This is a genomic window from Paenibacillus helianthi (genome assembly GCF_001909055.1).
GTDB classification, from domain to species: domain Bacteria; phylum Bacillota; class Bacilli; order Paenibacillales; family Paenibacillaceae; genus Paenibacillus_AQ; species Paenibacillus_AQ helianthi.
Genome location: NZ_LVWI01000002.1, coordinates 519,043 through 576,713, shown reverse-complemented (window position 1 = coordinate 576,713; position 57,671 = coordinate 519,043). Strand labels below are relative to the sequence as shown.

47 protein-coding genes, 3 pseudogenes and 1 other annotated feature (1 of these 51 running past the window's edge) are annotated in these 57,671 nt (G+C 50.0%); of the genes and pseudogenes, 37 read left to right on the top strand and 13 right to left on the bottom strand.

The window, feature by feature from the left end; translation table 11 throughout:
• Window positions 1–206 precede the first annotated feature (206 nt).
• The 3 genes from A3844_RS05260 to A3844_RS05250 all read left to right on the top strand — a co-directional run bounded on the left by A3844_RS05260 (window position 207) and on the right by A3844_RS05250 (window position 7,646).
• Window positions 207–1,511 carry a replication-associated recombination protein A gene (locus A3844_RS05260; protein ID WP_074106787.1) on the top strand — a complete coding sequence of 435 codons (1,305 nt, stop codon included), beginning with the start codon at window positions 207–209 and terminating at the stop codon, window positions 1,509–1,511.
• A gap of 381 nt (window positions 1,512–1,892) precedes the next feature.
• On the top strand, window positions 1,893–4,637 hold the full coding sequence (locus A3844_RS05255) for a glycoside hydrolase family 9 protein (protein WP_074106786.1): 2,745 nt from the start codon (window positions 1,893–1,895) through the stop codon (window positions 4,635–4,637).
• A 27-nt stretch (window positions 4,638–4,664) separates the two neighbouring features.
• Window positions 4,665–7,646 carry a glycoside hydrolase family 48 protein gene (locus A3844_RS05250; RefSeq protein WP_074106785.1) on the top strand — a complete coding sequence of 994 codons (2,982 nt, stop codon included), beginning with the start codon at window positions 4,665–4,667 and terminating at the stop codon, window positions 7,644–7,646.
• A 134-nt stretch (window positions 7,647–7,780) separates the two neighbouring features.
• Here the strand turns inward: A3844_RS05250 and mnmA are convergent, their stop codons facing one another.
• Window positions 7,781–8,902 (bottom strand): tRNA 2-thiouridine(34) synthase MnmA, encoded by a 1,122-nt coding sequence (gene mnmA / locus A3844_RS05245; protein ID WP_074086279.1) that lies wholly within the window; start codon window positions 8,900–8,902, stop codon window positions 7,781–7,783.
• Window positions 8,903–9,215: 313 nt separating this feature from the next.
• Between mnmA and cymR the strand changes: the two genes are divergently transcribed.
• The gene (gene cymR / locus A3844_RS05240) at window positions 9,216–9,635 is read left to right on the top strand and encodes a cysteine metabolism transcriptional regulator CymR (protein WP_074086280.1); all 420 of its coding nucleotides are present in this window, start codon (window positions 9,216–9,218) and stop codon (window positions 9,633–9,635) included.
• Between the two features lie 278 nt (window positions 9,636–9,913).
• Here cymR and A3844_RS05235 read toward each other — a convergent pair whose 3' ends face one another.
• Both A3844_RS05235 and A3844_RS05230 read right to left on the bottom strand, forming a co-directional pair.
• Window positions 9,914–10,345: a hypothetical protein gene (locus A3844_RS05235; protein WP_143191999.1), complete on the bottom strand. Its 432-nt coding sequence runs from the start codon at window positions 10,343–10,345 to the stop codon at window positions 9,914–9,916.
• 4 nt (window positions 10,346–10,349) lie between these two features.
• Window positions 10,350–10,847: a hypothetical protein gene (locus A3844_RS05230; RefSeq protein ID WP_143191998.1), complete on the bottom strand. Its 498-nt coding sequence runs from the start codon at window positions 10,845–10,847 to the stop codon at window positions 10,350–10,352.
• Between the two features lie 77 nt (window positions 10,848–10,924).
• Between A3844_RS05230 and A3844_RS05225 the strand changes: the two are divergent.
• Window positions 10,925–11,482, top strand: a pseudogene (locus A3844_RS05225) (class I SAM-dependent methyltransferase).
• Between the two features lie 37 nt (window positions 11,483–11,519).
• Here the strand turns inward: A3844_RS05225 and A3844_RS05220 are convergent.
• The 3 genes and pseudogenes from A3844_RS05220 to A3844_RS05210 form a co-directional block, all read right to left on the bottom strand.
• Window positions 11,520–12,527, bottom strand: a pseudogene (locus A3844_RS05220) (IS1595 family transposase).
• Between the two features lie 249 nt (window positions 12,528–12,776).
• Window positions 12,777–13,445 (bottom strand): SOS response-associated peptidase, encoded by a 669-nt coding sequence (locus A3844_RS05215; protein WP_074106782.1) that lies wholly within the window; start codon window positions 13,443–13,445, stop codon window positions 12,777–12,779.
• Between the two features lie 120 nt (window positions 13,446–13,565).
• Complete coding sequence (locus A3844_RS05210; RefSeq protein ID WP_244169681.1) at window positions 13,566–13,883, bottom strand: SOS response-associated peptidase; 318 nt, start codon at window positions 13,881–13,883, stop codon at window positions 13,566–13,568.
• A 138-nt stretch (window positions 13,884–14,021) separates the two neighbouring features.
• Here A3844_RS05210 and A3844_RS05205 point away from each other — a divergent pair, with 138 nt between their 5' ends.
• Entirely contained in the window at window positions 14,022–14,495 is a 474-nt protein-coding gene (locus A3844_RS05205; RefSeq protein ID WP_074106817.1) for a 2-thiouracil desulfurase family protein, read from the top strand.
• Window positions 14,496–14,649: 154 nt separating this feature from the next.
• Here the strand turns inward: A3844_RS05205 and A3844_RS05200 are convergent, their stop codons facing one another.
• A complete protein-coding gene (locus A3844_RS05200; RefSeq protein WP_074106781.1) occupies window positions 14,650–15,513 on the bottom strand; it encodes a hypothetical protein in 864 nt (287 codons plus the stop codon).
• Window positions 15,514–15,741: 228 nt separating this feature from the next.
• On the opposite strand from A3844_RS05200, the gene A3844_RS05195 reads away from it, so the two are divergent.
• The 5 genes from A3844_RS05195 (at window position 15,742) to leuS (ending at window position 22,249) form a co-directional block, all read left to right on the top strand.
• Window positions 15,742–16,893, top strand: coding sequence for a cysteine desulfurase family protein (locus tag A3844_RS05195; protein ID WP_074106780.1), 1,152 nt, complete (start codon window positions 15,742–15,744; stop codon window positions 16,891–16,893).
• Between the two features lie 94 nt (window positions 16,894–16,987).
• Window positions 16,988–17,509, top strand: coding sequence for a PRC-barrel domain-containing protein (locus A3844_RS05190; protein WP_074086289.1), 522 nt, complete (start codon window positions 16,988–16,990; stop codon window positions 17,507–17,509).
• A 14-nt stretch (window positions 17,510–17,523) separates the two neighbouring features.
• On the top strand, window positions 17,524–17,733 hold the full coding sequence (locus tag A3844_RS05185) for a hypothetical protein (RefSeq protein ID WP_042179559.1): 210 nt from the start codon (window positions 17,524–17,526) through the stop codon (window positions 17,731–17,733).
• A gap of 221 nt (window positions 17,734–17,954) precedes the next feature.
• Window positions 17,955–19,022 (top strand): AI-2E family transporter, encoded by a 1,068-nt coding sequence (locus A3844_RS05180; RefSeq protein WP_074086290.1) that lies wholly within the window; start codon window positions 17,955–17,957, stop codon window positions 19,020–19,022.
• A 128-nt stretch (window positions 19,023–19,150) separates the two neighbouring features.
• Window positions 19,151–19,416: a binding site (T-box leader), on the top strand.
• A gap of 379 nt (window positions 19,417–19,795) precedes the next feature.
• Window positions 19,796–22,249, top strand: a complete 2,454-nt coding sequence (leuS, locus tag A3844_RS05175) for a leucine--tRNA ligase (RefSeq protein WP_074106779.1) — start codon at window positions 19,796–19,798, stop codon at window positions 22,247–22,249.
• A gap of 99 nt (window positions 22,250–22,348) precedes the next feature.
• Here the strand turns inward: leuS and comER are convergent, their stop codons facing one another.
• Window positions 22,349–23,197, bottom strand: a complete 849-nt coding sequence (comER, locus tag A3844_RS05170) for a late competence protein ComER (RefSeq protein WP_074101925.1) — start codon at window positions 23,195–23,197, stop codon at window positions 22,349–22,351.
• 163 nt (window positions 23,198–23,360) lie between these two features.
• Here comER and A3844_RS05165 point away from each other — a divergent pair, with 163 nt between their 5' ends.
• From A3844_RS05165 to A3844_RS05140, 6 genes are all read left to right on the top strand, one after another.
• The gene (locus tag A3844_RS05165; protein ID WP_074101924.1) at window positions 23,361–24,035 is read left to right on the top strand and encodes a ComEA family DNA-binding protein; all 675 of its coding nucleotides are present in this window, start codon (window positions 23,361–23,363) and stop codon (window positions 24,033–24,035) included.
• A 158-nt stretch (window positions 24,036–24,193) separates the two neighbouring features.
• Window positions 24,194–24,712, top strand: coding sequence for a deoxycytidylate deaminase (locus A3844_RS05160; RefSeq protein WP_074086294.1), 519 nt, complete (start codon window positions 24,194–24,196; stop codon window positions 24,710–24,712).
• 166 nt (window positions 24,713–24,878) lie between these two features.
• Entirely contained in the window at window positions 24,879–27,560 is a 2,682-nt protein-coding gene (locus A3844_RS05155; protein WP_074106778.1) for a ComEC/Rec2 family competence protein, read from the top strand.
• A gap of 114 nt (window positions 27,561–27,674) precedes the next feature.
• On the top strand, window positions 27,675–28,211 hold the full coding sequence (locus A3844_RS05150) for an RNA polymerase sigma factor (protein ID WP_074106777.1): 537 nt from the start codon (window positions 27,675–27,677) through the stop codon (window positions 28,209–28,211).
• Window positions 28,208–29,374: a hypothetical protein gene (locus A3844_RS05145; RefSeq protein ID WP_074101921.1), complete on the top strand. Its 1,167-nt coding sequence runs from the start codon at window positions 28,208–28,210 to the stop codon at window positions 29,372–29,374. Before A3844_RS05150 ends, A3844_RS05145 begins: the two co-directional genes overlap by 4 nt.
• 157 nt (window positions 29,375–29,531) lie before the next feature.
• A complete protein-coding gene (locus tag A3844_RS05140) occupies window positions 29,532–30,557 on the top strand; it encodes a LacI family DNA-binding transcriptional regulator (RefSeq protein WP_074106776.1) in 1,026 nt (341 codons plus the stop codon).
• A gap of 145 nt (window positions 30,558–30,702) precedes the next feature.
• On the opposite strand, the gene A3844_RS05135 is transcribed toward A3844_RS05140, so the two are convergent.
• Window positions 30,703–31,656, bottom strand: a complete 954-nt coding sequence (locus A3844_RS05135; RefSeq protein ID WP_074106775.1) for a sugar kinase — start codon at window positions 31,654–31,656, stop codon at window positions 30,703–30,705.
• A gap of 340 nt (window positions 31,657–31,996) precedes the next feature.
• Here A3844_RS05135 and A3844_RS05130 point away from each other — a divergent pair, with 340 nt between their 5' ends.
• From A3844_RS05130 to holA, 5 genes are all read left to right on the top strand, one after another.
• Window positions 31,997–32,638 carry a bifunctional 2-keto-4-hydroxyglutarate aldolase/2-keto-3-deoxy-6-phosphogluconate aldolase gene (locus tag A3844_RS05130; protein WP_074086300.1) on the top strand — a complete coding sequence of 214 codons (642 nt, stop codon included), beginning with the start codon at window positions 31,997–31,999 and terminating at the stop codon, window positions 32,636–32,638.
• A gap of 258 nt (window positions 32,639–32,896) precedes the next feature.
• Window positions 32,897–33,445, top strand: a complete 549-nt coding sequence (locus A3844_RS05125; protein WP_074086301.1) for an RNA polymerase sigma factor — start codon at window positions 32,897–32,899, stop codon at window positions 33,443–33,445.
• The gene (locus tag A3844_RS05120) at window positions 33,442–34,683 is read left to right on the top strand and encodes an anti-sigma factor family protein (RefSeq protein ID WP_074106774.1); all 1,242 of its coding nucleotides are present in this window, start codon (window positions 33,442–33,444) and stop codon (window positions 34,681–34,683) included. Before A3844_RS05125 ends, A3844_RS05120 begins: the two co-directional genes overlap by 4 nt.
• Window positions 34,684–34,750: 67 nt before the next feature.
• Window positions 34,751–34,912, top strand: a complete 162-nt coding sequence (locus tag A3844_RS32680) for a hypothetical protein (RefSeq protein ID WP_167374627.1) — start codon at window positions 34,751–34,753, stop codon at window positions 34,910–34,912.
• Window positions 34,913–34,966: 54 nt separating this feature from the next.
• Entirely contained in the window at window positions 34,967–35,986 is a 1,020-nt protein-coding gene (gene holA / locus A3844_RS05115) for a DNA polymerase III subunit delta (protein WP_074106773.1), read from the top strand.
• A 172-nt stretch (window positions 35,987–36,158) separates the two neighbouring features.
• Here holA and rpsT read toward each other — a convergent pair whose 3' ends face one another.
• The gene (gene rpsT, locus A3844_RS05110; RefSeq protein WP_074086304.1) at window positions 36,159–36,431 is read right to left on the bottom strand and encodes a 30S ribosomal protein S20; all 273 of its coding nucleotides are present in this window, start codon (window positions 36,429–36,431) and stop codon (window positions 36,159–36,161) included.
• A gap of 179 nt (window positions 36,432–36,610) precedes the next feature.
• Here rpsT and gpr point away from each other — a divergent pair, with 179 nt between their 5' ends.
• From gpr to A3844_RS05075, 6 genes are all read left to right on the top strand, one after another.
• Window positions 36,611–37,621: a GPR endopeptidase gene (gpr, locus tag A3844_RS05105; protein ID WP_074086305.1), complete on the top strand. Its 1,011-nt coding sequence runs from the start codon at window positions 36,611–36,613 to the stop codon at window positions 37,619–37,621.
• 204 nt (window positions 37,622–37,825) lie between these two features.
• Window positions 37,826–39,175, top strand: coding sequence for a stage II sporulation protein P (locus A3844_RS05100; RefSeq protein ID WP_074086306.1), 1,350 nt, complete (start codon window positions 37,826–37,828; stop codon window positions 39,173–39,175).
• A gap of 27 nt (window positions 39,176–39,202) precedes the next feature.
• Entirely contained in the window at window positions 39,203–39,694 is a 492-nt protein-coding gene (locus tag A3844_RS05095; protein ID WP_074086307.1) for a hypothetical protein, read from the top strand.
• Window positions 39,695–39,898: 204 nt separating this feature from the next.
• Entirely contained in the window at window positions 39,899–41,713 is a 1,815-nt protein-coding gene (gene lepA / locus A3844_RS05090) for a translation elongation factor 4 (protein WP_074086308.1), read from the top strand.
• A gap of 336 nt (window positions 41,714–42,049) precedes the next feature.
• Complete coding sequence (hemW, locus tag A3844_RS05080) at window positions 42,050–43,222, top strand: radical SAM family heme chaperone HemW (protein ID WP_074086309.1); 1,173 nt, start codon at window positions 42,050–42,052, stop codon at window positions 43,220–43,222.
• Window positions 43,223–43,296: 74 nt separating this feature from the next.
• The gene (locus A3844_RS05075) at window positions 43,297–43,806 is read left to right on the top strand and encodes an N-acetyltransferase (RefSeq protein ID WP_143186285.1); all 510 of its coding nucleotides are present in this window, start codon (window positions 43,297–43,299) and stop codon (window positions 43,804–43,806) included.
• 177 nt (window positions 43,807–43,983) lie between these two features.
• Here A3844_RS05075 and A3844_RS05070 read toward each other — a convergent pair whose 3' ends face one another.
• Window positions 43,984–44,715 carry a hypothetical protein gene (locus A3844_RS05070; protein WP_143191996.1) on the bottom strand — a complete coding sequence of 244 codons (732 nt, stop codon included), beginning with the start codon at window positions 44,713–44,715 and terminating at the stop codon, window positions 43,984–43,986.
• Between the two features lie 147 nt (window positions 44,716–44,862).
• Here A3844_RS05070 and A3844_RS05065 point away from each other — a divergent pair, with 147 nt between their 5' ends.
• The 6 genes and pseudogenes from A3844_RS05065 (at window position 44,863) to dnaJ (ending at window position 51,377) form a co-directional block, all read left to right on the top strand.
• Window positions 44,863–45,462 (top strand): TetR family transcriptional regulator C-terminal domain-containing protein, encoded by a 600-nt coding sequence (locus A3844_RS05065; RefSeq protein WP_074106771.1) that lies wholly within the window; start codon window positions 44,863–44,865, stop codon window positions 45,460–45,462.
• Window positions 45,463–45,565: 103 nt separating this feature from the next.
• Window positions 45,566–46,382 (top strand): annotated as a pseudogene (locus A3844_RS05060) (SDR family NAD(P)-dependent oxidoreductase).
• A gap of 133 nt (window positions 46,383–46,515) precedes the next feature.
• On the top strand, window positions 46,516–47,547 hold the full coding sequence (gene hrcA, locus A3844_RS05055; RefSeq protein WP_074101911.1) for a heat-inducible transcriptional repressor HrcA: 1,032 nt from the start codon (window positions 46,516–46,518) through the stop codon (window positions 47,545–47,547).
• 48 nt (window positions 47,548–47,595) lie between these two features.
• The gene (gene grpE, locus A3844_RS05050) at window positions 47,596–48,186 is read left to right on the top strand and encodes a nucleotide exchange factor GrpE (RefSeq protein ID WP_244169680.1); all 591 of its coding nucleotides are present in this window, start codon (window positions 47,596–47,598) and stop codon (window positions 48,184–48,186) included.
• 102 nt (window positions 48,187–48,288) lie between these two features.
• Window positions 48,289–50,133: a molecular chaperone DnaK gene (gene dnaK, locus A3844_RS05045; protein WP_074106770.1), complete on the top strand. Its 1,845-nt coding sequence runs from the start codon at window positions 48,289–48,291 to the stop codon at window positions 50,131–50,133.
• Between the two features lie 119 nt (window positions 50,134–50,252).
• Window positions 50,253–51,377: a molecular chaperone DnaJ gene (gene dnaJ / locus A3844_RS05040; RefSeq protein WP_074086315.1), complete on the top strand. Its 1,125-nt coding sequence runs from the start codon at window positions 50,253–50,255 to the stop codon at window positions 51,375–51,377.
• Between the two features lie 226 nt (window positions 51,378–51,603).
• Here dnaJ and A3844_RS33705 read toward each other — a convergent pair whose 3' ends face one another.
• Entirely contained in the window at window positions 51,604–55,710 is a 4,107-nt protein-coding gene (locus A3844_RS33705) for a S8 family serine peptidase (protein WP_074106769.1), read from the bottom strand.
• A gap of 653 nt (window positions 55,711–56,363) precedes the next feature.
• Between A3844_RS33705 and A3844_RS05030 the strand changes: the two genes are divergently transcribed.
• From A3844_RS05030 to A3844_RS05020, 3 genes are all read left to right on the top strand, one after another.
• On the top strand, window positions 56,364–56,735 hold the full coding sequence (locus A3844_RS05030) for a hypothetical protein (protein ID WP_074106768.1): 372 nt from the start codon (window positions 56,364–56,366) through the stop codon (window positions 56,733–56,735).
• Between the two features lie 59 nt (window positions 56,736–56,794).
• Window positions 56,795–56,974 (top strand): YfhD family protein, encoded by a 180-nt coding sequence (locus A3844_RS05025; RefSeq protein WP_074106767.1) that lies wholly within the window; start codon window positions 56,795–56,797, stop codon window positions 56,972–56,974.
• Window positions 56,975–57,131: 157 nt separating this feature from the next.
• Complete coding sequence (locus A3844_RS05020) at window positions 57,132–57,506, top strand: hypothetical protein (protein WP_074106766.1); 375 nt, start codon at window positions 57,132–57,134, stop codon at window positions 57,504–57,506.
• A 153-nt stretch (window positions 57,507–57,659) separates the two neighbouring features.
• Here the strand turns inward: A3844_RS05020 and A3844_RS05015 are convergent, their stop codons facing one another.
• Window positions 57,660–57,671, bottom strand: partial view of an MDR family MFS transporter gene (locus A3844_RS05015; RefSeq protein WP_074106765.1) — the end only. It continues 1,425 nt past the right edge of the window; 12 of the gene's 1,437 nt are visible here — the last part of the coding sequence; its start codon lies off the right edge, out of view; the stop codon is at window positions 57,660–57,662.

Sequence of the window (57,671 nt, the reverse complement as noted above, 5' to 3'; positions counted from 1 at the left end):
GGAGAGCGAGGTCATGCTCTTTTATTTAAATATAAGCATTTATATGTTTCACGCTATAAATGATCCTTCTATTTCTCGCTGAAACGGATATCGTCCTTTTATAGGACGACGAAGCCGTTTCCACTTCGCTTGCTGCTGCCGTGTGGTATGATAGAGAGCGGTAATGCTTCATAACGCCTACAAGATTATAGCAAGGAAGTGGAATCATGGATTTATTTTCTTTCGGTGAGGAACCCGCGGGCGGACGTCTGCTTGCAGACCGGATGCGCCCGGAGAATCTCGATGAATATATCGGCCAGGAGCATATTGTGGGACAGGGCAAGCTGCTGCGCCGTGCGATTGAAGCCGACCAGGTGTCTTCCATTCTGCTCTATGGCCCGCCCGGCTGCGGCAAGACGACCTTGGCCCATATTATATCCCATCATACGCAGGGGGAATTTGTACGTCTTAATGCGGTGGAGGCATCGGTTAAGGATGTGCGTGAGGTCATTGAGCGTGCCCAGAGCAATAAATCTTTGTACGGCTCGAAGACGATATTGTTCCTGGACGAGGTGCACCGTTTTAACAGTTCCCGCCAGGATGCGCTGCTGCCTGCTGTAGAGAAGGGCACGATAATTTTTATCGGAGCGACTACCGAGAACCCGTTCCATTATGTAAACGGAGCGCTTTTGAGCCGCTCCACGCTGTTTCAGCTGGAATCACTGACAAGTGAGCATAGCTTGGTTGCGATGCACAGAGCGCTGGCTGATGAGAAGCGGGGGCTGGGATTCATGCAGCTGCAGGCGGATGAAGAAGCGCTGCAGCATATTGCCGGCATGGCCAACGGCGACATCCGCCGCGCACTGAATGCGCTGGAGCTGGCTGCCATGACAACAGCACCGGAGGCTGACGGCAGCGTTCATATTACGCTTGCGGTAGCGGAGGAATCCATCCGCCGTCCGATTGTCAAAGCCGATGAATCGACGCAGTACGACATCCTGTCGGCTTTTCATAAGAGCATCCGCGGGTCCAGCGATGCTGCTCTGTTCTGGTTCCTCTATGCCGTGGAGAAGCTTGGCATGGACCCGATGACGTTCATCCGGCGCCTGATTGCGGCCAGCAGCGAGGATATCGGCTTGGCCAATCCGCAGGCGATGGTACAGGCGGTCAGTGCTCTCGAGGCCTACCGCAATAATGGCTGGCCGGAGGCCAGGCTGAACATCGCACAGGCCATTCTGTTCGCCGTGGAGAGTCCGAAGTCGAATGCCGTCGTGATGGCGATTTCGAACGCGCTGGATAGTATTGAGGAACTGAAATCCGCCGAGGTACCGCTCCATCTAAGGGATACGCATTATAAGGGCTCATCGGTGCTTGGCCACGAAGGATACCAGTATCCGCATGATCATCCCGGCCATTATGTGAAGCAGGAATATTTGCCGAAGGCGATTGCCCGAAGGGTCTTTTATCAGGCTACCGAACAGGGTAATGAGGCGAAGATCCGCCATAACCAAGGCTTGCGGCGCGGACAGTAGCGTACATCAAGAGGTAGAAAATATTTGCACAGAACCGTTCTTTTACGAAATGGGGCAGCATGGCCTCTCGTAAGAGAATGGTTTTTTTTGTGGAGATTGGATAGAAGTCGAATATCCACGCGAAAATATGATCGAAATGGAAATATTTTTACAAAAAATACTGTTTTCGAGAGATTTTTTACTGTAAATATATAGAATTAAATCCCTGTATATGGTATATGTGTATATGGGATGAGTATATCCTGACATGATTGTGGGAGGTGGGAGATGAATCTGGCGAATGAACACGATTACAGTCTGGACACTGGGGAGGTATTGGTCCGTGATGAAAGGGATCGAGCAGGCATGTAAGATGAGGAAGAAGAAGGGAGCTGGGCTTGGATGAACCTGAAGAAACGGAAGAAACGGAAGCAAGGCCTAATCTTATCATTATGTGTAATGTTATCATGCACGTTGGTCTCAGGAGCAGCATTTCACCCGTCAGTCAGCAAAGCGGAGGGAAGTGGATTCAATTATGCAGAGGCACTGCAGAAATCTATCTATTTCTATGAAGCTCAGCGATCCGGGGACCTGCCGGGTAATAACCGTGTGGAATGGAGAGGTGACTCCGGGCTGCAGGACGGTGCGGATGTTGGTCACGATCTGACCGGAGGCTGGTATGATGCGGGAGACCATGTTAAATTCGGGTTTCCTATGGCGTACACAGCCACCATGCTGGCATGGTCAGTCTATGAGTACAAGGATGGTTATGTGCAATCAGGCCAGTTGGATGAGATTCTTGGCAACATCCGCTGGGCAACAGATTATTTTGTGAAAGCGCATACCGCTCCCAATGAGCTGTGGGGACAGGTCGGTAACGGTACGGCGGATCACAATTGGTGGGGGCCGGCGGAGGTCATGCCTATGGCGCGTCCGTCGTACAAGATTGATGCTGCTCATCCCGGCTCAGATCTGGCGGCAGAAACTGCTGCAGCCTTAGCATCGGCATCAATCATTTTCAGGGACTCGGATGCGGCATATGCGGACAAGCTGCTGCTGCATGCGAAGCAGCTGTACAATTTTGCCGATACGTACCGTGGGGTATACTCCGATAGTATCACTGACGCCAAGCAGTATTACAATTCCTGGAGCGGCTATGCCGACGAATTAAGCTGGGGCGGAGTTTGGCTCTATATGGCGACTGGCGAACAGACTTATCTGGACAAAGCCGTAGCCGCCAGCAACTCGTGGGGCACCAATCAATCTGGTCAGTGGGGCTATCAGTGGACCCAGTCCTGGGATGACAAGCATTATGGTGCACAGCTGCTGCTCTCGCGTATCACAGGCGATCCCCGGTTTATTCAATCTACTGAGCGGAATATGCAGTATTGGACAACCGGGGTGAACGGGACAACCGACCGTGTAGCCTATACACCAGGAGGGCTTGCCCATCTGGACCAGTGGGGGGCACTGCGATATGCGGCAAATCAGGCGTTTCTGGCCTTTGTCTATGCCGACTGGGTAACCGATCCGGTTAAGCGGAATACAGCCCGGACGTTTGCCGAACGGCAGATGACCTATATGCTGGGTGATAATCCCCGGAGCAGCAGCTATGTCATCGGCTTCGGCAGTAATGCACCGCAGCATCCGCATCACCGGACTTCACATGGCTCCTGGAGCGACAGCCAGACTACCCCTGTCAACCACCGCCATGTTCTGTATGGTGCACTGGTGGGTGGACCATCCAAGACCGACAGCTATACGGATTCGATCGGCGATTATGTCTCGAATGAAGTTGCAACCGATTACAATTCAGCTTTTACAGGCGCTTTGGCCAAAATGATGCTCTTGCACGGGCAGGGGCAACAGCCGCTTAGCAACTTCCCTCCGGCGGAAACACGGGAGGATGAAATGTTCGCCGAGACTTCGGTGAATGCGAGCGGCAGCAATTTTGTGGAAATCCGGGCGCTGATCAATAACCGTTCCGGCTGGCCGGCACGCTCCAGCAGCTCAATGTCATTTAATTACTATGTGGACTTAAGTGAAGCTCAGGCCGCAGGGTATGGACCGGAGGATATCACGGTCAAAGCAGGAGGCTACAACCAGGGCGGGACTGTTTCGCCGCTGCTGCCCTTTGACGAAGCAAATCATATTTATTACACGAAAATTGACTTCACCGGCACCCCGGTTTATCCTGGTGGCCAATCGGCCTACCACAAGGAGATCCAGTTCCGGATTAGTGCTCCGATGAACACGTCTTTCTGGGATAACACAAATGATTTCTCCTTCCGGGGCGTGGCTTCAAGTGCCTCCGCTCCTGTGAAGAATCCGTATATTCCGGTGTTCGACGCAGGTGTTAAGGTCTACGGAGAGCTGCCGTCCGGCGGTAATCCCAGCGAACCCAAGGTTCCGGGCCGTCCAACTGGACTGCAGGCAGCCGCAGGAAATGCCAGTGTTTCGTTGACCTGGAATGCGGTTAGCGGCGCAGCACAGTACAGCATCAAACGTGCACTGGTCAGCGGCGGACCTTATACGGTTGTTGGAACAGTAACAGGAACAGCCTACAGTGACAGCGGGCTGGTAAATGGAGTGGATTATTATTATGTTGTAACCGCTTCAAATGCAGTAGGGGAAGGCACAGCATCCTCACAGGCCTCTGCCCGGCCGCGTGAGACTCCGATACCTGCCAAGGGAGATCTGCGGGTGCAATACCGCACGAATGATACGAATCCCGGGGATTCGCAGATCCGCAGCCAGTTCCGGATTGTGAATACGGGAACCCAGGCGGTAGCACTTAGCGGACTGAAGCTCCGTTATTATTACACTGTTGACGGAGACAAGCCGCAGGAATTTCACTGTGACTATGCTGTCCTTGGCAGCGGGAATCTAAGCGGCAGCTTTGCGAAGCTGGCTGCTCCTGGCGCTACAGCAGATTCTTATGTGGAGATTTCTTTTGCTGCAGGTGCCGGAAATCTTGCTCCAGGCGCGGATACCGGTGAAATCCAGGTGCGCTTCAACAAAGCAGATTGGACAGCCTACAATGAAAACAACGATTATTCCTATGGCGGAACCCAGCAGACCTTCGCAGATTGGGATAAAGTCACGCTTCACCAAGAAGGGAAATTGGTATGGGGATTGGAACCATAAATTGATCCAGAGAGGGAGCATGCCAAAATGATAAAGCTAAGTTCAATCAGGAAACCTATTTCCTTGGCCATGGCTGCAGTCCTGATTCTCACCCTTATGACCGGTACCTTTAATTTCAGACCCGCAACAGCAAAAGCTGCTTCGGTGGAACAGACGCGGTTCCTGCAACTTTACGCCCAACTGAAAAACCCGGTAAGCGGCTATTTCTCGGCTGAAGGCGTCCCGTATCATTCGGTAGAAACCTTGCTCAGCGAAGCGCCCAATTATGGGCATATGACTACCTCGGAGGCCTACAGCTACTGGATGTGGCTTGAGGTGTTGTATGGCTATCATACCGGGGACTGGAGCAAGCTGGAGGCTGCCTGGGATAACATGGAGAAATACATCATACCTGTTAATGAAGGCGATGGTGTGCAGGAACAGCCGACAATGAGCAACTACAACCCGAACAGTCCGGCGACTTACGCCTCCGAGTTCGGTCAGCCGGATCAATATCCGAGCCCCCTGAACGGCAAGTACACTGCGGGTAAAGATCCGCTGGATACCGAACTAAAGTCTACCTATGGCAACAATCAGACCTATCTGATGCACTGGCTTGTAGACGTGGACAACTGGTACGGGTTCGGCAATTTACTGAATCCTTCGCATACAGCCGCTTATGTGAATACTTTTCAGCGGGGCGAGCAGGAATCCGTGTGGGAGGCGGTCCCGCATCCATCTCAGGATGACAAATCATTCGGCAAAACCAATGAAGGCTTCATGAGCCTGTTCACCAAAGAAAGCAATGTCCCTTCGGCACAGTGGCGGTACACCGATGCGACGGACGCTGACGCACGAGCAGTACAGGCTATGTACTGGGCTAAAGAGCTTGGCTATAACAATCCGGTTTATTTGAACAAAGCCAAAAAAATGGGCGACTATCTGCGCTACGGCATGTACGACAAGTATTTTCAAAAGATCGGCAGTGCGGCAGACGGTACGCCGGAAGCCGGAACCGGCAAGGATGCCAGCCATTATCTGATGGCTTGGTATACCGCATGGGGCGGCGGCCTTGGCGCAAACGGGAACTGGGCGTGGAGAATTGGCGCCAGTCATACTCATCAGGGCTACCAGAACGTAGTTGCTGCGTATGCCCTTTCTGATCCGGCCGGGGGCCTCGTTCCGGCTTCAGCAACGGCGGGACAGGATTGGAGCAAATCGCTGACCCGCCAACTGGAATTCTACAATTGGCTGCAGTCATCCGAAGGGGCAATAGCGGGTGGAGCCACTAACAGCTATAAGGGCTCATACAGCGCTTATCCAGCGGGTACAAGCACATTTTATGGCATGGCCTATGATGAAGCGCCCGTCTACCATGATCCTCCGTCCAATAATTGGTTCGGAATGCAGGCATGGAGTGTAGAGCGGGTAGCTGAACTGTATTATATTCTGGCTTCCAGCGGAGATACCACTTCGGCTAATTTCCAAATGGCCAAACGCGTCGTAGAGAACTGGATCGACTGGTCTACTGACTATGCTTTTGTCGGCAGCCGTCCGGTGACAGATTCCGAGGGGTATTATCTGAACAAACAAGGACAACGGATTATGGGCGGTGCTAACCCGCAAGTGGCTACTGTATCCGCACCCGGTGAGTTCTGGATTCCGGGCAATGTGGAGTGGCAGGGACAGCCGAATACCTGGAACGGCTTCAGTAATTTCAGCGGCAACAGCAATTTGAAGGCCGTCACCAAGAATCCGGGCCAGGATACAGGCGTGCTGGGCAGCTATATCAAAGCACTCACGTTCTTTGCTGCTGGAAATAAAGCAGAGCATGGCAGCAATACTGCGCTTGGCGGAACGGCTTCACAGCTGGCCAAATCACTGCTGGATACAGCATGGAGCTATAATGACGGGGTTGGTATCACTACAGTAGAGAAGCGGGCGGATTATTCCCGCTACTTCACCAAAGAAGTGTATTTCCCTGCGGGCTGGACGGGTACTTTTGGACAGGGAAACACCATACCGGGCAGTTCTACCGTAGCCTCTGATCCGGCTAAAGGCGGAAATGGAGTATATGCAAGCTATACGGATGTACTTCCGGACATCAAAAATGATCCGAAGTGGAGTTATCTGCAATCGAAATATAACAGCTCCTACAATCCAGTAACCAAGACATGGGAGAATGGAGCCCCTGAATTCACCTATCACCGGTTCTGGTCACAGGTGGATATGGCCACCGCCTATGCCGAATATGACCGTCTGATCAACAATGGCAATGTGGAACCCACTATACCAAAAGCCCCATCCAAACCAGCGGCAGCAGCCGGCGACAAAAAGGTTGCGCTTAGCTGGAACAAGGTGACAGGTGCAGATAGCTATACGGTTAAGCGGTCAACCACGAGCGGCGGACCTTACACTACACTTAGTGTTGTCACTCAGGCCACCTATAGCGATATTAATGTGCATAATGATACAACCTATTATTATGTAGTGAGCGCCACTAACGAAGTGGGGACCAGCCCGGATTCTCCGGAAGTCTCTGCCAAACCTACAGCTGTGCCTGTACCGACAGTGGGAGATTTGGTGGTACAGTACCGCACAACGGATACGAATGCCGGCGACTCACAGTTCCGTCCACAACTGCGGATCATCAATAACGGAACTACAGCGGTTGATCTCAGCAAACTCAAGCTTCGTTATTATTACACCATTGACGGGGAAAAGGCCCAGCAGTTCAATGTGGATTATGCTACGGTAGGCAACGGCAATGTGCAGGGCAGCTTCGTGAAGCTTGTTCCTGCTGTAGCCGGAGCGGATTATTACGTAGAGATTTCATTCAGTTCGGCAGCCGGCAGCCTGGCACCTGGTGCGAACACCGGGGAGATTCAGCTGCGGATCAACAAAACGGACTGGAGCAATTACAATGAGACAGGAGATTATTCTTACGATCCAACCAAAACAGCCTATACCGACTGGAACCGGGTGCCGCTGTATTTGAATGGCGTATTGGTATGGGGGCTCCAGCCATAATTGGATTGGAATCCCGATAGAGGGATGAAGAGCCAGCACATTTTTATGTAAAATCATGCAAAAGAACCTTCAACCCACAGTTCTGTGGTCTTGAAGGTTCTTTTGCATACGGCTATATCATCAATGCGGCAAAATTACACTTGCGGCTGCGGCACGACTTTCTCGGCAGTCTCGATAATCCCACCGCCCAGGCATTGCTCGCCAAGGTAGAACACGACAGCCTGTCCTGGTGTGATCGCCTTTTGCGGCACATCAAAAGCTACATGTACCGTACCGTCTTCACGCGCGGTCAGGGTTACACCCTGATCAGGCTGGCGATAGCGGAACTTCGCGGTACACTTCACCGGGGCAGTTCCGAGTGTGCCTGCTTCGATCCAGTTCACACCGGAAGCTATCAGACTTGTCGAGTACAGACTGTGGTGCTTGTCTCCTTGAACCACATACAGAACGTTGCGTTCCAGATCCTTCTCGGCAACGAACCAGGGTTCTCCTGTACCAGAACCTCCGATGCCAAGACCCTGGCGCTGGCCCAGCGTATAGTACATGAGTCCATCATGCCGGCCTTTGACTTCGCCGGTGGCGATATCCACCATGTCACCGGATTGAGCCGGCAGGTACTGGCTGAGGAATTCGCGGAAGTTGCGTTCGCCGATGAAGCAGACGCCGGTGCTGTCTTTTTTCTTCGCGGTGTAGAGACCGGCTTCCTCGGCAATCCGGCGCACCTCAGGCTTCGGCAGATGTCCGATCGGGAACATGGCCTTAGAGAGCTGATATTGATTCAGCGCATTCAGGAAATAGGTCTGGTCCTTGTTGTTGTCCACGCCGCGCAGCAGCTTGAAGACGCCGTCTTCTTCAATGACCCGTGCGTAGTGGCCTGTGGCAACATAATCCGCACCAAGCTGAAGCGCTTTGTTGAGGAATTCCCCAAACTTGATCTCGCGGTTGCACATGACATCCGGATTGGGTGTCCGCCCAGCCTTATATTCATCGAGGAAATAGGAAAAGACTTTATCAAAGTATTCCTTCTCGAAATTAACGGTATAGTAAGGAATATCAATCTGCTCGCATACGCGGCGGACATCCTCGGCGTCGGTCTCGGCTGTGCATACGCCGAACTCATCAGTATCGTCCCAATTCTTCATGAAGATGCCGATGACGTCATAGCCCTGCTGCTTGAGCAGAAGTGCCGTAACGGAGGAATCGACGCCTCCCGACATGCCGACAACGACACGTGTATCCTGATTTGCCTTTGTCATCGAAATCACCATTTTCTATGCAAAAAATACCGGTAGGTTGCAGAACCCGGTTCAATGTGTATTATAACATACCTGTCTACCCCAGACTGCATTAGCCAACTGCAAATTGTAGCAGATCTAACGGAATATTTGACAATTTGTCCACCACTGGCGAACATTCTTGCAAAAAATTACGGTTTCCGCTCCAAATGTGTCCAAGGATATGATAACATAAGCTGAGAGCAAACATCGGAATACGTTGATATGACATTTCTCATGTGATGCAACGATTAGATTAACTAACGCCAGCAACTAAACCGAAAGAGGTGCACCTTTGAAAATATCGACAAAAGGACGCTATGGATTAACCATTATGATGGAGCTTGCCCTGAAATTTGGCGAAGGTCCCACATCCCTTAAGAGCATTGCCGAGAAAAATGGACTATCCGAGCATTACCTGGAGCAGCTGATCGCACCGCTGCGCAACGCGGGACTGGTGAAGAGTATCCGCGGAGCCTACGGCGGATATATTTTATCCCGTGAATCCGGCACAATCACCGCTGGAGATATCATCCGCGTGCTGGAAGGACCTATTTCACCTGTGGATTTCACTGAAGAAGACGACCCGGCGAAGCGCGACCTCTGGCTGCGCATCCGCGACAGCATCGCTGATGTGCTGGATTCGACAACCTTGTCCGACCTGATCAACTTTAAAGAAGAAAGTCAAGCGGATAATTACATGTTTTATATTTAATGTCGAGTAAAAAGGAGCGCTGAACCTTTGAAATTCAAGGGTTCAGCGCTCCTTTTGTGTCTGAGAAAATGAGGTGTTACTAGTATTTATCTGCCAGTCCTTTGCAACGGCTTCCAATCAGGACTGTAACTTTTAGGGGAGAAGCTTGAACTCCAAAATGGAGGGATCGCTGCTCTTTTGGTATTTACTTCTTGATACAATAATTGATACATATGATAGTGGGCCACCCCAATGAGTCAATCTATGGCATATGGAGCGGCCCCTTTAATGTCTTTATGCTAGTCTATAACAACGATCTGCCATTCACCACTTTTGTCTTTTTCGAAATAGAATGTATAGGTCATCTCCGCTCCATTGCTGTCAGTCCTCTGATTTTCGCCCTTAACAGGAACTAAGATGCGTCCATTTTCTTCAACCGCCTTCCCTAGTGCAGTGAATTTGACTGGATTGTCTAAGAGATAATCATGCTCGGAACCGATATCGGGACTAAGTGTCTTATGAAAAGCATCTACATCCTTTTGTACAATGGCATCAACAGATGCTTTGAGCTTGTCTTTCATGGCCTTATTAACAAGTGGATCATTTATTTCATCCCATTTGACGTTATTGCTACTTGATTGCGTAGAAAGCTCATTCGTCGCAGCTACCGAGTCTGGTCCTGGTATGCCATAACTGGAAGAAGATCTTTGCTTTACGGTGATCATTTTCATGCCGTCAATCTGCAAAATTTTCTTCTGGACTCACTAGATTTAAGATCGACCAGGATCCATCATCGTTTCGTCGAATTAAGTCTTGTTGCAAAAGAGTAGCGTTTTGCTTGTAACCAGGCTGTAGCAATCCGCCAAGCGTATCTAATTGGTCTACAATATTTGAAAGCGCAGCATAGACATCGCCATCGCCGTTATTAAACTGAGCAGCAAGGGTGGTTATTATCATGGAGATGGGCCAAGGAAACTCGTGGTTGATAAATCGAACATCACGATGCCGTTTAAGAATTTGGATAGCTCGTTGCAATGGGGTCTTAATGAGGGCATCAGGAACGTCTTCAATGCGTACATAAATATCCTGATTATTTTCGAAGATACTGCGTTGTTGGGCGGATTTTACTCGCTCGAACGCAGTTTTATTTTTTTCACTGAACCACTGAGCATATCCGTTAGGATTACTCGAACACCCAATCACTGTTTTCGTAAAGTTTGTTGTTTTATGCAAAATGCGATTGATTTATTTGTTGAATAACATATAATGCAAGTTGTATTATTCAATCAAGATTGGATGGTGGTATTTATATGAAAGTGGTCATTGGAGCAGGGCAGACTAAGTATGATGGTTGGCTTAATACCCAAGAAGATGAATTGAATTTACTGTCTTTGGAAAGTTGGATCAAATTATCTGAACCAGAGAGTATTGATGCACTTTTGGCAGAACATGTGTGGGAACATCTAACTTACGAGGAAGGGATTACGGCGGCGAAGCATTGTTATCATTTTTTAAAACCTGGTGGGTACATTCGTTGTGCAGTTCCCGATAAAAATTTCCGTAACGATTGGTATTAACAGATGGTTCAAGTCGGAGGTCCTGGACCAACGAATCATCCTGCGGCATCTCATAAAATAGTTTATGATGCAAAAACTTTTGTATCAGTATTTGAAATGGCAGGGTTTGAAGTAACGTTGTTGGAATATTGCTATGAGAACGGAGATTTTCATTATACATACTGGAACGAAATGGACGGGAAGATAGGAAGATCATTTCGGTTTGATACAAGGAATTCCATTAATCAATTAGGAATGGTATCCATTATTATTGATGCAAAAAAGCCGTTGCTAATAAAAAGTAATACTTAAGATTGCACGTTATAAAGGTCACCACGCGGTGGTCCTTTTAAACTGCCCTTAAAAACTCCACTGTTGTTTTATTAGATTTCCGGCAGGCTGAAATAAGCATTTGCCCCACCTGCTTTTCAAAGGACAAGTGCTTGTCTATTTCTAATCACCTGAACCAGTATAGATAGTTATCTAAATACTTGGTAGCAACCCCCTGAAAGCGTCTCAACCAAGTTTTTAATCGGCTATGAAAATTATAAACATTTTGAATATGATAGATGCCTTTCTTGACCCGCTGTTTCTTGCTGTCATTGATAGTTTCGTGTTGTAGCCCTTTTAACTTCGCAAATTTCTTATAGTTTGTAGCTGTGTCAGTACAAAGTAACGATTTTGAATCGATGTATTTACCAATTACAGAATCGATTTCTTCAGCTTTTACACGCCCCGTGCCAGCCTTCAAAGCAATCATATTGTGGTTTCGATCTTGGGCAACAACAACGGCAATCTTAAGGTCAGAAATGCCCCTTTTCTCATCCTTAGTAGCTCTTTTTTTTGCATTCCGATGTGTTACTTTTCTTCCCTTCATAGACTCACAGAAGAAAGTTTCATCACTCTCTACAATGCCTTGAAGTTGATTAAAGTCTAAAGAGCGTAAAGCATACAGAACCTTATGCCTCCAATAAAAGGCTGTTGAAATATGGATATCCAGCCTTTTAGCGATTTTAGGTAATGTATATCCTTCAACCATCATTTCCATAAATTTGACCCATTTCTCTGGATACCTTGATCCTGAAAATGGGGTGTTAGTCATATCATTAAATGTTTTATTGCAATCCTTGCAAAGATAGCGTTGGCGTGTCTTGTATTTTTCGTTTCTTTTTACAGATGTGCTACCACAATGCACACAAGCTATCCCGCCATTGAAACGGCTTTCGCGAATACGATTTAACAACTTTGTTATCTTCTCTGGTTGATCGGGGAACAAATCCTTTTTAAGAGCATTAAACAGCTCCAATTGGTCTTGAACTGAGAGTTCATTTGCGTTTTCATACACCTTGGTCCACATTTGTTATACACCTCCCCCACTCTGAATTATATCAAGCTGTAATAGAGTGGTCATGAAAGCAACAATTTATGCGAAAACAGCCTTGTTTATAAACTGGATGGGCAGGAGGAGTGGTTGGAAGAATTCAAACAATAGATGGAATGGTTTGCCTAAAAACGCTGAGATACCTGAAAAGGATGAGAGGGGATCCAGAACACATGATAATGATTTTAAAAAACAAATGCTTCCCCGATAGAGAGAAGCATTTGTTTATTCTTTAAGCTCTTTGATACAGTTCGGAGAATCATTCTTTACATTCCCAACTTCAGCTGAAACGGGGTACGCCATCATTACTTCGGCCGGATATGGTTGAAGGAGCGACATTAACGTTGTTGGATCCTGTAGAGTTCGATCCAGCCAGGTGGCTTCATCTTCAGGTTTTAAAATTACCGGCATTCGATTATGAATTTTTTTAACAAGCGAGTTTGGTTCTGATGTAATGATGGCAAAACTGCTTATTTTTTTTCCATCAGGCGCCGTCCAGGTATCATAGATGCCGGCAAAGCTAAAGATGGCTTCGGATTTCAACAGAAATCGCATGGGTTGTTTTCCAGTGGGTGTTGTTTCCCATTCAAAAAAGCTGTCCGCGGGAATCAAACACCTCTTCCTTAAAAAGGGAATCGTAAATGATGGTTTCTCAAGAAGAGTTTCCGCACGAGCATTTATTGTACCTTTAGTAGGGTCTTTCGCCCAAGAGGGAATAAGCCCCCACTTAAGCATCCCCATACGATTCGCTTGTCCATCGTTTATAACCGTTGTAACCATTTGGGAAGGACTGATATTATAGCGAGGTTCATGATACGATAGACCCACTGATTCTGGAATATAGCGTGAAATTAATTCTTCTAAGGTAACAGTTAAAGTATATCTCCCGCACATTTCGAGATCCTCCTCCCTTAATTCTCGACTTCTGACGTCATTTAATGCCTTAAGCATAAAATGTTAGACATTTTACTTAATATCAAGCTTCTTATGTACGGAGGACTTTATCATTGACATTTAATAAAAGAAGCCGTCTGCCGGAATGATGCAGCGGCGCGAGCTGATCAGGTTCCTGAAGGAGGGTTTGTCCTGAAGCGACTCCTGGCGCGCATTAATCATTTTGCTGCCTTGCTTGTCATCTTTTGACCAGGAGGGCACCAGCCCCCAGCGCAGCTCTCCGAGTCTGTTCTGCTTACCGTCATGAATGACTGCCGGGAGATTCTGCATGGGGGCTGCATTGTATTTCGGTGCATAATGGACAATGGTGGTTTCCTCGATAAAATAATGGAGCATCAATTCTTCCATGCTTACCATAATGGTATATCTTCCGCACATCTTGCAGTGGCCTCCCCGGATTTATGAAGTTATGGCAGGGGGCTTGTTTACAGTGTTGAAGCCCTCATGCTATGCTCTTTGTATTTCTCAGCATCCATTATAAAGGAAGATGCGGATGATAGCGAAGGAGTGCATCCTATGATTATAGTAAGCTCCTGCCTGGCAGGCATGAAAGTAAGATACAACGGCACGGCTTGCCTGGATGAGACTATTCAGAAGCTGCTGGACAACAATCAGGCGGTTGCCGTCTGCCCTGAGCTCCTTGGCGGGTTCTCCACTCCGAGAGAACCGGCAGAGATGGTCGGCGGAGACGGGGATGCGGTGCTTGACGGAACGGCTAAGGTCATAGACCGGCTCGGAAATGACGTCACCGGAATGTATATTCAAGGTGCCTATGAGGCACTTGAGCAAGCACGGAGGGTTGAGGCGACAATCGTAGTTCTTAAGGAGAACAGCCCTTCCTGCGGCAGCTCCATGATTTACAACGGGACTTTCACCGGCCTGAAGATTCCCGGCCAGGGTGTGACCTCTGCGCTGCTTAGACGCAGTGGCATTGAGGTCATTTCCGAGGAACAGCTTGCTTCCAGATTGAAGGAATTGGACTCTCTATAGAAATAAGCTGCGGGTTCTGCACAAAAAGGCTGCTGCAGAGGCTTCGAACCTGTGCAACGGCCTTTTTTGGAAGTGGGCTCCTGATCAACTGGAGGAAATCATTATTAATTTCTTTTACTCTTCACTTTCCCTCTGCAAACTGTTCCGATCCTGCTTAAGCCAACGTCCCCAGGACCTTGCCGAACAGGTTAGACAGTTCACTGTTTGTCACCTTGGAGAAGTTCACCGGGGACAACATCGTTTGGACTGTGGCCAGTGGATTGGATTTGCCCGCAGATGTGCTTCTGTTGCTTGCAGCCGATTCAAGACTGCTCTTCAGATGGGCCAGTACGGACTTCATATCCTCTGAAGTCAGACCCGCCTCCAGTGATGTTAACCCGCTTAGCCCGTTTGTACGGGCCATATTATCTGCATGATCAGAGCTGTCTGAGTTGTCCAAGCTATTCAGACCCCAGGCAAAAGCAGGGGTGAATCCGCCCATGGCTTGCAGCATTGCAGGAATTCCGGTAGATGCATTGGCTCTATTCAAAGTATTGACACCGTTATAACCGGCCACAGAAGAATCAGATGAAACGGATTGAAGGAGTGAAGAAAGCGCGTCTCCGCTTAAATAGGAGAGACCATTGCTGCCGAGCAGATTCTGCAATGAGCTCAGACTGCTGCCGGATTCATCAGTAGCTGCCAAAGCGGTTGAATCCATACCAGTAGAGCCTAAGCCCATTTGAATTTGTGCTAACTGAGCTCTCATATCCCCACCGCCGTACAAGGAGCCCTGTATGGAGCCCAGCGAGGCTGGGGAATAGTTATTCGTGAAGTCTTCCCCTCCAGTTTCATCCGTTCCATCCAAATTGAAGAGCAACTTGGCGATTTCATTGAAATCTGCAGCATCTGTACGGCCTGTGCCTTTTACTTCTCCGATGGAGGAGGAACGTGTCCGGGCAGCGGTTGTGTTGCCACTGGTGAGACCGTAGTTGTCGTAATACTTCTTATTGTAATAGTTGTTAATGGATAGTGACATTTGCTGTCCCCTCTCAGTAGATGTTCCTCTATTTTCCTAAAAGCCCACATTACTATATCGGAAAGAAAGCTGAAAAAAAGCTGAAGCCCAGCTGAAAGTATTGGTTCTGGCCCTCCTAAAATGTTACAATATTGTGTTTATTGACAGGTGGTAAAAGACCAGGTTCAGCAGTATAATCGAGTAGTCCTGTATGAAAATCCTGAATAACCAGAAGCGGAGATCATCGTTATGAAACCGATCTATTTGGACCACGCTGCATCAACCCCGGTTCATCCGGAGGTGGCCAAGGTCATGTATAATATGCTGCTTGAGCAATATGGCAATGCGTCCAGTGTGCACACGTACGGACGTTCCGCCAAAAAGATTATCAATGGCGCGCGCGATACCATCGCGGGCTTTTTGGGCTGTGCGCCAGATGAATGGGTGTTCACCAGCGGCGGCACGGAGAGCGATAATCTTGCCCTGTTCGGAGCGGCTGCGGCCTCTGCCCAACAAGGGAAACATATCATTACGACAGCTGTTGAGCATCACGCGGTGCTGCATACCTGCGAAGCGCTGGAGAAGCAGGGTTTCACCGTCACTTATCTGCCAGTAGATGCTGAAGGGCGGGTATCTGCTCTTGAGGTAGAAGCCGCATTGCGCGAAGATACGGTGCTGATCAGCGTAATGTACGCGAATAATGAAGTAGGAACTGTAGAACCTATACAAGAGATTGGCAGATTAGCTGCTGCGCACGGGATTCTGTTCCATGTCGATGCTGTACAGGCACTGGGGATGCTGCCTATTACTCTACGTGAGCTGCCTGTGGATTATATGAGCTTCAGTGCCCACAAAATAGGCGGTCCCCAAGGGATCGGCGGGTTGTATGTCCGGCGCGGTGCCCCGTTGCATCCGAGACAGCACGGCGGACTCCAGGAACGCGGCAGACGGGCTGGAACCGAAAGTCTGGCGAACTCAGCCGGGTTTGCCAAGGCAGTAGAGCTTGCAGTAACCGGGCTGGACCAGCGCAGGGATAAGGCACTTATGCTGCGAACAGCATTGCTGGAGGAGCTGGACCGCCGGATCGGGCGGAAGGGCTACGTGATTAACGGAGACAGGCAGGAATTTTTGCCCGGGATACTGAATTTGAGCTTTCCCGGAGCAAGAACCGATGTGCTGCTGATGAACCTTGATATGGAGGGGATTGCTGCCGCGAGCGGTTCAGCCTGCACCTCAGGTTCTTTGGAAATCTCGCATGTGCTGCAGGCGATGCAGCTTCCGGAGGATCTTTTGAACTCTGCGATTCGATTTAGCACAGGTTTGGGTAATACTAATGAAGAAATGGAGTACGTGGCCCAAAAAGTTGAAACCATCCTGAACCGGCTGCGTAAAAAGGATTAGGCTAAATGTAGCCTCGTTGCCGTTACAGTTTGAGTGCTCTTCAACCTAAGGGAACCCGTAAGTACACTCAAAGTAAAAGGGGACATAAACAGCCATGAAACTTCAAGAAATGATCGGCTTGGCTGTATACGAGGTTGAAGAAGGTAACGAAATTGGCAAAATTGTCGACGTTTTACTGGATTCAAACTGGAATATAACGGGTATTGAACTGGAAAGTAAAACTTTTTTCTCCAGTCATGTGAAAGTTGTGGCATGGGAAGATATCGTCGCTTATGGCGAGGATGCTGTCATGATCCGCAGTAAAGAGTCGATTGTGAAGGCCGACACTGACCATATACCCTATACATTTCTTTTGGGAAAAAATAAATTAAAGGATCTTCAGGTGCTTACGGCATCCGGAACAATACTCGGACGCGTATCTGATGTTTATTTTGACCAAAAGTTGGGAAACACAATAGTAGCGCTGGAAATCAGTGACGGGTTAGTAACTGATTTGATCGAAGGCCGCAAATGGCTGCCTTGTTCTGATGGAATGTCCATTGGGGAGAATTCCGTACTGGTTCCCGCGATGAGCGAAGAACGGCTTCAAAAAGCCATTAATATTGTTAACGGATAGGTGGAATGTTTTATATGAAGTGTCCAAACTGCAACTCCAAGGATATCGGCAAGATCGGTTCCCACCAGTTCTATTGCTGGGGCTGCTTCATCGAACTGACGGTCAACGGCGAGAAAATGTCCGTGTATCAGGTTGAAGAAGACGGCACACTCAGCTCGCTTGACGATTTGTTCTCCGGGGAAGAGATTGCCCAGGATTTCCCGCAGATTCATGCGTCTTCTTAAATCAGTGACAACTGGTTCAGGAGCAGAATTACATATTGCCTAATGCGCCCAAAACTCCTTGCAGCAACATGCGGCAGGGGATTTGGGCGTTTTTTGCGAAGATCACAGAATCTCTAAAGGAAGCTGCCGCAAGAACGAGAAAACGGCGGTTATTTTGCTGCGGGTATACATATACTTATCTAGGAAGCCAGTCCAGAATTACCGCTAGGGAGTGTACATTCATGGAGCAATGGTCCCAAAGTAAATGGTTCCGCCGGATGATCGGAGTACTGCTTGCCCTGATCATATTATATTTCGTTTGGCTCCTCCGTCCGATGTTAATGGGAGTTTTCGTCTTTCTCAAAGCCATCCTTGCGCCGTTCCTGGCGGCTATGATTATCTCGTATGTGCTGAATCCCGTAGTGAGTATGCTCGCCGGGAGAAAAATGCCGCGCAGTGTTGCCGTGTTGCTCATCTATGCCGTATTTCTGACCTCGCTCGCAGTTATTGCCATCAATCTGATTCCGATGTTCATCGAGCAGCTTGAAGAATTGAACGAGCATTTGCCGGAGATGACACTACATGCACAGGGACTCATGCGTAACATGAATAACAGATTGATTCCGCCTGGTGTCGAGATGGGCATGAATAACTGGTTTTTTCAGCTGGAAAACCGACTGGCTGCAGGAATCTCCCATTTTCTCGATAACATTGGTTCGACCATTGGTCTGCTGTTCAATGCCTTTATCGTGCCTTTTCTGGTGTTCTACATTCTCAAGGATTTCGATGTATTCGAACGGACCGTTGTCGCTTGTCTGCCACGCTCGCGCCGCAAGTATATGGTCAAGCTACTTAAGGATATTGATGACGCGCTTGGCAACTACATCCGTGGCCAGTTTTTGGTCTGTCTGATTATCGGGGTACTGGCCTACATCGGCTATGCGATTATCGGCATGCCTTACGCGCTGCTGTTTGCTTGTGTGGTGGCGGTATTCAACATTGTTCCGTATATGGGGCCGTTTCTGGGTGCAGCACCTGCGATTGTAATGGCTTCGACCCTCTCGCTTCGCCTCGTGCTGCTCGTTGCTGTGGTTAACACCCTCTGCCAGATGCTGGAGAGCAACGTCATTTCGCCGCAGGTGGTGGGACGACGGCTGCATCTGCACCCGCTGCTGATTATTTTTGCGCTGCTGGTGGGTGGAGAAGTGGCCGGAATGATCGGTCTGATCCTGGCTGTACCGGTTTTCGCGGCCGGCAAAGTAGTGATTCAGCATTTTCTCGCGTATTATATACGTCGGAAGCCGGTGTAAGCCGAATAATGAGGGCGTATCGCTCATAGATTGCTGATTCACTGCAGCCGCAAGCGGAAATCATTGACTCTAACTGCTTCTTTTGTATATAATGTGGGGAACATTACTGATTAATAATCAGTAAGCATAGCAGTGCGATGAAGAGGAGTATTAATTCGTGAGACCGTTATTGCAGAGAGCCGGCACAGGGTGCGAGCCGGTTAACGGAGAAGAATGAACTCACCTCGGAGTAACGGCGTTAAGCCGCAGGGTCCGCAAGCAGAGGCTTGAAGACCGCGCCTGAACCGTCGTCGATTCACCCCCGTTACCGGGTGTCAAAGTGAGTGGCAGGGTAAAGTATATCCAGCCGCTAACTAGGGTGGTACCACGGGAATTCAAACCTCTCGTCCCTAGCGATAATACGCTAGGGATGGGAGGTTTTTTTGCGGTATTGGGGCCAAGTCCAGCGGAACAGCGAATCCTGAGCTGATCTTGGACTTGGCTGCCCGTCAGGCAAAACGGGTGGATTTAAAAAGTAACAGGGAAACGGAACGAAAAAAAATTTTGGAGCTGTAGAAACAAAGTGTTCGCCTGAAAGCTTTCCCAAGGAAAGCTCACATCGGAAGCATGCGCTATTCTCGGATTTCTACCGCATAGAGCGGTTCAAATCAAGAAATCAGAGAATAACAGCGATCGGAAGCCCAAAACTTTTTTGCAGTAGAGTTCATTCCCTGGCGTTCTTTTAAGCGCAGCAGTTTTAACTAAGTAAGCAACACTCCAAGGAGGAGCATACAATGAGCGACAACAAAGCAGCAAGCACAACAGCCCCCACAGGCTACCGCGCCCAGGTGATTGAGCCGAAATGGCAGAAGTTCTGGGATGAGAACAAGACGTTCAAGACAGGTGAAGAGGTTAACAAGCCAAAATTCTACGCACTGGATATGTTCCCGTATCCTTCAGGCGCAGGGCTGCATGTAGGCCACCCGGAAGGCTACACGGCGACAGACATTGTCTCCCGCTACAAACGGATGCGCGGCTACAATGTGCTGCACCCGATGGGCTGGGATGCCTTCGGACTTCCGGCAGAGCAGTATGCGATGGATACCGGACAGCATCCACGCGAGATTACAGTGAAGAACATTGATAATTTTCGCCGGCAGATCAAATCGCTGGGCTTCTCCTATGACTGGGACCGCGAGATCAGCACAACCGATCCGGAGTATTACAAATGGACACAGTGGATTTTTATCCAGCTGTACAACCGTGGCTTGGCCTATGTGGCAGAGGTGTCGGTCAACTGGTGTGAAGCACTGGGAACGGTTCTGGCAAACGAAGAGGTTATCGACGGAAAAAGCGAGCGCGGCGGCCATCCTGTGGTCCGCAGACCGATGCGCCAGTGGATTCTGAAAATTACGGAGTACGCTGAACGCCTGCTTGAGGATCTGGAAGAGCTGGACTGGGAAGAAAGCATCAAGGATATGCAGCGCAACTGGATTGGCAAGTCGACGGGTGCCGAAGTGATTTTTGCCATTGAAGGTCATGATGCCAGTCTGGAGGTATTCACGACCCGCCCGGATACTTTGTTCGGAGCAAGCTACTGTGTACTGGCACCGGAGCATAAGCTGGTTGATCTTATTACAACAGATGAGCAGAAGGCGGCAGTATCGGAATACCGCGACAAGGCTTCACGCAAGAGCGACCTTGAACGTACGGATCTGGCTAAAGAGAAATCCGGTGTCTTCACGGGTGCTTACGCCGTTAATCCGGTGAATGGTGCTCAGGTGCCGATCTGGATCGCTGATTATGTGCTTGCCGGATATGGAACGGGAGCCATCATGGCGGTGCCGGGACATGACACACGCGACTGGGAATTCGCCAAGCAGTTTGATCTGAAGATCGTTGAAGTAGTACAGGGCGGAAATGTCGGAGAAGAGGCTTACAGCGGCGACGGACCTCATGTGAATTCCGAATTCCTGAATGGTCTGGACAATAAAGAAGCGATTGCGAAGATGATCACCTGGCTTGAGGAAAAAGGCAGCGGCAAAGGCAAAGTAACCTACCGCCTGCGCGACTGGCTGTTCAGCCGCCAACGCTATTGGGGCGAGCCGATTCCGATTCTGCACCTGGAAGACGGCACGATGAAGACGGTCCCTGTAGATCAGCTGCCGCTGCTGCTGCCGGAAGTGGATTCCATCCGCCCTTCAGGCACAGGAGAATCCCCGCTGGCCAATGTGACGGAGTGGGTTGAAACGATAGATCCGGAGACCGGCATGAAGGCACGCCGCGAGACGAACACCATGCCGCAATGGGCCGGCAGCTGCTGGTACTACCTGCGTTATATCGATCCGCGTAATGACAAGGAGCTGTGTTCACCGGAGAAGCAGAAGGAATGGCTGCCCGTTGACCTGTACATCGGCGGAGCCGAGCATGCAGTACTGCATCTGCTGTACGCACGCTTTTGGCATAAGGTTCTGTACGACATTGGTGTAGTGGATACGAAGGAACCGTTCCATAAGCTGGTGAATCAAGGCATGATCCTGGGGAATAACAATGAGAAGATGAGCAAGTCGCGCGGCAATGTCATTAACCCGGATGAAATTGTGGAGGCATATGGCGCGGATACGCTGCGTGTCTATGAGATGTTCATGGGGCCGCTGGAAGCGACGAAGCCATGGAATGAAAAAGGTGTGGAAGGCATTCACCGCTTCCTCTCCCGCGTATGGCGCCTGTTCGTGAATGAGGACGGCAGCATCAGTGCGAAAATTACCCCGGATGGCGGTACCGACGAGTTCAAACGGACCTGGCACAAGACACTCAAGAAGGTCACGGAGGACTTCGAGCACCTGCGCTTCAATACAGCGATCAGCCAGCTGATGATCTTCATCAACGATGCTTACAAGCAGGAGACCTTGTCCGCTGAAGCTGCAGAGCATTTCGTACAGATGCTGTCGCCACTCGCACCACATATCGCGGAGGAGCTGTGGCAGCTGCTCGGTCATGAAGGCAGCATCAGCTATGTGGCTTGGCCGGCTTATGATGAAGCGTTGACTGTAGATGCTGAAGTGGAAATCGTTGTTCAGGTAAATGGTAAAATCGTACAGCGTGCACTGATCCCGCAGGACATGGGTCAAGATGATATGCAGAACCATGCGCTGTCGCTTCCGAATGTGAAGGCAGCCGTCGAGGGCAAAACCGTACGCAAGATCATCGCGGTTCCAGGCAAGCTGGTCAATATAGTAGTGGGTTAAGCGAAGAACGCAATTCTGCCCGCAGCAACGGAGTAATCCGTGCTGCGGGCTTTCTTGGTTTTGGCAGCAGGGTGCCGGTTCCATGCCGGTGGAGGGATTCTAACGGTCGAGCGGCCCCTGAACGATGCCACCCAGACCGAATAAGGTGTCCAGCTTTTCGACATCTTCATCGAATTTATCGTGTGTGGTGAGGATCAGCTGCTCAAAAACCCCTTCCAGACTGGTCCGCAAGTGGCTCAGTGCTTCCGCTGTAATGCCACCGCGTACGGCTACCCGTTCCTGCAGTTCCTGTGGAGTGAAATTACCTTCGGTCAGCAGTTTACCTGTGCCTAGCAGCATTTCACCTGCGAGCCGGCCAAGCAGGACTTCATCTATGCCTGTAGCCTCAACAGCGGCTTCAATCCACCGCTCAAGAAAAAAACTGATGAACGCGGGACCGCAGCTGGAGAAATCAGAGGCAATCCGGGTATGCCTTTCCTGAATTTCCAGTGGAACCCCTATGAAAGACAGCAGCTTCAGCAGCAGGAGCCGATCTTGTTTAGTGAGCCTGCTGCCGAATATGCAAAGTGAAGTTCCGCTTTTGGCACAGTGGGTGATGCTGGGAATGATTTTGGCTATTTTGGACGGCAGCGCGGATTCCAGATGGTATAGCATCACTGGGCTGGTGATCGATACAACTATCTGTTCGCTCCGCAGGCAAGAAGAGATTTCATCAGTCAGGGATTTGAATTCCAACGGTTTAACACAGAGGAAGACGATATCGCTTCCGTCCGCAGTTTCCCTGTTGCTGCCGATGGTGATGTCCGGATGGCGTTTTTGAAGCTGCAGAAGCCTGTTCGGGCTGCGGTTGCTGGCCAGCACATCACATGGCTCAAGCGCACCCGAAGACAGGAAGGCGTCTATAAGCAGACTGCCCATGCTGCCCGTTCCGATAAATCCCACCTTCATCTAGGGTACCCTCCTTTCGGTATGGCTATGGCCTTGCAGGAATACTCTTCGTTAAATGTATGCGCAGGAGTCTTGGACAAATGACAGGTTTCAACTGTATTTTTGAAAATATACGGGTGGATAGTTGTTTACCATAAATTATTTTTTAGAGGAGGACAAGGATATGAATATAAAAGGAATAGCTTCGGTATTCGCTGCTGCCCTGCTTAGTGGTGGATTGGTATGGGCGGCGGACCGGGAAGAGAATAAGGGCATCGGCGGTTGGGAGACGCTGAACATCAGTATGGCCCAGGCGCTGGGCACAGCGGACGAGCCGGGTACAGCAGTAGCCGCTGGTGGGAAAAATGAGAAGGGCATTGGGGATCAAACAGATGAACAGAATAAGGGTGAAAGAGCAGATGCCGTGGTAACAGGCGATGTGGCTGGAGGTACGGTGACAGGAGGTAGGCCAGCGGCAGGGGACAATGCGGCCGAATCAACTGGAACCGCAGGGGTTGGAGCTACGGGAGCATCTATTGAAAGCAACGCGGGAACCGCAGGGTCCAGCGGAACAGCAGCAGCAGGGAACGGCGCAGCAGCCACAGCAGTTGCAAGCGAAGCAGATGCTTCGGGGAGCACAGTACCTTCAGGGCAGGCTTCCGCAGAAGGCAAAATAAATGTTAACACAGCAGATGCTGCTGCCCTGATGAATCTGCCTGGCATTGGGGAGAAGAAGGCGCAGGCGATTATAGACTACCGCAGCAGCAAGGGGGCTTTTCGCAGCTTAGCGGATTTGGGTGGGGTGAAGGGAATCGGGCCGAAGATGCTGGAAAAGCTGAAACCGCTGGTAGCTTTTTAAGCTAGGCGAAGCAGCTATTGCAGGTCTGATATTCATTAAGCAGACTGTGCTAATTAAAGCGGAAGGGACAGGTTTTTCCGTATCCGATGTCCTAGTGAAACACCGCCGCAATATGCTACAATAATGAACAACTATCAAAGAGAAAGTGGAGATAACTAATGACTGTAGCCTACCGCAAAAATTGGGATACTTACTTCATGGATATTGCCTGCATGGTCTCCACACGTTCGCGTTGCTCCCGCCGCCATGTCGGTGCGGTTCTGGTACAGGGCAAGAAGCTGCTGGGCACAGCCTATAATGGCGCCCCAATGGGTGTGCCGGATTGCTCAGAAGCAGGCTGCATGGTCTCGGAGCAATATGAACGTGAAGTGGTTAATGGTGTGGAGACGATGGTGATGAAGCAGCGCTGCATCCGCACCATTCACGCCGAGCAGAATCTGCTGCTGTTCACAGACCGGAGCGACCGGGAGGGCAGCACTGTCTATGTCACGGACGAACCTTGCTGGACCTGTGCCAATATGCTGGCCAACAGCGGAATTGTAGAGATCGTCTATCTGCGCCCTTACCGCAAAGATATGGAGAAGGTGGAGGCCATGCTGGGCTCCAAAGGCATCATCTTCCGGCAATTGGAGAATTATGAGCCGCCCAAGGAAACGATGATCACTGTCTCGGAATAACAGGAAGGCGCATTAACTGAAATAAAGATAAGCATCAGGGGAAGAACCTCTGTACACGCGATTGTTGCGTATGCAGGGGTTCTTTTTTGGCTGCATCCGCATGTAAGAGTCACAGTTCGCTTACGGCTATGAGGACTACAATATTCAAATACGAGGAGGAATATGGATGAAAAAAAGGCCGCTGTTAAGCTTTGCAGTGTGCTGGGTCGCGGGCAGTGTAGCGGGCTGCTTGTTTTCGGGGCATGAGCTTTTAATGTACATAGCGGGTGGTCTGCTGCTGCTTGCAATCGGTGCTGCCAGCGGGAGAAGCGGGTGGAAAATCGCTGTAGTGTTAGGACTGTCAATGGTTGCGGCTGCCCTGTACTGGGAATGGAACGAAGGAAGAAATGTCAGTCTGCTTCCGGGTGCATGGGAACAATCGGAGACAGAGCTGAATGAGTCTTATGTAAGCGCGGATGGAGTAATCGTCTCCCCTGTGGAGCGGGATGGAGACCGTGTGAGCTTTACGGTGAAGCTGTCACGGATGGGGCTAAGCGGAACCGGCGAAAAAGTTTTTGCGCAGAATCAGCGGGCGGACCGGGACCCGGGAGCAGATGCGGCAGGCGAACGGATCGCTGTACAAATCAAGCTTCAGGCTGAACCGGAGATTGCTGTGGCTGCCGGATGGAAGAGAGGAGATCGGGTAGTCATTCAGGGAGAGCTGGAGCAGCCGGGGGAGGCGCGGAATTTCGGCGGTTATGATTACCGCTCCTATTTGCTGACGCAGAGAATTCACTGGCTGCTCAAGGGGGAAGGTACGGCAAGCGTACAGGCTTCGCCTCCTGCCTCCTGGCGCCCTGCCAGCATTCTGCGCTGGAACGATACGGTGCGGGCTGCCCTTGGGGCGGAGATGGACCACTTGTTCCGGGAGCCGCATGCAGGATATATGAAAGGCCTGGTCCTGGGCATACAGGACGATTTGGATGAGGAAACATTCAAGCAGTTCTCGCAGCTGGGTCTGACGCATATTCTGGCGATCTCAGGAATGCATGTCGCGGTGTATGTCGGCGTGATCTTGTTCATCCTTAGACGCTGCCGCCTTACCAGAGAGACAGCCCTCACTGTCACTCTACTACTAGTGCCTGTATATGTGCTGCTGTCCGGTGCCGGGCCATCCATTGTGCGGGCAGGCATCATGAGTATGATTGCCCTGCTGGCTGCCCGGTTCGGCATGCTGAAGGACGGGATGAATATTCTCGCAGCCGCGGCGCTGATCATGCTGGTCTGGAATCCGTATTTGCTGCTTAGCGTAAGCTTTCAGCTCTCTTTTCTCGTGACGGCAGGACTCATGATCTATGTTCCTCTGGTGAACCCGCTGCTGCGCAGACTGCCCCGCTGGCTGGGCGGTGCCGTGTCCGTTACTTTGATTGCACAGCTGGTGTCTTTTCCGCTGACCATCTTCTATTTTAATCAGTTTTCATTGCTCTCCTTCGCTGCTAATTTGGTATTTGTCCCTTTTATTACGTTCCTGGTGCTGCCGGTGGGGACACTTGCGCTGCTGCTTAGCCGGCTCTGGGATACGGCTGCTGGTGTAACCGCTCATGTTGCTGAACTGCTGAATGATGCCACTTTTCGCGCTGTGGAGTGGACAAATGGATGGTCCGGGGGTGTAACGATCTGGAGCTCTCCTACTTTGCTGTGGATGGGGTTGTATTATGGCCTCCTCTATGGTGTGCTCTACACCATGCAGCGGCGTACAGAAGCGCGGCTGGCTCCACAGGCCATGGAGGATGAAACGAAGCCGCTGGCGGCGCTGGATCAACCGGCGGATGGCAGAGGAATAAGGCGTGCAGGGATATGGAGCGGAGCCGGGAGTAATGCGGAGCAACTGCACTTTCAGATGCCGGACTCCTTGCGCTGGAGCGGAAGGGCTATCCTAATCGGTATAGCTGCAATGGTTCTGCTGTTGTATCGGGGCTATCACTCGGAGCACCTGGGCGGTGCCGGACGGGTGAGCTATCTGGATGTTGGGCAGGGCGACAGTATTTTGATCACCACCCCAGGTGGAGCCCATATTCTCGTGGATGGTGGAGGCACTGTCAGCTTTGGCAAAAAGGAAGCATGGCGCGTCCGCCGAAGCCCGTTCGAGGTTGGAGCCAAAACCCTGCTGCCGCTTTTGAAGCAGAGGGGCATTCACAGGCTGGACGCCATCATTCTGACTCATGGCGATCAGGACCATGCCGGAGGACTCCAGGCGGTGCTTGAGGGACTACCCGTCTCGGCACTGCTGTTCAATGGAACATTGGCCAAGGGGGAGCACTACAGCAAGCTAATGAATACAGCGCTTACGGCAGGCGTCCGGCTGTATCCGGTGCAGCAGGGGCAGGTACTCGCTCCGGATGACAAGACGGAGCTGATGTTCCTCTGGCCGGACCCGCACAAGGCAGGGGAGGCCGTGCTTCCGGAGGTGGAGGAACAGAATCACGAATCCGTCGCCTTCCGGCTGCAGATGAACGGCCGGAGTTTTCTTTTTACAGGGGATATGGATAAGGCGGCGGAGGATGCAATTCTGCATGGCGGAACAGAGGCCGGGATCAGAAGCAGCGGCCCGATTGAGGTGCTGAAGGTAGCCCATCATGGCAGCAAAACAGCAACGGGCGCTGCCTGGCTGAACTTCTGGAAACCCGGTGCAGCCGTAATTTCCGCAGGAGTTAATAATCTCTATGGACATCCGAATGGCGATGTGTTGAAGCGTCTGGCTGACAGCAGCACCGCTGTGTACCGGACCGATCTGCAGGGTGAGATCCAGATGGAGGTCCGGCCGGAGGGGATCACCGTGCGACATAAGCTGGAGCCGCAGGCTCCTTGATCTTAGCTTTTTTATTGGGAAATCCGTGCTTGGCCCAAGATTTTATAATTATTCCTGAAACCGGAGGGAACCATTTGCAGCCTGAAGAGTCTTATTAGGCGAGGGGTGAGAGAGATGCAGAGCAAAGAATTGCCTTATGCGGTAGCCTATACGCCAACCATGACGCTGCGGGAAATGATGGAGACTTACGGGTCCGATGTATGGCATTATGCTTTTTTTCTGACCCGCAGCCGGGAGCAGGCAAATGATATCAGCCAGGAGGTGTTTCTGAAGGCGTACAAGGGGATCGGCAAGTACCGCGGTCAATCTACGATAAAAACCTGGTTGCTGACAATTACACGCAATACGGCGTTCAGCTTCAGACGGAACAGCTTCTGGCACAGATTCAGTCCGCTTGGAGACCGGCAAGGCCCCGGGCAGGCATCTTCCGCAGAAAAAGAAGCACTAGGCAACCATGTGGTCAGCCGGATCTGGGAGATCATCCTGGCGCTGCCGGATAAGCACCGGGAGGTGCTGGTGCTGGATATCCAGCAGGACTTGTCTGTGGCGGAGATGTCAGCTCTGCTCGGAGTAGCTCAGGGGACAGTCAAATCCAGGCTGGCGCGGGCCAGGGACAAAGTTAGAGCGGCGATGAAGGAGGAGGACTTATGAGATCAGGAGATGAAGAGAAAGACAATGTGGTAATGACCGGAGCAAAAGACTGGTATACCAAGGCCGGACGCAGCCCTTTTGCAGAGGATGGCTTTACCCCGGAGCTGATGGCACGGATAGAAGCAGCTGCAGGCAGTAAGGGGGAAGCGAAGTCTAAATTCCGTTCCGGCAAAAACCTCGGCCTCACCTGCCTGGCCGCTCTCATGGTGCTCGGTGTTCTGATCTGGCCGCTGGGTGGCAAAGGAAATGTTGCCGGGCAGCTGTCCTCGCTCTGGGAGAAGACCACGGGCGCGGCGGTTCAGCCCACACCCTCCCCTTCAGCAGCCTCACAGGGATTAGGGTTGAACATGAGCTCCGCAGAGTTTGAAATCGGCGGATTGAAGTACTATATGCCCATGCCGCTTGATCGAAATAAGTCGCGGGCTTTTGCTGTTGAGACATCTGCAGGGATTGTATGGTCACCTCCACCGCCAATGGTAGATTACATGAAGCCGAAATATACACATAACACAGAACCATACACCCTGTATTTGACCCCCAAAGGTCATTCGGAGCTGTCAGCCGCTACAGCCAAAAGAATATATACTTTTCCGCTGTATGCAGGCGGGGCACAGACCTATTTTGATTTAGGATACATCTATGGCGCCGGAGATTACCTTCTGTTTTCCCACAGCACTTATACGCTGGGGGCAGAGCGGGTACCTAACACAGGCAAGTTTTCCATAATAGATATCAGAAAGGCTGAGGCCGGAGAGTTGATAGTTCCCAGAGAACTCCTGGCATTTGATTCATCTTTTACTTTATCTTTATACTATTCCTTCATGGCTATTGATCCGGACAGAGAGGAAGTACTGCTGGTCAATTATACTGAGGATGGAAAAGATGGATATACGCAGCATAGTAAGCTTCTGGACATTGCAACCGGGAAGTCACAGGTGCTCACAGGGACCATCACCATGGAGAAGAAAGAACGGCCTGCTAAGATTCATAATAGCGCAATTGCTATGGATACCCATGAGGATTATTTCGTGGCCCATTATGAAGTAAAGGGGGAGGAGCGTACGGTAGCGATCAATATACGGAGCGGCCAGCAGTGGTTCTACGATTGGTGGTATAAAGAATACGGCCAGAAGATCGAGCCGTCTGCAACACCTAGTAAATAGCTTATCCACTAATCTCAATAATGATTACTAGATAATTTACTAAAAAAAAGCTATACTTTCTGAGTGAGTTCGGAAAGTATGGCTTTTCTGCGTGAATTCGCTCTGGCCGAGCGGTTTGGGAAAGCCGGTATTTTCTATATAGAGTGGAGCGGAAAAGATGAAGAAGCTGACGATTGAAGATGTCGCCCAAAAGGCGGGAGTATCCAAAAGCACGGTCTCGCAATTTCTGAATAAACGGTTCAAATATATGAGCGAAGCGACCAAAAACCGCATTGCCGACGTAATCGAGGAGCTGAATTATCAGCCTAACGGGCTAGCCCGCAGTCTGAAGCAGAACCGCACGCATATGGTTGGTATTATTGTGGCGAATCTCGATTATTCGCTGTCCATCCAGTGCATCCGGGCGATCGAGAATGAGCTGCAGCGCCATGGCATCCAGGTGATCATCTGTAATAGCGATGAGAATGCGGATAAAGAAAATACACATGTAGAGGCGCTTGTGGCCCGCCAGGTGGACGGGTTGATTATTTTTCCGACCGGAGACCATCCGTCTCCCTATACCCGGCTGATCGAAGCGGAATATCCGCTTGTATTCATGGACCGGCTGGTAGAAGGGATCACGACCCAGAGTCTGCTGCTCGACAACGAAATGGCCGTCAAAACAGCCATCAAAGAGCTGACCGGGAAGGGCCATGAGAATATCGCCATCTTGTCGCTCCCGCTTGGCGAGCATGCGATCACCCCCCGTAAGGAGCGGATGAGCGGCTACAAAAAGGCCATGGAGGAAGCCGGGCTCAGGATGAATGATGAGTACGTGCGCAGTGTGCCAAGAGAGGCTATTGCTTCCGCGCTGGATGAGCTGTTAAGCCTGCCGCAGCCGCCAACGGCGCTGCTCGCAGCCAACGATCTGGTGCTGGGGGAGATCCTGAAATATGCGAACCGCCATTCCATTGCAATCCCCGGCCAATGGTCGGTGATTGGGATTGATGACGCCGAATTTGCCCGGATCTACAATCCGGCTATCACAACCATCCGGCAGCCTGCCTATGAGATGGGAATGCAAGCCGCCAAAATTATGCTTTCTCTGATTGAGGATCAGGGGGACGCCATGCCGATCACGTACAGGTTCCCTCCAGCGCTGCAGCCGGGGCAATCCGTACAGGCTCCAACGCCAACCAAGTAAAACGATTTGTTCATAAGCCCCGGCGTTATCATGGGAAAAAGCCCTACACGGTCTGTCAAAGACTGTGTAGGGCTTTTATAGTATGAGCTGTTTCATCGGGATGGGTGTGCATATAGAGTGCAGCACTTGTTTGGAAGCAGCCTGCTTACACGCCTGCCTTCATAAACTTTTCCAGCCCGTCCCGGGTAGGCAGTCCATCCATGTCTCCGGGAGACATCACGGCGAGTGCGCCAATAGCATTACCGCGTTTCACGGCCTCGGCTACGGTCAGCTTTTCCAGCATCGCGCTGATTACACCGACTGCAAAGCCGTCTCCGGCGCCTACAGTATCAACAACGGTTTCTACCTTGAAGCCGTCGACATAACCTTCTTCACCAGCAGCCGTTTTGTAATATGCGCCTTCAGGACCGAGCTTGATAACCACCAGCGATACACCGCGCTCCAGGTAATAGCCGGCAATTTCTTCTGGAGTCTCAAGGCCTGTAAGGGTTTTGCCTTCGCTGAGGCCCGGCAGGAACCAGTCGCAGCGTGTAGCCAGATCGTTAATGGTGTTTACCATGGTTTCTTTGTCCGGCCAGAGGGTTGGGCGCAGATTCGGATCAAGGGAGACGGTTTTTCCGCTCTTCTTCATAAATTCCATGGCATGCAGCGAGAATTCATGGCAGGTCTTCGATAATGCCGAAGAGATGCTTGTAACGTGCAAATGCCCTGCGGAAGCGAAATACGCCTCATCGAAATCGGCCAGACTCAGCTTGGAGGCCGCGGAATTTTTGCGGAAATATTCAACCTTGGGATCACCGGTCAGCACCTTGGATTTGATCAGCATGCCGGTTGGGAATTCTTTGGTGTACGTGATGCTGCCGGTATCAATCTGCTCTTTATTCAGCGCACCAACTATAAATTGGCCGAAGTTGTCCTCGCCAAGTTTCGTTACATACCCGGTTTTGTGCTCAAGACGTGATAATCCGGTAGCCACATTGCTCTCTGCACCGGCCAGCGCTTTGGAAAAAGAAGTAACCTCGTGCAGCGGCCCCGTCTCATTGGCATAAAACATAGCCATCGGCTCTCCGAATGTAACTGCATCCAGCTGTTTACTCATGAATATTTCCTCCTCGGGGTAGCTTACAACCCCTGTATAAATGATTTGTAATTTGAAATTATCATATAAATCGGTTTTCTACAATAAGACACCCCTCACTCAAATGAATTTTTTTAATATGATCACATTGGATAGGGTGGATAATCCCTTATTATAAAAGGGTTTTTGTAGTTGTTGAGAGAATTTTTCGTTCTGTTCACATAAAAACATATTGACGTAAGAAGACATTGTTATTACTATTTTCTTATAAGGTTTTGGCTTTTGATTAGTAAATTAGATAAAATTATTTACCTAAATTAATGTTCTAAATATCAAGGATTTAACGAAAGGGAGATTTATAATGAAGAAGATAAAAGTATTGCAGAACATCACAAACGTTGGCGTGGTAGCTGTAATTCGCGCCGACCATGCAGACGATGCTTTCAAAATGTCCGCAGCCTGCATCGAAGGTGGTCTGAATAACATTGAAGTAACCTTTACCACTCCGGATGCCGACGTAGCAATCAAACGGCTGGTAGCCGAATACGGAAGCCAAGCAGTGATCGGTGCAGGTACAGTACTTGATCCTCTTACGGCAAGAATCGCTATTCTGGCAGGTTCGGAATTTGTGGTCAGTCCTTCTTTTGAAGAAGAAACCGCCAAAATGTGTAATCTCTACGGTATCCCGTATATGCCGGGCTGCATGACACTCAATGAAATGAAAGAAGCACTGAAGCTGGGTGTGGATGTATTGAAGCTGTTCCCGGGCAGCGCCTTCGGACCGGATTATGTCAAAGCCGTTAAAGGACCCATGCCGCATGTCAACATTATGCCTACAGGTGGCGTGGATCTGAACAACATGGAAAAATGGATTTCAAACGGCTGCATCGCTGTAGGCATCGGTGGCAACCTGACCGCTCCAGCCAAGGAAGGCCGCTACGACCAGATCACTGAGCTTGCCGCCAAGTATGTGGCGAAGTTCAAGGAAATTAAGGGCGCTTAAATCCCGCACTCATTAACAACTCTACAAAGATTCATTTACACAGCAGCCGGTTTGCACCTTAAAAGGGTACAGGCCGGCTGTTTTGCATCTTTTTGATTTCACTTTTGTTACAATCTTTCTATAAAAGAGTATTTGAATGATTGAAGCTTCCCCTGTATGCTTAGTAAGGATTATGGATACCGAAAAAATTGATTACAGGCTTGCAACAAATTCGCAGTCTTGCGCGTCAGTAAGATTGCATAGAGAGGGGGAACCTTCGTGGTGGAGCAGGGACTCATCAGAGCCGCTCAAGCGGGCGATCGCGACGCTCTAATCACCCTATTGCGAGAAATTGAAGGGCATGTATATAAGACGGCCTTCTACATTCTGCATAATGAACAGGATGCTTTGGATGCTTCACAGGAGGCGCTTATCCGCGTGTATACCAAAATAGGTTCTTACGAGGAAAAAGCCCAGTTCAAAACATGGGTACAGCGGATCGTGACCAACATATGTATTGATAAGTTCAGAAGAACGAAACCTACGGTTTCCATTGATGAACATGAGATGGTGTTTCCGGATACACATAATGTGGAACGTGAAGTGTTGTCCGGTTATCTGGCAGAGGATATACGGGAGGCGATAGATCAGCTTCCGGAACATCACCGTACGGTAATCGTACTGAGGTATTTGCAGGATTTTTCTTACAACGAGATTGCAGATTCGCTGGACCTGCCCTTGAATACAGTGAAATCGTACCTGTTCAGGGCTAGGCAGCAACTGCAGAATAGACTTCAGGAGTATCAGAAAGGTGGTGTATCAGGATGAAATGCGCGGAGGTGATTGAATGGATGCACCGCTATCTGGATCATGACTTAAGCCAAGAAGAAATCATAGAAATGTTCCGTCATATCGACAATTGTCCCTCGTGCGCGGATGTTTTTGACCGTCTGAATGTGCTTTCCCAGCAACTTGAGCAGCTTCCGGACGTGAAGCCACCTTTCAGTCTGGTTGATTCGATTTTGCCTCGGCTTGACGAGCTGGATCGTAGTGCCGACCAGGAACCGGTCATGACGAGTACAGAAGAATCGAAGGTTGTTCCGTTCACCCGTAAAAGCACCCGTGGCAAATTCTCCAAGGGCTCATCCCTGGCAACACGGACAGGCATCGGCGCAGTGGCGGCGGCAGTGATACTGCTTATAGCTATTTTTAACATGCCTGACAGTATGCCGGCAGCAGATGTGGATGTGGCACTCAATCAGGCTGCAGATACAAACTCTGGACAGACTATGCAAAAGACTGAAGAGTCGGCAGGATCTGAACCGGGTGCAGTACAGAACGGCAGCGGGGATAGCGTAAATGGCGCAGATAGGGCGGCAGGGATTACAGAAAAGAAAAATAATACGTTTTCGGCTTCCGGGAACAATACTTCCGGCGGTGCTGATGAGATGGTGACTTCATCTATGGCACCAACTCCGGATTCCCCGGCGGTTACACCTGACCCAACCAAACAGCCGGCATCCTTCAAGCGGCAGATCATAGCGGAGCCTGACAAGGACCCTGCCACACCTGCGGTAGAGGATATGAAGATTAGCACTTCTGGTCCGGATACCAGCGGAGCTAAGGATTCTCAGGACAGCCCGCCAAAAAGCGAAGCCGGAGCGAATAATTCCATCAGCGAGTCGCAGCAGTTTCCTTCATCGGAAGAAGCCGGGGTGATGGGCTTGCGCTCGGCACTGGTCGCACCCTCGCCTTTGACATCGCCTGACGGTCGTTTTGGCGCTGAGCTCGCAGGACAGCAGCTTGTACTCTATGCCATACCGGAAGGCGCTGCGAGAGACGATTGGACGGTGCTGACATCACTTCCCCTGGAGGGGGAATGGGTGTCCGGCCAATGGTCGGAAGATAGCCGTGTGTTCACTTATGTGACCCTGAAGAACGGCAATCAAATGACCAAGAGCTATACCGTCCCGGATTCGGTAGTATCTGCGGCACCATCCGGTTCACCATCAGCTTCTTCTACAGCACCTGCGGCTACTCCGGACGCGGCAACGTCTACAAAATAATCGCAGAGTGGAACTTTTTACTCTGTATAGGAATATACTATAGTAAGAGAACAGGAGCTATAGGGTCGTGAGAACCATCGGTATGACCGTCGGCTGGAAAGTTTCTAGAGCTTTTCCTACCGTCGTTTATATAGATGCGCCGCGGAAACGGAGCAACTTTGGCAATGCTGCCGGAGTTGCTCCGTTTTTGCGCAGATATCTGCCGTCTCCACTAGATGTCTATGTTTAAAGATGCTTTTTTGTTACAATATTCAAAGACTGAAATGGAAAAGGAAGTGGCGGGATGGATGCCAAAACGGCGGCCAAAGACATCAAACAAGGAAATGTTTCGCCACTCTACGTGCTGTACGGCAGCGAGAAGTTCCGGATGAATGAATTTGCGGCTTTTCTGGAGGATCATCTGATTGCCAAAGAGGACCGGGATTTTGCTGTCATTCCCTTTGATCTTTCCGAGACGCCGGTGCAGGCGGTTGTGGAAGAAGCGGAGACTGTGCCGTTTATGGTGGAGCGGAAGCTGTTGCTGGTGCGTGACGCCTCCCTGTTCACTGCAGGAAAAGATAATGCCAAAATCGAACATCGCATAGAAGTTCTCAGTGAATATATGCAGCATCCGGCAGAGTTCAGTGTGATCGTCTTCATGGTCAATAATGACAAGCTGGATGAACGGAAAAAAATCGTTAAGATGGCCAAGACTGCAGGGATTGTGCTTGCCTTCAACCCGTTAGGCGCAGAGGAACTGCTGCGCTGGGTCGAGAAGGGATTGCGGGACCGGGGCTGCGTGTCGGCACCGGGTGCCGCTGCGGCTCTTGTGGCCAATGCCGGAACAGGACTGCAGGGATTGTCGGCGGAAATGGATAAGCTGAGCCTGTTCGCAGGCAAGGGCGGGACCGTGGACGCCGCAGCAATTGAGAGCCTTGTACACCGCGGGACCGAACAGAACGTGTTCACGCTGGTAGAGGATATCGCCAATCTGCGCCTGGACAAGGCGCTGAATACACTCTATGAGCTGCTGAAGCAGCGTGAAGAGCCTATTAAGATTGCGGCGCTGATTGCGAGGCAGTTTCGGATGATTTTGCAGGTGAAGGATCTGTCTGCCCAGAGCTACTCACAAGGCCAGATCGCCTCTCAACTGGGGCTGCATCCGTATGCCGTCAAGCTTGCCGGTGAACAGGCGCATAAGTTCGAGAGCCAGCGGCTGCGGCAGATTCTCAGCTTTCTGGCTGACCTGGACTACCAGATGAAGACAGGGGCTATCGACAAGGTGCTAGGTTTGGAGATGTTCATGTTACGGCTGGGAGCCTAAAGGTGAACCGGTGATTTCAAGATTGTAATACCAACAAAAGCCTGCTCCGCAGCGTATGAACGCTAACGGGCAGGCTTTTGTTGGCTATTTCTGCTGAAAAACAAAAAAACCTAACCGTATGCAGCATAGCGGTCAGGTTCTTATAGTGCTCATTATTAATGTCGCCCTTGGCTTAGGCTTGAGCCTTAAGAGCGTTCAATTTCTTCGCCAAGCGGGATTTTTTGCGGGCAGCCGCATTTTTATGAACCAGGCCTTTAGTTACAGCCTTGTCCAGCTTTTTGGAAGCAGCTTGGAAAGCAGCTTGAGCAGTTTCCACTTCAGTACCAGTCAGAGCTACATCAGCAGTTTTCACAGCTGTACGAAGCGCGGATTTCTGGGAAGCGTTCAGTGCACGGCGTTTTTCGGCCGTCTTGACGCGTTTTACCGCGGATTTGATATTTGGCATTGCATTCACCTCCTGAAAGACATTCGAAATCATCAAATGATTCACAACTTAAAATAGTTTAGCATGACCGCACACAAAATGCAAGACTAATGCTTTTAATTTAACCCATTTCGGCTTGAATAAAGCAAGGCCTTCACTCGCACACTATCATCAATATGGATAAGGAGGCTGAACTAATAATGGAACTGGATCTTCAGCTATATTCGGTACGCACAGATTTGGCGCTGGAAGCCAAAGAGATGGCTCAGGGACCGCAAAAAACGCCTATTCCCGGTGTAAACGAAGAGGTAGAGGAAGCGGATGGCATTAAGGTCACCCGTCTTGCCGTAGCGAATAATGCAGGCTCACAGGCCATTGGACGCGCCATAGGAAACTACGTGACGCTGGAGGTTCCGGCACTTCGCGGCGGCGACACTGGTCTTTCGCAGAAGGTATCCGTGGTTTTTGCCAGAGAATTTGAACAGTTCATGGACAGAATCGGTATTGACCGCGACTCGTCGGTGCTGATTGTCGGCCTTGGCAACTGGAATGTGACTCCGGATTCACTGGGACCGCTCGTTGTGGAGAATTCGCTGGTTACACGCCAGTTCTACGAGCTGGTTCCCGATCAAGTCTCTCCGGGTTACCGCAAGGTGAGCGCAATTGCACCAGGTGTGCTGGGGCTGACCGGTATTGAATCCAGTGAAGTGGTCCAGGGAATCGTGGACCGTACGAAGCCCGACGTGATTATCGCGATAGATGCACTGGCATCCCGTTCACTGGAACGAATTAATACGACCATTCAAATCGCCGATATCGGCATCCATCCCGGTTCTGGAATTGGCAATAAACGCCGGGGGCTAACCAAGGAAATTCTCGGGATTCCCTGTATTGCAATCGGCGTTCCTACCGTCTGCTATGCTTCAACCATCGTGAATAATGTGCTGGAGATGATGAGCAGGCATTTCGGGCAGGTTGGAGCCGGAGCCGCCCACACCAAAGAAATTATGGGCATGCTGGACGACATCTCTGAACAGGAACGGCTGTCGCTCGTCAAAGAAGTGCTGGAACCGCTCGGACATGATCTGATTGTTACGCCGAAGGAAATTGATGAATTTATCGAAGAAATCGCCAACATCGTAGCCAGCGGACTGAATGCTGCGTTGCATGAAGCTGTGGATCCGGGCAACGTGGGAGCGTATACCCACTGAGAACTGTCCTTCGGTATACTATGCCTGCCCAGTCTGCCTGCCGGCTGCGGTTGGGCTTTTTTTTGATGGATGAACAATACTTTATTAAGAGGGACTGGTTAAGCAGGTCTTCCTTTTCTCTCATTTCAGGTTCTACCATTCCTCTTCCGCTCATAGATTGGGAGTATAAGAGATTACAGAGGGCTGGAGGAGGACATAACAATAATGAACAGAAAATGGTTTCAGCTATGGAATATCGGCCGGCTGCGGGGGAAGCTGTTGGATATTCTGTCGCTGGGGAGAACAATGCTGCTGCTGGCCGGAGGTTCGCTTGTATTTTTTATGCTGCTTGGAGCCGGTGGATTGGCCGGTCAAAAGCTGAACTCTTCACCCATTCCCTCAATGAAAGGGTTGGCAGCTTCCTTATCCAGCGGGTTTTTTATGGAACTGCTCGGTATGGAGGTTCCCCACCTGCCGAAAGGTGAAGAGCCGTCTGCATTTTCGGGTAAAAACGTAACCTCCTTCGTCTTTCGGATGCTGACCAGTGTGGACCCCGGCGACCCGAAAAGCCTGCTCTCCCGTGAGGTTCCGGGCCTGGCTGCGGATGATCCGTTTCTGCTGCGTCTGGGCTCTGGCGGGGCTAAGGATGCTCCCGCGGACTACCATCCGGGAACGGATGAGCTGGCAACTGGAGATACCGGTGGGAATGGTAAAGGGGATGAGACAGGAACAGAAGCGGGGTCAGGCGGAACAGAACCTGCGAGTGACGGATCGGACGAGCCGGATGGCGGTGAAACGGCCGCGCCGCAGCCTGAGCCTTCCATCGCACCGGATTCATCAGGCGGCAACGACAGTCAGGTCTCACCCGGCAACAGCCAGGATACTTCGATCAAACGGATCTTAATCTATCATTCCCATCCCCGCGAGGCCTATAATCCGCTGCTGGGGGTAGAGAGTGACAATCCAAGCTCCGCTATACCTTCCAAAAATGTAATGCTGGTAGGCTCATATATTACCAAAAGACTGGAGCAGCGCGGAATTGGTACTGTTCATAAACAAGAAGATTACGCCACAAAGGTACCGGATTATAATTGGAACTTTTCCTATAAATATTCAAGAATGACTGTCAAGGCTGTGCTAAGTGCCAACCAGGAAATGAACGAAATGATTGATATCCATCGTGATTCGCAGCGGCATGGCAAAACCACAGCCGTCATAGAGGGAAAAAGTTACGCTCAGGTGTATTTTATCCTCGGTCATGCGAATAAAGATTGGAAGAGGAATGAGGCGTTCGCCAACAAAATTCATCAGCTGCTCGAAAAAAACTATCCGGGTGTTTCCCGTGGCATCTGGGGCAAGTCCTCCGGGAATGGCAATAATGGTGAGTATAATCAGACTCTTTCTCCTAACAGTGTATTAATTGAGGTGGGCGGTATCGACAATTCTGCAGATGAACTGAAGCGGACGGCGGATATTTTGGCGGATGCTATCGCCGATGTGTACTGGAGCAGCCATGATGCGGAGAAAGCGGCGGCACCTGATGCCGGAGCAGACACCGGGAAGCAGAGTGACTGATTCGTAAAGTAGAAAGGAGTGCATGAGATGTCGCGGTTTGGTAAAAAACTGGTCGTAGTCGGCATATCGTTGGGGATCGGCATATTGGCAGGCATGCAGTTCAGCAGCAGCTTGGGTACAAATGCTTCTACAGTACTGCCTGGCTGGAATGGTGCAACCGGGACAGCTCAAACTGCCCCTGCTGGCCAGAAGACTAAGGCGCATTCTGTCCCAGTGGCAGGTTTGACGCAAGGCGGGCAAGCCTATATGTATGTTCCTGTGGTTGTAGACCCGGTTACTGGCGCGTACTCGGTTGTCCCGGTGCAGCCGCAAACCCCTGCGGGCCAGAGCGCAGCCGGCAATCTGCCGCAGCAGGAGGTTCAGGACTACAGCAGTATGAGTCCGGAACAGATTCTTATCCCTGAAGAGCAGAAGCCCACAGTGGACAAGCTTGCCGACAAAACAGCGGGGCTGCTGCAAGAAGCGTCACAAAAGAGCATCCGCTGGGTGGTCTCGCTGTTCGATTCCGCGGAGAAATAGACTGACTCGGACCCCGCAATGCGGCCCATGTGAATTCTTGATTCGTTCAAAAAAGCGGATTCACCTCCCTCAGGGGATGGAGAATCCGCTTTTTTCTCTGCCGCAGACCTTTTCTTGGAGCGTTCGGGGCAGGCGGGATTGATGGGTGAAGCGCGTACTGTTATAATAAGTGGATTAACATTAGGCTGTCTGTGGGGGTAAGGAATGACTGACGTTCAGAAAAGACAACAACAAATCCGCAATTTCTCGATTATTGCACATATAGACCATGGTAAATCGACACTGGCCGACCGCATTTTGGAATACACAGGCGCGCTTACTTCGCGCGAAATGCAGGAGCAGGTGCTGGACCAGATGGATCTGGAGCGCGAACGCGGCATCACCATCAAGCTGCAGGCTGTGCGCTTGACCTATCGTGCCGATGATGGACAGGATTATTATCTCAACCTGATTGACACACCGGGGCATGTCGATTTCACGTATGAAGTTTCCCGCAGTCTTGCGGCCTGTGAAGGCGCACTTCTGGTGGTAGACGCTGCACAGGGAATTGAAGCCCAGACCCTGGCCAACGTATATCTGGCGCTGGACAACAACCTGGAAATTCTGCCGGTTATCAACAAGATTGACCTGCCGAATGCTGATCCTGACCGGGTGAAGCAGGAAATTGAGGATGTCATCGGACTGGATACCAGCGAAGCGGTACTTGCTTCCGCCAAAGCTGGTATCGGCATCAAGGAAATCCTGGAACAGGTAGTGAAGCAGGTTCCTGCACCCACTGGAAATTCCGAAGAACCGCTGAAGGCGCTGATTTTTGACTCTCACTATGATCCGTACAAAGGTGTTATCGTCTATGTGCGTGTTATTGATGGCAGTATCCGCGCCGGTTCGAAGATTAAGATGATGGCAACGGACAAGACCTTTGAGGTTATTGAGGTCGGTGCGTTCATGCCGCGTATGAGCATCGTATCCGAACTTAACATCGGTGATGTTGGTTTCATCGTAGCCGGAATCAAGCATGTCGGCGATACCCGCGTGGGTGATACCGTAACAGATGCCAAGAATCCGACACCGGAGCCGCTGCCGGGTTACCGCAAGATCAACCCGATGGTCTATTGTGGTCTCTATCCGATCGAAACCTCGGATTACAATGACTTGCGCGAAGCACTGGAGAAATTGCAGCTCAACGATGCTTCTCTCAGCTTTGAGCCGGAAAGCTCAAGCGCGCTGGGCTTTGGCTTCCGTTGCGGCTTCCTTGGACTCTTGCACATGGAGATTATTCAGGAGCGGATTGAGCGTGAATTCAATCTGCCGCTGATCACCACGGCACCAAGCGTAATTTACCGCATTAAGCTGACCAACGGTGAGATCATTCAGATCGACAACCCGTCGCATTATCCGGAGATTGGCACGATCGACTATATTGAAGAGCCGTATGTCAAAGCCGGAATCATTGTGCCGAATGATTACGTAGGTACGGTTATGGAGCTGTGCCAGAACAAACGCGGTGAATTCGTCAATATGGAGTATCTGGACACAAGCCGCGTCACCATCACATATGAGATTCCATTGTCCGAGATTGTCTATGACTTCTTTGACCAGCTGAAATCAGGAACGAAAGGCTATGCTTCCTACGATTATGAAGTATCGGGCTACCGCCAGTCGAACCTGGTTAAGATGGACATTCTGCTAAATAATGAGCAGGTGGATGCCTTGTCATTCATCGTCCACCGTGACCGCGCTTATAACCGCGGCCGCATCATTTGTGAGAAGCTGCGCGGGATCATTCCGCGGCAAATGTTCGAGGTGCCGATTCAGGCTTCTGTCGGAACAAAAGTCGTGGCCCGCGAGACCGTTAAGGCGATGCGCAAGAACGTGCTGGCCAAATGCTACGGCGGTGACATTTCGCGTAAGCGGAAGCTGCTGGAGAAGCAGAAGGAAGGCAAGAAGCGCATGAAGCAGGTCGGCAGCGTTGAAGTGCCGCAGGAAGCGTTCATGGCGGTGCTTAAGATTGACGAGTAGCTGTAAGGCGAGCTCCGGCTCGTACTGAGTAACAATCGTTAGTGTGTTCTGACGGGAAGCCTGATGGCTTCCCTTTTCTGGCTAAATAGCTTGAACTTTGAAATATACAACCAGGGAAAAGTGGCGGAAGAGAAGTTTGGAACTGTAGGAGCGAATGCGTCCGCCTTTGTCTGCGGATTTCCACCGCGAACAGCGGTACAAATCAAGAAATCTGCAGACAACAGCGGCCGGAAGTCCAAACATTCTCAGTAGTCACGACCATTCCCGAAGTAGAACCATCACAAGTTCAATCTATATAGATATATATTTTAATAATTTTGAACAAAGGAGACAGCTATGACAAACCTGAATAATGGCCGTCCCCCAGAGGCCGTATACATTCATATCCCTTTCTGCACCAATAAATGTTTTTACTGCGATTTCAATTCCTACGTCCTGAAGGATCAGCCGGTCATGGATTACCTGCAAGCGCTGGACCGGGAGATGGAACTTACGGTGAAGAATACTCCGCCTGGTGTGATCAAGACGATTTTTGTCGGCGGGGGAACACCTACGGTGCTGAAGCCGGATGAAATGGCCTATTTTCTAAAATCGGTCCGCACACATTTCCCCCAGTGGGATGAGAATATAGAGTTCTCTATGGAAGCTAACCCTGGTACCACAGATCAAGATAAGCTTGCAGTCATGAAGGAAGGCGGCGTCAACCGGGTCAGCTTTGGCGTACAGGCTTTTCAGAATGAGCTGCTAAGCGGCATTGGGCGCATTCATAACGTGGATGATGTCTACCGCAGTCTGGAGAACGCGCGCAGTGTGGGTCTGCATAATCTGTCGGTAGATCTCATGTTCGGACTGCCGAACCAGACCGTCGATATGCTGAGGGAGAGTATAACCAAGGCACTGGAGCTAAATTTGCCGCATTATTCAATTTATAGCCTCAAGGTCGAGGAGAATACACTGTTCCATACCCTCTTCAACAAGAACAAGCTTCCGCTGCCCAGCGAAGAGGATGAACTGGAGATGTACCTCCTGCTGATGTCTACTATGGAAGCTGCAGGTTACGGGCAATATGAGATCAGCAACTTTGCCAAGCCGGGAATGGAGAGCCGCCACAATATTACGTATTGGCGTAATGAGGATTACTATGGCCTAGGGGCCGGGGCGCATGGATATGTGAAACGGCAGCGGCATATGAATATCAAGGGTGTCAATCCGTACATTGAAGCTTCACTTAAGGGACTGCCGCGTCTGGACAGCTTCAGGGTCTCCGAGCAGGAGGCGATGGAGGACTTCATGATGGTTGGCCTACGCATGCGTGAGGGGGTGTCGGATCAAGCGTTCCAGGCACAGTTCGGGAAGTCTCTGCAGGATATTTTTGGAGGATCGCTGAATAAAATGCTTGCCGCCGGCTTGCTCGAGCAGGATGGAGACATCTATCGTCTAAGCAAGCAGGGTATCCTGTTCGGGAACGATGTTTTCGGTGAATTTGTCGGGGCTTTGACAGAGGTTTAATTTTAAAATACCTCTTGAATTGTAATTCACTCTGTTGTATATTTATTCATATTAACAACAAGGGGTGAGTCAAAGTGCTTGTCAAAACGGAGAAGGTCCGCCAGTCGGCTCCTGCGGGAGACCACAAGGTGATATGCAGAAATGCTACGGTGGAGGATGTAGAGCCGCTGTATTTAATGATAGAAGAATACGCTCAGAGCGGAATTATGCTTCCCCGTTCCAGGCAAGCACTGACCCGCCAGATTGACCAGTTCGTGATTGCCGAATTAGACGGCAAATTCATCGGCTGCGGATCGCTGTTCAGACTGGGCGCTGATCTCGTAGAGGTCCGTTCGATCGGATTGCGTGATGAGGGTAAAGGCAAAGGCGTGGGTTCGATGATCCTGGAGAAGCTGACGGAAGAAGCCAAACGCCAGAAGATTCCCAAGATTATGGCGCTGACCTATGCAGTGGATTTTTTTCTCAGAAACGGCTTTACCGTCGTGGAGAAAGAGATTTTCCCGGAGAAGGTCTGGACCGATTGCGTGAACTGCAAGAAGCAGCATGCCTGCGATGAAATCGCCGTGCTGAAGAAGCTGGATTAATAACCGAGAGGCATTAGCCTTCGGGTTTACCTTATATAATACAAAACCACTTTTCTGCAGGCCGAAGCCGTTTGCGGAAGAGTGGTTTTTTTGATGCTTTTGATAACCATCGAATGAATGAGGCCAAAGAAGAATTTGGCGGCAACGAACGTGAAGCTTATGCGTATAGCCGATGGGTTATTTCACATATATCAGCTTACGCTGCTCTTCCACCAGTCTTGCAAGTTCAGGTGTAGCATAACAGGAAGGATGGAAGGCTTCGAACATCGTGTTATATGTAATTCTTCTGCTGGAGCCATCGGTCATTTCAATTTCAAGCCAGTATTTATCTCCTACCCATTGTTTGGTCTCTTTCGACAACTGGTCAAACGGGATGTATTTGAGCTTCGGATACTCCCGGATAAATACGGCGTTAGCCTCAGGTGTGAAATCTTTCAGAGGACTCCCGTCCATGCCGCTGGTAAAACGGACGGTCTTGATTTTGCCTTCAATATCAAGCAGGTCGTTCATCGTTTGGGCAGACGGATTATCGGTAGCCTCATACAGCCTTTCACCTGCCATTAACCGGGCCGAGGTTTTATACCCTTTTACTGCGTAGAGTGGTGTTCCCACTTCCAGCACTGTGGCGTCTCCATTCTGCATGGGATTGCGCGGACACTGATGATCGGCTTTGCGGTAGTTGATTTTACCGATACGGTCTCCTGTTTTCAACCCGCTGATGTCTCCGTCGTTATTATCCATGTAGGTAATGTCATTCCATCGGAGGACAGAAGCATAGTCTACATCACCGTAATAACATTTGTACGGCCCCATTTTCTCCGGCATCCCACCCGGCATGCAGCCTGACAGTATAAGAGCGGCCATCATCATGCTAAATGCAGCGAGTAACCATCGTTTTAGTGACTTCATTTCACACCCCCATAAATAACAGACGAAGGAGTGGGGAATTGGTTGCGGAATGCATACTGAAATATGGATTTATCTTGAATAAAATGTAACTCTGGTTTATCCTTTTAATTAGGACGTTCGTTCAATTTCATCAAGGAAGGTAGTATTATGAATAAAAGGCATTATGACAGTGAGGAGACCCGGTCACTTATTGCAGACAAGGCGGCGCGGCTCTTTGCGCAAAAAGGTTTTTCCGGAACTTCAATCGCTGATATTTCCAGAGAGTCCGGCTGCAGCAAGGGGCATATTTATTATCATTTTGAAAATAAAGAGAAGCTCTTTGTCTATCTCGCTCTGGAAACGATGCGTTCCTGGAAAGAACGGTGGGAGGAGGTTTCCGTAAATTATGGAACGGCTGTAGAGAAGCTCTACGCAATGGCTCATTTCGTCCAGAACAACTTTAAAACGCCGCTTTTGCAGGCTGGACAGGAATTAGGCAGCAACCCGGCGACTTCACCAGAGACAGTAGCACAACTGAGAGGGCTCGCTTCAACGCCTATGCATGCTTATTATGAAATATTCAAGCTGGGATTGGAGAACGGAGAATTCGATCTCACTGAAGCGGAGCTTACGTCTACGGGTTTCTTGTTCGGAACATTGCTCGGCGGGCTGTGTCAATATTTGTATACGATGGAGTCTATAGCGTTAGAGGGACTTTTCCAGCGCAGTGTGACTGTTTTTGTGGATGGGATTCGAAGTAAAGGGTAAAAGGCAGTAAGTGCCTTCTGCTTAGTTAGATTAGAACGAACGTACTATTTTGTTCCACTGTAGTGAATTGATACACACATACATAGGTAAGGAGAGATGAGAAATGGTAAAGATTACACGGGTAGGGATCGTTACCGGAGGTGCTTCAGGTATTGGCAAGGCCTTGTGCAAAGAGCTTTTAACAAGAGGGGTGTACATTGTTATCGCTGATCTGAACGCGGAGGAAGGGCTCAGGACGGCGGCTGAACTTGAGCGGATGGGCGGGGAGTGCCGCTTCATTCCGGTGGATGTCACTGATGGAACTGCGGTAAAAGCAATGGTAGATGGTATTTACCGGGATTTTGGGCGTTTGGATTATATGTTCAACAATGCGGGAATTGCGATGTACGGGGAGATTGGGGATATGACACAGCAGAACTGGCAAAGGATCGTGGATGTGAATCTGTGGGGAGTCATTCATGGGGTGCAGGCAGCCTATCCTTTAATGATGAAGCAAGGTTTCGGGTACATAGCCAATACGGCTTCTGCAGCCGGTCTCGGACCTGCTCCTGGAAGTGGTGCTTATTCCGCGACCAAGCATGCGGTGGTGGGGCTGACGACTTCTCTGCATTATGAGGCAGAGGTATACGGTGTCAAGGTAAGCTGCTTGTGTCCGGCATTTGTCGACACGCCGATTTTTGAAAGCGGTGAGGCAGTACATATGGATAAGAAGAAAGTATTGACCCAGGTGAAAACAAAAGCTTATGACACCCGAGTATTTTGCCGCTCTAGCGTGTAAAGGCTTGGAGAGAAATGAAGCGCTGGTGAACCCGATGCCGCTGCGCCGGACGATGGATATTATGTTTACGCTTTTTCCTTTTCTGCACCGCAAGGTAATGCAACTGGTCTGCCATACAGCGCGGGAAGCCCGGCTCGGCTGAAATGGGCGAAGCGAAGATATTGAACTGACTTGACAATGCCAAGGTCAGTTTGGTATTTTTGTATTAGTGGTTAGCACTCATCTGACTAGAGTGCTAACGAATCGGGAGCCGCAGCCGACAGGAGGGGATTTGCATGTTAACCGAACGCCAGAGAATGATATTGAATGCCATCGTAGATGATTACATTACTTCTGCCGAGCCGGTTGGTTCGCGAAGCATTTCCAAACGGGGAGATGTAGGCTATAGTCCTGCAACCATCCGTAACGAAATGGCCGACTTGGAGGATCTGGGCTATCTGGAACAGCCTCATACTTCTGCAGGCCGGATTCCTTCCCATAAGGGCTACCGCTATTATGTGGACCATCTGGTTCCATGGAATTCGGCTGAATCGGCGGAAATGGGCACGATCCGTGAATTTTTTGCCGAGAAGCTTAATGCCACGGAGCAGGTTATCCAGCATGCGGCAATGATATTATCTAATATGACGAATTACACTTCCATCCTTTTGGGGCCGGAGGTTTTTCATACTTCATTGCGCCATTTTCAGCTGCTGCCGCTGGATGACAATACCGCTGTGGCGATCATTGTTACAAGCACCGGCCAGGTAGAGAATAAGACCGTAAGTATTCCACCGGGAATTTCTCTGTCCGAGATGGAGAAAGTAGTTAACCTGCTCAACAGCAAGCTGGTGAATGTTCCGCTCTATAAGCTGAAGAGCCAGCTGTATTCCGAGCTTGGGGAGGAAATGCAGCGCCACATCTCCCACTATGAGGAATTAATGAAGGTACTGGACACGGCACTCGAAAGTGACCATGAACAGCGTATCTATCTCAGTGGAGCGACTAATATGCTTACCCAGCCGGAGTTCAAGGACGTCGATAAGGTGAAGAATATTCTCGACCTGCTGGAAGAAACGCCTACACTCCTCAAAATGCTTACTCCCGCATCCGGGGGGACCGGAATGCAGGTGCGTATCGGCATGGAGAACAAGCATGAGGCTTTTGCCAACTGTAGTCTGATTACTGCCACGTACTCGCTGGACGGGAAGGCGCTTGGGAGCATTGGTATCCTGGGTCCGACCCGGATGGAATATGCGCGCGTAATGGGCATACTGGGGATTCTGTCCCGGGATTTGACAGCGATGCTGGCACACTGGTATAAGTGAACAGAGCGTAATTGATTTCGTGAATGATTTTAAGGAGGTGAAGACAACTTGAAAGAGGAAAAGATTCAGGATACTAATGAAATTAAGGATCAGGCAATACATGAGAATCAGGCTGCCGATGAGGCTGAAACAGCCCCTGAGAATGGTGCAGCAGCTTCGGAAGAGGCCTTCGAGGAGGCTTCGGGAACTGGAGAAGCAGCAAGACGCCTGCAGGAGCTGGCCGAAGAATATCAAGGACGTACGCTGCGTGTGCAGGCCGATTTTGACAACTTCCGCCGCCGTACCCAGAAGGAAAAAGAGGAACTGGCACAGTATGCCACAGCCAAGCTGGTAGGTGAACTGATTCCGGTACTCGATAACTTCGAACGCGCAATTGCCACAGTTCCGGCCAGTCCGGAATTTGAGGCCTTTAACAAAGGTGTGAATATGATTTTCCAGCAGCTGGAAGGGATTTTGAAGTCTGAAGGCCTTACAGCCATGGAATCGGTAGGACAGCCTTTCAACCCTGAATACCATCAGGCCATCATGCAGGTGGAGAGCGAGGAGCACGAGGAAGGCATCGTGACGGAAGAGGTCCAAAAGGGCTATCTCCTGAAGGATAAGGTTCTTCGTCCAGCCATGGTCAAAGTCAGCATGTAGTCCTGTCTATATATGCCGGTTGTAAATGAGTTCCAATCCATTACTTAATAGAAAATCCAACTGGAGCCAAGGCTCCATATCATTTTGAGGAGGCACATTACTGTGAGTAAAGTTATCGGTATTGACTTAGGAACCACCAACTCTTGCGTGGCGGTTATGGAAGGCGGCGAAGCTGTCGTAATTCCAAATCCGGAAGGTGCGCGTACAACCCCATCGGTTGTAGGCTTCAAGAAAGACGGCGAGCGTATCGTCGGCGAAACAGCTAAACGGCAGGCCATTACGAATCCGGACCGCACCATCGCTTCCATCAAACGTCACATGGGCACGAACCACAAAGAAAGCATTGACGGCAAAGACTACTCTCCACAAGAGATCTCGGCCATGATTCTGCAAAAGCTGAAATTCGATGCTGAAGCTTATCTGGGCCAAACTGTTACTCAAGCGGTTATCACCGTTCCAGCCTACTTCAATGATAGCCAGCGTCAGGCAACCAAGGATGCAGGCAAAATTGCCGGTCTGGAAGTTCTGCGTATCGTGAACGAACCAACAGCAGCGGCTCTTGCATACGGTCTGGAGAAATCTGAAGACCAAACCATCCTCGTCTATGACCTTGGTGGTGGTACATTCGACGTATCCATTCTTGAACTGGGCGACGGCTTCTTCGAAGTAAAAGCTACAAGCGGTGACAACCGTCTTGGCGGCGACGACTTTGACCAAGTGGTTATGGACTTCCTCGTAGCTGAATTCAAAAAAGAGCAGGGCATTGACCTTAGCAAAGATAAAGCAGCAGTACAACGTCTGAAGGATGCCGCGGAAAAAGCGAAAAAAGAACTGTCCGGCGTACTGACTACTACGGTATCCCTTCCGTTCATCACGGTTGTTGACGGCGTGCCTCAGCACCTTGAAATCAACCTGACCCGTGCGAAATTCGACGAGCTGACTGCAGGTCTGGTTGAACGTACACTGGGACCTACCCGCCAAGCTTTGAGCGATGCAGGCATGACTCCTGCTGATCTGAACAGAATCGTACTCGTGGGCGGTTCCACACGTATTCCTGCCGTACAAGATGCGATCAAGAAGCTTACCGGTAAAGAGCCTCACAAAGGCGTTAATCCGGATGAAGTGGTAGCCCTTGGTGCAGCCGTTCAAGCGGGTGTATTGACTGGTGACGTAAAAGACGTGGTATTGCTTGACGTAACTCCACTGTCCCTGGGTATTGAAACTGCGGGTGGCGTGTTCACGAAGATGATCGAACGCAATACTACGATCCCTACAAGCAAATCGCAGGTCTTCTCGACCTTTGCCGACAACCAGCCAAGCGTGGAAATTCACGTACTGCAGGGTGAACGCCAGATGGCGAACGGCAACAAGACCCTGGGACGCTTCATGCTGAACGAGATTCCACCGGCACCACGCGGCGTACCGCAAATCGAAGTTACCTTCGATATTGACGCCAACGGTATCGTAAACGTATCGGCAACGGATAAGGGCACCAACAAGAGCCAGAAGATCACCATCACTTCTTCCAGCGGCCTGAGTGACGCAGAAGTAGAACAAATGATGAAGGATGCCGAGCTGCACGCTGAGGAAGACCGCAAGCGCAAAGAATTGGTAGAAGCGAAGAACTCCGCTGACCAACTCGTGTATTCTACAGATAAGGTAATCAAAGACCTGGGCGATAAAGTGGACGCTTCTGAAGTAGATAAAGCGAACGCTGCTAAGGATAAGCTGAAAGCTGCTCTGGAAACTGACAACCTGGAAGAAATCAACGCGGCTACAGAAGCGTTGACCGAGATTGTACAGCAATTGTCCGTGAAGCTGTATGAACAGGCGGCACAGGCTGAACAAGGCGCAGAAGGCGGCCAGGGAGCTTCTGAAGGCGCGAAGAAAGACAATGTTGTAGATGCTGACTACGAGGTTGTTGACGACGAGAAGAATCAAGGGTAACCTTAGACGATAAGTTTATTTTGAACGAAGGGAAGGTCAAGACCGGGGCATCCCGTGTTTTGACTTTCCTTTTAACATGTAACAGGGAGTTTGAGTATTGATGTACGGAGGTGAAAGCAGTGGCAGATAAACGCGATTATTATGAGATTCTGGGCCTCGGAAGAGATGCATCAGACGATGAAGTGAAGAAGGCGTACCGCAAGCTGGCGCGCCAGTACCACCCGGACGTCAATAAAGCCAGCGATGCAGAGGCTAAATTCAAAGAAGTGAAGGAAGCCTACGATGTGCTTAGTGACGGCCAGCAGCGTGCACGGTATGACCAGTATGGTCATATGGATCCCAATCAGGGAATGGGCGGCGGCTTTGGCGGCGGTGGCGGTGATTTCGGAGGGCTTGGCGATATTTTCGATATGTTCTTCGGCGGCGGTGGCCGTCGTGATCCGAACGCTCCGCAGCGCGGCGGTGACTTGCAGTACACCATGACCATTGAGTTCAAGGAAGCGGTATTCGGCAAAGAAACCGACATCACCATTCCACGCACGGAAACCTGCGATACCTGCTTCGGCTCCGGTGCCAAACCCGGAACCAAACCGGAAACCTGCTCCGTATGCCATGGCAGCGGCCAACAGGAGTTCGTTCAGAACACACCGCTTGGACAAATGCGAAACCGCCGTCCTTGCTCTAATTGCTCAGGTACTGGTAAAATCATTAAGGAAAAATGTACAACATGCGCTGGCCAAGGCAAAGTCAAGAAACAGCGTAAGATTCATGTCCGTATTCCGGGCGGCGTTGATGACGGTGCACAGCTGCGCATGACCGGCGAAGGCGAAGGTGGTACACGCGGCGGTCCGGCAGGCGATTTGTACATTGTTATCCGTGTGAAGACGCATGATTTCTTCGTACGCGAGAACGATGATATTATGTGTGAGGTTCCATTAACATTTGCACAGGCAGCGCTTGGCGACGAGATTGAGATTCCAACCCTGACGGAAAAAGTAAAGCTCAAGATTCCGGCAGGCACACAGACCGGAACCTTCTTCCGGCTGAAAGGCAAAGGGGTTCCACATCTGCGCGGCTCAGGAACAGGGGATCAGCATGTACGTGTAATCGTCGTGACTCCTAGCAAGCTCAGTGATGAGCAGAAAGACCTGCTCCGCCAGTTTGCTTCTTACAATGGAGAAAACACACATGAGCAGGAGCAATCCTTCTTTGACCGTGTGAAGCGTGCATTTCGCGGCGACTGATTGTTGAAGGTTCTGAAGTTACAGCGATAAAATATTGATTTACACATAGACGTCTGCCCGTTCTCTTAGAGGACGGGCAGACGTCTTTTGCCGGGTAAAGTTGATCTATTTATTTCTGGATGAACGCAAAAAAAGATCGTGTATGGCTCAGCCATACACGATCTTTTTGTTACAGCAGCTTGGTGTTCTCCGGTTCAGGCTGGAGAAACCGAAAGCATACTCTGAACTACTCGATCAGACCAATCTTGTTAAGGAGCTCGTAGAGAGCAGCAGCAGCTGTCTCACGGGTTGCTGGAGCAGTAGGATTGAAGGTCGTTCCAGTTTCACTGCCGATGATGCCGGCTTTGGACAGGGATTGCAGGCTGTCCTTCGCATAAGGTGCTACTTTGGCACTGTCGGTGTAAGCAGTGAACGAAGGATTAGCGGACTTCAATTCGGTTCCTGTCAGCTTAAGCGCTCTGTCTAGAATAACAGCAAGCTCTTGACGGGTTACCTTTTGAGTTGGAGCAAATTTGCCTTTGCCAATGCCCAGAATCAGGCCTGCTTTGGAAGCAGCGGCAACATCTTTAGCATACCAGTCCGATGATTTCACATCGGAGAAGGTAACGCTGGCATCGGTGCGCAAACCAAGTGCACGGGTCAACAGTGCGGTGAACTCAGCGCGTGTCAGATTGCTCAGCGGCGAGAAGATTGTCGCCGAAGTACCTTGGATAATCAGCTTGTCAGCCAAGGTCTGAATCGCAGCAGCCGATTTGGAAGAAGCGATATCCTTGAAGGCAGCAGCCGGTTTGCTTACTGCGGCGTACACCGAGAAGCCAGGGCGACTAACTGTAACGATTGTCGTTCCATCCGTCTGAGGCGCGAATACAGAAGCAACCGGGGTTACCAGTCCATTCTCTTCGAAGAGCACGCCTGCAGTTTTTGGCTGGATTGCACCAGGTACTGTAAAGGATCTCTTAATGAAAACATTATTTGGAACGTTCAAGTAAGTGCTGCTTGTAGCTGTAGTCCATGAAGCTTCAAAGGAAATCGGGGTTCCGATTACCGTCGAACCAGGGGTACTTGCAGACAACTTGCTTGCAGCGTCAGGCTGTTGCTTAATGTCAAGCTTCAAGCTTTGACCAGCAGGAGAAGCTGAGAGCAGGGATACCGGCAAGGATACAGCGGAACCGCCAATACTAACAATGATGGAGCTATCCGAGTGGATGCCTGCCAGCAGCTTCACTTGATCAGCAGTCAAGCTTAGCACTGCAGATTTGTCAGAGATGGTGCCTACGGAGATCACAACGGCAGACTTGGAGGCAGCGGCTTTAGCCAGAGCTGACTTCAGATCAGTGTCGTTAACGGTTACCGTGGTTACGCCATCCTTCGATGCGGTTACCGTGGTTACAGTTACCTGTGTTGCCCCTTCTTCCACAAGGGATTTAGCTGTACCCGGGATCACTGGTGTTGTCGGTGCAACTACACCGCCGCCACCTCCGCCTGTTGACGGAGCAGATCCTGTAATAAACCGGAAAGAGGTATAGGTGCTGTAATATGTGCCTTCTTGGTTCAAGTCAATCTTAATAGGTCCTTTGGTATTGTCTTCTGCAGTGATGGCCAGAATCTCAAGCTTATAGATCCCATCGGTAATCGTTGCTACTGCAGGGTTGCCGTTGGCATCAACGATAGGATCACCGTTGCTGTCATAGGGCTGGTAAGTGGCTCCGATAACCGTGCTGTAGCTGCCAGGTGCAAAGAATTTATCCGGTGCGCCCGTAGTGGATACCTGGAAAGACCCTTTTTTGGCATCGTCCATACCCACCAGATTGACTTCATAATAGTTGATATCTTCAGCTTTCAGTTTGTAGGAAAGAACAGCGGATGAGCTGGAATACACAATCGGCGAACTAATCACCGCTTCCTGTACGCCTGTGCCCCAATCAGGCTGTTCAGCCTTATCATTGACATGGACAGTAAATGGCAGATGCAGCGCCGGTTGTCCAGGGGCTGTCAGAACAACTTTACCTTGGTAATCCTTTTTCGGATCAGCGTCAGCTGAAACGGTAACATTCAAATTAAATTGGGTTGTACCGTATGCGGATGCTGTTACAGTGGTTTTGTCCAATGTAGCAGTAACCTTATTCGGATCACCATAGTTCCAGTCAACGGAAGCGGTGTATGTTACGTTGCTTTTGCTGACGTTCTTCAACTGAAGTGCCTTGCTGGCCGTGGAGCCTGGCACCAGCACTCCAAAGCTTGTTGAAGGATTGTAGTTGGTGATTCTTTGAGAGAGATAGTTCTTGTCAAGAATAGAGATAGGTTCTACGGCTTCTAGGAGTGCAGGAGTCAAAATTGCATTTTCAACATTGGCCCGTCCAGGACCTTGAAGGTACAGGTCTTCCGGATTTCCATTGTAGAGGATCGGATCTGCAGTGTTTGCCAGAGCAGCACGAATGTCAAACGGTGTATATTCCGGATGCGCCTGCTTGATCAGCAAGGATAACCCTGCGACATGCGGAGTAGCCATGCTGGTACCGCTATTGCGTTTATACGCTTTGGAATAATCGCCACCATAAGCAGGGTAAGTGGACAGCACTCCGTCACCTGGAGCAACAATGTCCGGTTTGATGCTCAGATTGCCATCGACATTTGGACCCCAGGAGGAGAAATCTGTCATTTCATCACCTGGGGTCATTTCCATCTCGTAGTCAGCGCTAAAAGTGAAGTAAGTAGGTTTGTTCTTATTTGCAAGAATAGTTCTTGCTAATTGACGCCCCTTATCTCCTTCAAGGTCAAATGTTGGTACATTTTGGTATCCATCACCGAAGTTAAGGCCTATGAAATCGGATCGATCTGTATAGCTCTCATCCAGAATGGCTACCTTCTTACCATTTTCGGTTTTAAAATTACCATTAAAGATGATGAGCGCTTTAACCTTATGGGCTTTGGCATTAGCAATCTTGACGTCAAAGGTCAGATCACCACGAGATACCAAAACAATTGTATCACTGAGATCTCCCGCCGGATAATCTTCGTTTGCTCCCAGATTAGCATATTCGACCTTGACAGGCTTAGTGCCAATGACTGTAGAGAAATCAGATTTTCCCAGCTCGTATGCCATAACGTTGAATGGATAATAGGTGTCATAAGTAACCGAAGTAACAGAGTCAGCAGCTTCTGTCTTGAACTTGCCTGAGAAAGCTTTAATAGGACTGTTTACGGCCCCAACAGAGATCGCCAGCTGGGATGTAGCAGGGGAACCGAGTGAAAAATATCCGGCTTTCCCATTGTTGCCGTTCGCGATAACTGCCACAACGCCTGACAAAACGGCGTTATTAATCGCAATCGAATCCGGGGAGTTCACATCTTTTTCGGAATCTGAACCCAGGGACAAGTTGATAACATCCATGCCATCCTTTACCGCGTGCTCAATACCGTCAATAACTTGAGCGGATGAACCGGAAGCTCTGCTCGGATCTTCAAGATTCCGTCCCAGTACTTTGTAGACATACAAATCCGCTCCGGGAGCTACCCCTTTTTGAGCAACATCACTTTTTGCGGTGTATTGCCCGATGATGGTGCCTGATACATGCGTACCGTGAGAAGTACCTTCATAGCCTACGCCATATGGATCTTTATCGGGGGTCAGCGGAACTTCTTCATAAGGATCATTGTCCTGATAAAAGGAGTCATAGCCGCCTTTGTAAGCTGCTGCGATGTCCGGGTGCTTATAGTCTACACCAGTATCGATGACGCCGACTTTCAAGCCTGCACCATTAATTCCGTGATCCGCAGCCCATGTGGCACGAATCTGCTCGAGTGGAGCATTGTCGTTTCTATAAGTAGTATCGGTTACTGTCTGATCAGGAAGAGTGTACCAGGTGCTGTTCGGATAAATGGAAGTAACGCCGGAAATCTTTGCCAGCTCGGGAATCTTGTTCGCCGGAACGCTAACTTCAAAGCCGTTCAATATGGTGTCATACTTGTAGTTGACGGTAAGGCCAATGCCTTTGGCTTTAGCCTGGTCAAGCACACTGGTCTGCTGGCTCTTTACCGCAGCTTCCGTAGCGGTTTTGGCTAGAGCTGAGATTCCCTGCTTCGCCGCGTATTTGCCGACAGCAGCAGGCTGGCCGCTTAATTGAACAATGACCCGGACATTATTTGAGGATTTGGTGTTGATCTGTGGAGAAATAATAGTCGGATTTGGTTGAATCAAAGATGTTAGATGATTGCTAAGTGATGACGTCTGCAAGCTGCTGGCGGCGAAAGCCGCACCCGGAATCATACCGGCTGTCACGCCCAGTGATAAGGCTAGTACAGACAGCTTACGAGGTAGTTTTGTCCACTCCAAATGTAATCCCCTCCAAGTTATGTTGTTAATTCTGGCTCACATCTCTCCTGCTTCAGACAGTCAGTGCGGATTCTCCTTTTCTATTGATCCCTTTTATTTCCGTCTAGATTAGTAGGAAAAATATTAAGAAGATTTTACCACCGGTAAAATGTAAAATCCACATAAAATTTATGAAGTTTTGAGATGAAACCGTTTTTGATGATGTGAAATGTGACATGGTCATCCTTATAATGGAAATAGCAAATCAGAAAAACTTGGATATATCTCCAGGAAAAATATACAAACCTTGAATTGCGTTAGAGAACATAACATGTAAATGACTGTAAGAAGGTATACCATCAATGTGTAAAACCTAAATTCTAGTGATTTATCCTCTCCTTTTGGCGGTTTGTTTCTTTTCGGTAAAGTAAGGCACCAGGATGTATAAAATTAAGTATATTTTACAGTTAAGCAGGGGGATGTTATATACTACTTTTGTACCATATTAAGGAAAAAATATGGAGATGTCCCCTAAATCCTAGTTTTTTTGTAGGAAATGCAGAAAGGTTATAAGGCAATGCCACTTTTGATAGGTTACGCATAAATTTCTCCCCCTGAAACCAAAATAGAATGGTACACATGGCGTGTGGCATTCCAGGAAGGCAGGGATATAGATGTCCGAAAAAAATATACTGGCTTATTTTAAAAGTCCTGAAGCTGCAGAGGCAGTCTCCCGTAAGCTGCAATCCCTCCGGGTTATTGATATGTCGATAGACCGGTTCAGCAAATATCCGGGAGGCGCCCGATATTCAGGAAATAATCCGTTGACGGGGGATATTCCAAGTCTGGCAACCATGACGCTTAATTCCACGCTGGATAGTCATTCTGCCGGAATTTTGGCGGCAGCGGATTCAAGTGCCAGCGGGATGAGTCATGGCGGAGAGGGAGGGCCGACAGGCCGAGATATTTTGCTGACGGTTGTGCTTGATTCAGAGGTTTTTGATCAGGCGCTGTCCTTAATTGAAGAGGCTGGCGGAATGCTCTGATGCCTTAGGGCTCTATACAATCTTATAGGGATGAATCTATATGGGAGGGGGGAATTCTAATGGACAGAGAGAACTCGAAAATCTTCTCTAAGACTGACAAAATGAAAATGCTCTATGAAGCGAAGGCCGAGGATGTTGTCTATTCTGCGGCAGAAGCAGACACGGATGACCTAGAGGCGCAGGACCGCTCACTGGAGGCTGACAAACGTCAGCTTCATGAGATTCTGAAGAAGGAATAGACCTTAAGTTATTATAGAAGATACCCCACGGCTGTGGGGTTTTTTGCGTTTAGGGCAGAGAGTGTGGCAGGAGCATTACTAGCAGGGAGAGAAGTATCTGCTTCCGCCAAGGAATACGTAGTATAATTAAGCATACAGGGTAAATAGGGGGATTACTATGGATAACATCGTGTTATGGAGCGGGCTGGCTCTGGTGGTGGCACTGCTAACCTTTTTGAACCAGAAGCAGGTCTACTCTTCCAAAGTAAAAAGGGCTTACGGAGAGCTGCGTGAACTAACCGCTAAGATCCGCAGCGGGCAGTCGGAGAACGCTGATGTAAGCCGCTGGGAGAGCGCGCTTGCGGAAATGGATAAGCATCCGAATGAATTCAACAAGCTGGAGGCGGAGATTGGCTTTCGCCGGGCTTTTGTCACATACCTGGAGCAGCACTATCCTCAGGACCCGAGATTGCCCGAGTTGCGGGAAGCCGCAGCTTTCCAAAAGGATTCTGTCTGGGGTATTAAAATGGGCGATTATGGTTCGAAAAAGTAACTGTCCCAGAAGGATGGAATGGGATGGTGTACCATTTCTTCTTTTATAAGTGGGAGGAATAAAGAACGTTGGTTGATGGAAATCTGCCAAAGAGGGGCCTGCAGCCATTTGTGGCTGCAGGCCCCTCTTTGGACTAGAACTCATAGCTATCGGTCAGGCTTTCTT

Bases quoted from the DNA above. Each gene is read 5' to 3' on its own strand.
- A3844_RS05260 (WP_074106787.1), top strand. From the start codon at position 207: ATGGATTTATTTTCTTTCGGTGAGGAACCCGCGGGCGGACGTCTGCTT.
- A3844_RS05255 (WP_074106786.1), top strand. From the start codon at position 1,893: ATGAACCTGAAGAAACGGAAGAAACGGAAGCAAGGCCTAATCTTATCA.
- A3844_RS05250 (WP_074106785.1), top strand. From the start codon at position 4,665: ATGATAAAGCTAAGTTCAATCAGGAAACCTATTTCCTTGGCCATGGCT.
- mnmA (WP_074086279.1), bottom strand. From the start codon at position 8,902: ATGACAAAGGCAAATCAGGATACACGTGTCGTTGTCGGCATGTCGGGA.
- A3844_RS05235 (WP_143191999.1), bottom strand. From the start codon at position 10,345: ATGAAAATGATCACCGTAAAGCAAAGATCTTCTTCCAGTTATGGCATA.
- A3844_RS05215 (WP_074106782.1), bottom strand. From the start codon at position 13,445: ATGTGCGGGAGATATACTTTAACTGTTACCTTAGAAGAATTAATTTCA.
- A3844_RS05210 (WP_244169681.1), bottom strand. From the start codon at position 13,883: ATGTGCGGAAGATATACCATTATGGTAAGCATGGAAGAATTGATGCTC.
- A3844_RS05205 (WP_074106817.1), top strand. From the start codon at position 14,022: ATGATTATAGTAAGCTCCTGCCTGGCAGGCATGAAAGTAAGATACAAC.
- A3844_RS05200 (WP_074106781.1), bottom strand. From the start codon at position 15,513: ATGTCACTATCCATTAACAACTATTACAATAAGAAGTATTACGACAAC.
- A3844_RS05195 (WP_074106780.1), top strand. From the start codon at position 15,742: ATGAAACCGATCTATTTGGACCACGCTGCATCAACCCCGGTTCATCCG.
- A3844_RS05190 (WP_074086289.1), top strand. From the start codon at position 16,988: ATGAAACTTCAAGAAATGATCGGCTTGGCTGTATACGAGGTTGAAGAA.
- A3844_RS05185 (WP_042179559.1), top strand. From the start codon at position 17,524: ATGAAGTGTCCAAACTGCAACTCCAAGGATATCGGCAAGATCGGTTCC.
- A3844_RS05180 (WP_074086290.1), top strand. From the start codon at position 17,955: ATGGAGCAATGGTCCCAAAGTAAATGGTTCCGCCGGATGATCGGAGTA.
- leuS (WP_074106779.1), top strand. From the start codon at position 19,796: ATGAGCGACAACAAAGCAGCAAGCACAACAGCCCCCACAGGCTACCGC.
- comER (WP_074101925.1), bottom strand. From the start codon at position 23,197: ATGAAGGTGGGATTTATCGGAACGGGCAGCATGGGCAGTCTGCTTATA.
- A3844_RS05165 (WP_074101924.1), top strand. From the start codon at position 23,361: ATGAATATAAAAGGAATAGCTTCGGTATTCGCTGCTGCCCTGCTTAGT.
- A3844_RS05160 (WP_074086294.1), top strand. From the start codon at position 24,194: ATGACTGTAGCCTACCGCAAAAATTGGGATACTTACTTCATGGATATT.
- A3844_RS05155 (WP_074106778.1), top strand. From the start codon at position 24,879: ATGAAAAAAAGGCCGCTGTTAAGCTTTGCAGTGTGCTGGGTCGCGGGC.
- A3844_RS05150 (WP_074106777.1), top strand. From the start codon at position 27,675: ATGCAGAGCAAAGAATTGCCTTATGCGGTAGCCTATACGCCAACCATG.
- A3844_RS05145 (WP_074101921.1), top strand. From the start codon at position 28,208: ATGAGATCAGGAGATGAAGAGAAAGACAATGTGGTAATGACCGGAGCA.
- A3844_RS05140 (WP_074106776.1), top strand. From the start codon at position 29,532: ATGAAGAAGCTGACGATTGAAGATGTCGCCCAAAAGGCGGGAGTATCC.
- A3844_RS05135 (WP_074106775.1), bottom strand. From the start codon at position 31,656: ATGAGTAAACAGCTGGATGCAGTTACATTCGGAGAGCCGATGGCTATG.
- A3844_RS05130 (WP_074086300.1), top strand. From the start codon at position 31,997: ATGAAGAAGATAAAAGTATTGCAGAACATCACAAACGTTGGCGTGGTA.
- A3844_RS05120 (WP_074106774.1), top strand. From the start codon at position 33,442: ATGAAATGCGCGGAGGTGATTGAATGGATGCACCGCTATCTGGATCAT.
- holA (WP_074106773.1), top strand. From the start codon at position 34,967: ATGGATGCCAAAACGGCGGCCAAAGACATCAAACAAGGAAATGTTTCG.
- rpsT (WP_074086304.1), bottom strand. From the start codon at position 36,431: ATGCCAAATATCAAATCCGCGGTAAAACGCGTCAAGACGGCCGAAAAA.
- gpr (WP_074086305.1), top strand. From the start codon at position 36,611: ATGGAACTGGATCTTCAGCTATATTCGGTACGCACAGATTTGGCGCTG.
- A3844_RS05100 (WP_074086306.1), top strand. From the start codon at position 37,826: ATGAACAGAAAATGGTTTCAGCTATGGAATATCGGCCGGCTGCGGGGG.
- A3844_RS05095 (WP_074086307.1), top strand. From the start codon at position 39,203: ATGTCGCGGTTTGGTAAAAAACTGGTCGTAGTCGGCATATCGTTGGGG.
- lepA (WP_074086308.1), top strand. From the start codon at position 39,899: ATGACTGACGTTCAGAAAAGACAACAACAAATCCGCAATTTCTCGATT.
- hemW (WP_074086309.1), top strand. From the start codon at position 42,050: ATGACAAACCTGAATAATGGCCGTCCCCCAGAGGCCGTATACATTCAT.
- A3844_RS05070 (WP_143191996.1), bottom strand. From the start codon at position 44,715: ATGAAGTCACTAAAACGATGGTTACTCGCTGCATTTAGCATGATGATG.
- A3844_RS05065 (WP_074106771.1), top strand. From the start codon at position 44,863: ATGAATAAAAGGCATTATGACAGTGAGGAGACCCGGTCACTTATTGCA.
- hrcA (WP_074101911.1), top strand. From the start codon at position 46,516: ATGTTAACCGAACGCCAGAGAATGATATTGAATGCCATCGTAGATGAT.
- A3844_RS05030 (WP_074106768.1), top strand. From the start codon at position 56,364: ATGTCCGAAAAAAATATACTGGCTTATTTTAAAAGTCCTGAAGCTGCA.
- A3844_RS05025 (WP_074106767.1), top strand. From the start codon at position 56,795: ATGGACAGAGAGAACTCGAAAATCTTCTCTAAGACTGACAAAATGAAA.
- A3844_RS05020 (WP_074106766.1), top strand. From the start codon at position 57,132: ATGGATAACATCGTGTTATGGAGCGGGCTGGCTCTGGTGGTGGCACTG.